This is a genomic window from Citricoccus parietis (genome assembly GCF_042433045.1).
In the GTDB taxonomy this organism is placed as follows: domain Bacteria; phylum Actinomycetota; class Actinomycetes; order Actinomycetales; family Micrococcaceae; genus Citricoccus; species Citricoccus parietis.
In genome coordinates this window covers 1-56,890 of the sequence record NZ_JBHLWH010000027.1, presented here as the reverse complement: position 1 = coordinate 56,890, position 56,890 = coordinate 1, and the positions used below count along the sequence as shown (strand labels likewise).

Sequence of the window (56,890 nt, the reverse complement as noted above, 5' to 3'; positions counted from 1 at the left end):
ACCCGTTCGCGCCGCGCCGAGTCGGCAGCCGGCACCACCGGCGAGGACCAGTCCGCCTCCGCGGAGACCTCGTCCGAGGCGGCCTCCGAGTCCCGGAACGGTACCGGTGACGGCACCGGCCAGGGGACCGACGGCCAGCAGGAGCGCTCCAACGACCGGAACGCCCGCGGTGACCGCAACAACCGCTCCGGCCGTGGCGACCGTAATGACCGGAACAGCCGTAACGACCGGAACAACGACCGCAGTGAGCGGAGCAACGACCGCGGCGAGCGGAGCAACGACCGTAACGAGCGGAATGCCGATCGCCAGCAGGACAACAGGTCTGACAGCAACAGGTCTGACAGCAACAGGGCCGACAGCAACAGGTCTGACAACGATCAGCAGTCCGGCAACCGGGGCACCAACCGGAACAACGACCGGAGCGAGCGGAACAACGACCGCGACGAGGACAGCCGCCGCAACCGCCGCAACCGCAACCGCAACGACCGCAACCGCAACCGCCGCGGTCGCACCGGCCCCGAGGTCGACGACACCGAGATGACCGAGGACGACGTGCTGCTGCCCGTCGCCGGCATCCTGGATGTCCTGGACAACTACGCCTTCGTGCGGACCTCCGGCTACCTGCCCGGCCCGAACGACGTCTACGTCTCTCTGTCCATGGTCAAGAAGTACGGCCTGCGCAAGGGCGACGCCGTGGTGGGCGCCATCCGCGCCCCGCGTGACGGCGAGAGCCAGAACAGCAACAACAACGCCAGCGGTGGGAACCGGCAGAAGTTCAACGCCCTGGTGCGTCTGACCTCTGTCAACGGTCAGCAGGCCGAGGACAGCCCCAAGCGCACCAAGTTCAACGACCTGGTGCCGCTGTACCCGCAGGAGCGGCTGCGCCTCGAGACCGATCCCAAGCTGGTCGGCCCGCGCGTGATCGACCTGGTCTCGCCGATCGGCAAGGGGCAGCGCGGCCTCATCGTCTCCCCGCCGAAGGCCGGCAAGACGATGATCCTGCAGTCCATCGCGAACGCCGTCACCACCAACAACCCCGAGGTGCACCTCATGATGGTGCTGGTGGACGAGCGTCCGGAAGAGGTCACCGACATGCAGCGCTCGGTCAAGGGCGAGGTCATCGCCTCGACCTTCGACCGTCCGGCCGATGACCACACGACCGTGGCCGAACTCGCCATCGAACGTGCCAAGCGCCTCGTGGAGATGGGCCGCGACGTGGTGGTCCTGCTGGACTCCATGACCCGTCTGGGCCGTGCCTACAACCTGGCCGCGCCGGCGTCCGGACGCATCCTGTCAGGCGGCGTGGACTCCTCGGCGCTGTACCCGCCGAAGCGGTTCTTCGGTGCCGCCCGCAACATCGAGAACGGCGGCTCCCTGACCATCCTCGCCACCGCCCTGGTGGAGACCGGTTCCAAGATGGACGAGGTCATCTTCGAGGAGTTCAAGGGCACCGGCAACATGGAACTGCGCCTGTCCCGCCAGCTGGCGGACAAGCGCATCTTCCCTGCCGTCGATGTCAACGCCTCCGGCACCCGCCGTGAGGAGAACCTGTTGACCTCCGACGAGATCAAGATCATGTGGAAGCTGCGCCGGGTCCTGTCCGGCCTGGACACGCAGCAGGCGCTGGAGATCCTGACGAACAAGATCAGGGAGACCCAGTCGAACGCCGAGTTCCTCATGCTGGTCTCCAAGACCACGTTGGGTTCCAAGGGCGAGAAGTAGCGACCCACCCTGGCCCCCGTCCCTCCGCCGTCCAGTGTCCGGTATCCACCGGGCACTGGACGGCGGAAGGGCGGGGGCCGAGTCGTTCGCCCCGCCACCGGGAACCGGCCCTGACCGCGCCGCTCACTGCGCCCCTGACTGAAGGAAGACACCCATGTTCGAATCCGTGCAGGACCTGCTGGACGAGCACCACGAGCTCACCGAGAGACTCGCGGACCCCGCCGTGCACCAGGACCAGGCCCTGTCCCGGAAGCTGGGCCGTCGCTTCGCCGAGCTCGGTGCCATCGTCGCGGCGCACCGGGCGTGGACCCAGGCCGAAGCCGACCTGGCCGATGCCCGCGAGCTCGCCGAGGACGACGAGGAGTTCGCCGCCGAGGTGCCGGAGCTCGAGGCCACGGCGGAGCAGGCCACGGAGAAACTGCGCCGGTTGCTCATTCCCCGGGATCCGGCCGATGCGCGGGACGCCATCCTCGAGATCAAGGGCGGCGAAGGCGGCGAGGAGGCCGCCCTCTTCGCCGCGGACCTGCTGCGGATGTACGTGCGCTTCGCCGAGACCAAGGGGTGGAAGACCGAGATCCTCTCCACCACGGAGTCTGACCTCGGTGGCTACAAGGATGTCCAGGTGGCCATCAAGGGCAACTCGACCGAGCCGTCCCAGGGTGTCTTCGCGCACCTGAAGTTCGAGGGCGGCGTGCACCGCGTGCAGCGAGTCCCGGTCACCGAGTCCCAGGGCCGCATCCACACGTCAGCGGCCGGCGTGCTGGTGTTCCCCGAGGTCGACGCACCGGAGGAGGTGCAGATCTCGGCCAACGACCTCAAGATCGACGTGTACCGCTCCTCGGGTCCGGGCGGCCAGTCCGTGAACACCACCGACTCCGCGGTACGCATCACCCACCTGCCCACCGGGATCGTGGTGTCGATGCAGAACGAGAAGTCGCAGATCCAGAACCGTGAGGCCGGCATGCGTGTGCTGCGCTCGAGGATCCTGGCCCACCAGCAGGAGCAGCTCGACGCCGAGAATGCCGCCGTGCGGCATTCCCAGGTCCGGACCATGGACCGCTCCGAGCGCATCCGGACCTACAACTACCCGGAGAACCGGGTGGCGGACCACCGCACCGGATACAAGGCCTACAACCTCGACGCCGTCCTGGACGGCGACCTCGGCCCCGTCCTGCAGTCCTGCATCGAGACGGACGAGGCACACCGATTGGAGGCGTTGGGGCAGCATGACTGACACCCTGACTGACCGGCAGACTGACCGCCAGGCTGACACCGTGACGCTGGAGTCCCTGCTGCGGTCCTCCACCGAGTTGCTGGCCGCGGCCGGCGTGGACTCACCCCGCGCGGACGCCGAGCTGCTGGCCGCCCACGTCCTCGGCGTCAGCCGTGGCGAGGTGGTCGCCTGGGCCATCGCCGGACGTCGTCTGGATCCGCTCCAGTCCGTCGACCTGCGCCGGCTGTCCATCTCCCGCGCCACCCGCACGCCGCTGCAGTACCTGACCGGCACCACGACCTTCCGGTCCGTCGAGCTGCAGGTCGGACACGGCGTGTTCCTGCCCCGCCCGGAGACCGAACTGGTCGCCGGAGCGGCCATCGACGCCGCCCGGGCTGTGCGGCCCGGACCGGGCGAACAGGACGGGCACCCGCTGGTGGTCGATCTGTGCACCGGCTCCGGGGCCATCGCCGCGGCGGTGGCCACCGAGGTCCCCGGAGCCATGGTCCACGCGGTGGAGGCCGACCCCGAGGCCGCCTGGTGGGCGGCCGCCAACCTGGACCCGCGCGGTGTCGCGTTGCACGTGGGGGACGCGGCGACCGCGCTGCCGGACCTGGACGGCCGCGCCGACGTCGTGGTGTCCAATCCTCCATACGTGCCGGACGGCCGCATCCCGACCCAGGCCGAGGCGCGGCGCGATCCGGGGCTGGCCCTCTACGGCGGGGGAGCGGACGGCATGCGCCTGCCCACCGTCGTGGCGGCCACGGCCGCCCGGCTGCTGCGCCCGGGGGGAACACTGGTCATGGAACACGACGACACCCAGGGCGAGCTGGTGGCCGGCCTGCTGCGGCGGGGCGGGCTGTTCAGCGACGTCCAGACGCAGGAGGACCTCAACGGGCGGCCGCGTTATACGATCGCAGCGCGCACGGATGGGACAATGGCACGGTGAGCCTGCTGATCGACTGCACCACGGAAACCGGACTGGACGAGGCCATCGAGGCCGCCCGGACGGCACTGGCCAATCGCGAATGCGTGGTCCTGCCGACGGACACCGTCTACGGGATCGCCGCCGACGCCTTCTCCCCGCAGGCCGTGGCGGTGCTCCTGGCCGCCAAGGGCCGGGGACGGGCCATGCCGCCGCCGGTGCTCATCGGGAGCCCCCGGGTGATGGACGGCCTGGCCGTCGATGTCCCGCAGGGCGCCCGGGACCTGGCCGAGGAGTTTTGGCCGGGTGCCCTCACCCTGATCCTCCAGGCGCAGCCCTCGCTGACCTGGGACCTGGGGGAGACCCAGGGGACCGTCGCCCTGCGTGTGCCGGATGACCAGGTGGCCCGCGAGCTGCTCCAGGAGTTCGGCCCGCTGGCCGTCTCCAGTGCGAATCGCACGTCCCTCCCGGCGGCGACGACGGCCGGGGCCGCCCGCGAGATGCTCGGCGACACGGTGTCCGTCTACCTCGACGACGGCGAACGCGCCGTCTCCGAACCGTCCACCATCATCGACTGCACCGTCTCGCCCTTCCGCGTGGTGCGTCACGGGGCCCTGTCCTATGGCGAGCTGGCCGCGGTGGTTCCGGACCTGGTGGAATGAAGGTCTACCTGCTGCTGCTCGGGCTCTCCGCCGTCATCAGCTTCGTCCTGACACCGGCGGTGCGCAGGCTCGCCCTGGCCGGGGGCGTCTACACCCCGCAACGCCAACGGGACGTGCACCGCGAGCCGGTGCCCAAGCTCGGCGGGGTGGCCATGATCGCCGGCGTGCTGGTGGCGCTGGGGATCGGCGCCATGATCCCGTTCCTGGACGGTATCTTCTCCGACCCCGATCCCATCCGCGGGCTGCTGTTCGCCCTCGCCGTGGTCCTGGCGATGGGTGTGGCGGACGACCTGTGGGACCTGCACTGGACCCTCAAGCTCGCCGCCCAGGTGACGGCGGCCGCCCTGGTGGCCTTCCACGGGATCAGGGTCGAGGCCATGCCGGTCGGGTGGATCCCGGTGGGCAACGAATCGATCCAGATCGGCCTGACGATCTTCATCCTCGTGCTGACCATGAATGCCATCAACTTCGTGGACGGCCTCGATGGGCTGGCCGCCGGGATGGCCGTCATCGGGGGCTCGGCCTTCTTCATCTACACCTACCTGCTGACCCGGACCATCAACGAGTTCGACTACTCGAACCTGGCCACCCTGCTCATGGCCGTCCTCGTCGGGTCCTGCCTCGGCTTCCTCCCGCACAACTTCAACCCGGCGAAGATCTTCATGGGCGAGGTGGGCGCCATGCTCATCGGCCTGCTCCTGGCCACCGCCGCCGTGGCCGTGACCGCGGACGTGGGGGCGATGGAGGGATTCCGCTTCCGCAACGTCCCCGCCTACATGCCGATCCTGCTGCCGATCGCCGTCATGGCCCTGCCGCTGCTGGACCTGGCCCTGGCCGTGGTGCGCCGGACGGTCCGCGGGGCCAGCCCCTTCTCGGCCGACCGCGGACACCTGCACCACAAACTCGTGGACGGCGGGTGGACCCACCGGCAGGCCGTGCTGCTGCTCTACCTGTGGACCTTCCTGATCGCCTACGGGGTGGTCTCACTGAACTTCTTCGACTGGCTGATCGTCCTGCCGGTCGTCGGCGTCCTGCTGCTGGGCGCCGGATACCTGACCCTGCACCCCTGGGTGCGCCGTTCGAGGGAATCATCGAGGGAACTCCGCTCATGAAGTCGTCCATGAAGAAGCCCATGAAGACGTCCGTGAAGCGCGTCAACACCCGCGGCTGGTGGGGGATCCTCACCGCCTGCCTCATCGGCTCCGTCGCCGCACTGGCCGTGGCCGTCGTCGTTGCGTGGCTGGTCGTCGGGGGAGCGGCCGGCGGAGCCGCCGCCGCGTCGCTGGGACTGGCCGGCGCCGCCGTCGTGGTCCTCTCCGGTCTCACGCTGCTCGTGACGGCCTGGTCCTGGGACCGCTGGCGGGAACAGGCGGTGTTCATCGCCCTGTTCGGTTTCGTCCTGAAGATCATCCTGATGGCGGTGCTGCTGACCGTGGTGCCCACGCCGGCCTGGCTGGACACCATGGCCGCCGGACTCGGCGCACTCGTGGCGATTGTGGCCTGGCAGGTGACGGAGGTCCTCGTCTTCGCCCGGACCCGGCAGCAGATCTACGACGACTGACCCCATCAGCGCCCCGACGGATGGCCGGGGACGGCGAACGGACAACGCATCACGGTCTGGTCACGCTCGGATGTCGGGCCGATGACGGTGTGACTTCGACACAACGTAGAAATAAATCGTCGCAAGGCGCGAAAACCGCGCCGAATTGGACTTTTTGGTCATCAGCACCATGCCCGGTTTGATAGGCTCATCAACGATCAATAACGACGGTCGGGGCTGCGCTGTGCCGCCCGCTTGACCGCTCCGGTGGGAACGCGCCGTACGCGTCCTGTTGACCGACACTGCAGAGAGGATCAGCGTGCTACCGATCGTGCTCGCCAGCTCCACCGATGAGGGTGGATTCGTTCCTCCCACGATCGACCAGACCCACCTGCCGGACATCCTGCCCTGGATGGCCGAGTATGGCACGGGTTTCGGCAAGCAGATGCTGATGATCATCCTCTCGGTGATCCTCATCTCCGCCTTCTTCATGCTCGCCATGCGCAAGCCGGGGCTCGTCCCGGGCAAGGTGCAGTGGCTGGCCGAATCCGGCTATGCCTTCGTGCGCAACGGCATGGGCCGGGACATCATCGGCGAGAAGGAGTTCAAGCCCTTCGTCCCGCTGCTGTTCGGCCTGTTCTTCTTCGTGATCGTGAACAACCTGTTCGGGGCCGTGCCCTTCCTGCAGCTGCCGAGTTTCTCGCACGCCGGGTCGGCCTATGCACTGGCACTGATCGTCTACATCATCTGGATCGGCCTGGGCATCAAGCGCAACGGCCTCAAGTACTTCAAGCTGGCCGTGGTCCCCAGCGGTGTCCCGGGCTGGATCCTGCCGCTGCTGGTGCCGCTGGAGATCATCTCCACCTTCCTCGTCCGGCCGTTGACTCACTCCCTGCGTCTGATGGCCACCATGCTCTCCGGTCACATGATCATCATGCTGGCCGGCGCGGGTGCCCAGTTCCTGATCATGGAGACGGGCAACGTCGCCCTTCAGGCCACCGGTGTCCTCGTGGTCCTCGGCTCCGTGGCCATGTACTTCCTGGAACTGCTGATCATGTACCTGCAGGCGTTCGTCTTCACCCTGCTCACCGCGATCTACATCCAAGGGGCGCTGGCCGCCAACGACCACTGACCTTCCGGGCCCGCCATCCTTGGGTGAAGGTGGGCACGGTTCGGCGGAGTGATCCGCCACCGCAGCACGTCCCGGTACCGGCAACCGCCGGAATCCGCCGGGAACCCCCGCACAACCTGCCGTCAGGCATCTTGAAAGGAACACCATGGAAATCGAAGGCAACCTGAATCTGATCGGCTACGGCCTGGCCTCCATCGGCTCCGCCATCGGCGTGGGCCTGATCTTCGCCGCCTACATCAACGGCGTCGCCCGTCAGCCGGAAGCCCAGCGCATCCTGCAGCCCATCGCCCTGCTGGGCTTCGCCCTCGCCGAGGCCCTGGCCATCCTGGGCCTGGTCTTCGCTTTCGTCCTCTGATTCCTGCCCTTCCCGGCCGGTTCGCCGGCCATCCACAGAGCAGGAAACTTCACCAAAGGATGGTTGAAACATGATCAGGTCTGAAGCGATTCTCGCTGCAGCCGAGGGCGCCAACCCCCTCGTTCCCAACTGGTGGGAGGTGCTCGTTACCGCCGTTGGCTTTGCCGTGTTGATGTTCCTCGTGGTGAAGTACATCGCCCCGGCTCTGGAGAACTCCTACCAGAACCGCGTGGACGCCATCGAGGGCGGTCTCGAGAAGGCCGAGAAGGCCCAGGCCGAGGCCAACGCCCTCAAGGCTGACTACGAGCAGCAGCAGCAGGAGGGCTACGCCGAGGCCAACCGCGTCCGCGAGGAGGCCCGTACCGAAGGCGCCCAGATCCTGGCCGAGGCCAGGGAGAAGGCGTCCGCCGAGTCCGCTCGTCTGGTCGAGCAGGCTCAGGTCCAGATCGCCGCCGAGCGTCTGCAGGCCGAGTCCTCGCTCCGCACCGACGTCGGCGCCCTGGCCACCACCCTGGCCAGCCGCATCGTCGGCGAATCCCTGGAGGACGACGCCCGCTCGCAGCGCGTGGTGGACCGGTTCCTCGAGGACCTCGAGCGGAACTCGACCGCCGGCACCGCGTCCGGCACGGCAGGTGTGGCTGAGTAATGGCAGGTGCATCGAGCGATTCGCTGGCCACCGCCCGGCAGGAACTGGATACTGTCCTGGTCTCCGGCGGCACCCGGCTGGCTTCCGAGCTGTTCACCGCCCTGGCGGCGGTGGACTCCAGCGCCCCGTTGCGCCGCGCCCTGACCGACCCCTCGTGGTCGGTGGAGCGCCGCACCGGAGTCGTCGGCTCACTGTTCGGGTCCAAGATGTCCGAGGATGCCCTGCGGGTCCTCAACACCCTGGCCGGACTCAAGTGGTCCCGCACCCGGGACTACGGGGACTCACTCGAGCAGCTGGCCACCACGTCCGTGGCGGCTTCAGCCGAACGGGACGGGCTGGACGGACTCGGACGGCTGTCCGACGAGCTGTTGTCCTTCAACCGTGCGGTCCAGGAATCCCACGATCTCCAGCGTGCACTGACGGATCCGCAGGCTCCCGCCACGGCCAAGGGCAACCTGGCTGAGCGGCTCCTGGGCAACGGTTCTGCCGAGGCCAAGCTCCTGGTCCGCCAGGCGGTGGAAGCCCCGCGGGGCCACAAGCCCGTGGACCTCATCCGCGGCTTCGTGGACACCGTGGCGGAGCGCCAGCGGCTGTGGATCGCCGAAGTCACCGTGGCCCGCCCTTTGGCCCCGGCTCAGCAGGAGCGGCTTGCCGCTGCCTTGAAGCGCCTCTTTGGCCGCGACCTGAAGTTGGACGTGGCCGTCGACCCCGAGCTGGTGGGTGGCATCCGGGTCCAGGTGGGAGACGACGTCGTCGACTCCTCCCTGCAGTCCCGACTGCACGACCTCCAGCGGAAGATGGCCGGCTGAGGCCGGTCTGACGAACCCACAAGACACCTTCGGTCATCGGCATGTCGATGATCACCAACCCCAGAGAGCAGGGAACGCAGATGGCCGACTTGACCATCAACGCTGACGATGTTCGCAATGCCCTGAATGAGTTCGCGGCATCCTACGAACCGGCCGGCACCGAACGTGTGGAGGTCGGCCACGTCGTCTCCGCCGCAGACGGCATTGCCCGTGTGGAGGGTCTTCCCTCCGTCATGGCCAACGAGCTGCTGCGCTTTGAGGACGGAACCCTGGGCCTGGCCCAGAACCTCGACACCCGTGAGATCGGCGTCGTCGTGCTCGGCGACTTCCAGGGCGTCGAAGAGGGCCAGGAGGTCCAGCGCACCGGCGAGGTCCTCTCCGTGCCGGTGGGCGACGCCTTCCTCGGCCGCGTGGTGGACCCGCTGGGTGCACCCCTGGACGACATGGGCCCGATCGAGGCCGAGGCGCGCCGCGCCATGGAGCTCCAGGCACCGGGCGTCACGCAACGCAAGTCCGTTGAGGAACCGCTGCAGACCGGCATGAAGTCCATCGACGCCATGATCCCGATCGGCCGCGGCCAGCGCCAGCTGATCATCGGTGACCGCCAGACCGGCAAGACCGCCATCGGCATCGACACCATCCTGAACCAGAAGGACAACTGGGAGTCGGGCGATCCGTCGAAGCAGGTGCGCTGCATCTACGTCGCCGTCGGCCAGAAGGCCTCGACGATCGCCTCCGTGCGCCAGACGCTCGAGGAGCACGGCGCCCTGGAGTACACCACCATCGTGGCGTCCCCTGCCTCCGACCCGGCCGGCTTCAAGTACCTGGCGCCCTACGCCGGTTCGGCCATCGGCCAGCACTGGATGTACGGCGGCAAGCACGTCCTGATCATCTTCGATGACCTCTCCAAGCAGGCCGAGGCCTACCGTGCGGTCTCCCTGCTGCTGCGCCGCCCGCCGGGCCGCGAGGCCTACCCCGGCGACGTGTTCTACCTGCACTCCCGCCTGCTGGAGCGGTGTGCCAAGCTGTCCGACGAACTGGGCGGCGGTTCCATGACCGGCCTGCCGATCGTCGAGACCAAGGCCAACGACGTCTCGGCCTACATCCCGACCAACGTCATCTCGATCACCGACGGGCAGATCTTCCTGCAGTCGGACCTGTTCAACGCCAACCAGCGTCCGGCCGTCGACGTGGGCATCTCGGTGTCCCGCGTGGGTGGCGCGGCCCAGGTCAAGGCCATGAAGAAGGTCTCGGGCACCCTGAAGCTGGACCTGGCCCAGTACCGCGACCAGCAGGCGTTCGCCATGTTCGCCTCCGACCTGGATCCGGCCACCCGCCGCCAGCTGGCCCGGGGTGAGCGACTGACCGAGCTGCTCAAGCAGCCGCAGTACACGCCGTACCCGGTCGAGGAGCAGGTCGTCTCCATCTGGACCGGTTCCAACGGACACCTGGACGAGGTCCCGGTGGAGGACGTGCTGCGCTTCGAGCGTGACTTCCTGGACCACCTGCGTCGCAAGGAGGTCGTGCTCGGCCCGATCCGCGAGACCGGCAAGCTGGAGGACTCCACCCTCGAGGCGCTCAAGACCGAGGTCGAGGCGTTCAAGAAGGGCTTCTTCGGGGAGGGCGACAGCAGGCTCGTCGCCGCCGGCCACGAGGAGCACGAGCCGCTGGCGGCCGATCAGGTCACCCAGGAAAAGATCGTCAAGCAGAAGCGCTGACCCGTTGTGCCGATGGCGGTCCCGTCCGGTCCTTCCACCAGGAATGACCGGACGGGCGCCGGAGGCGGACGCGTAAGGAAAGGACCACTATGGGAGCCCAGATCCGGGTCTACCGCCAGAAGATCGCCTCGACGCAGTCGATGCAGAAGATCTTCAAGGCGATGGAGCTGATCGCCACGTCCCGCATCGGCAAGGCACGTGAGCGCGTGTCCGCGTCGCTGCCGTACGCCAACGCGATCACCCGCGCCGTGTCCGCCGTGTCATCGCAGCAGGACATCGAACATGTGCTGACGTCCGAGGTCGAGAACCCGAAGCGCGCTGCCGTGCTGGTCCTCTCCTCGGACCGTGGCATGGCCGGCGCCTACTCGGCGAACATCCTGCGCCATGCGGAGGAGCTGCTCGAGTCCCTGCACGCCGAGGGCAAGGAGACGGACATCTACCTTGTGGGCCGCAAGGCGCAGGGGTACTTCGACTTCCGCAACCGCGAGTACCAGGAGTTCTGGACCGGCAACACCGATGCCCCGGAGTTCCTGCGGGCCCGTGAGATCGGAGAGCGCCTCGTCGACTCGTTCCTGGAGGACACGGAAGCCGGTGGCGTGGACGAGATCCACGTCGTCTACACCGCCTTCCACTCGCTGGTCACCCAGGTGCCGACCGTCGTCCGTCTGCTGCCCCTCGAGGTGGTGGAGGAAGAGGTCAGCGACTCCACGGAGCTGTACCCGCTCTACGAGTACGAACCGGCCCCGGAGGACGTCCTGGACGCCCTGCTGCCGAAGTACATCGAGTCCCGGATCTTCTCGGCCATGCTCCAGGCGTCGGCATCCGAACTGGCCAACCGCCAGCGCGCGATGAAGTCGGCCGGGGACAACGCCAAGGATCTGGTCACCGAGTACACCCTGAAGATGAACAACGCCCGCCAGGCCGAGATCACCCAGGAACTGACCGAGCTGATCGCCGGTGCGGACGCGCTCAGCGCATCCTGACCGGGCACCGGCTCATCACCCGACGAGCCACCTGACTGCCAACTGACTGTCAACTGACTGTCAACCTCCAGCCACACCAAAGAAGTGAGAGAGATGACTGCCACCACGAACGAACAGGGCACCGGTACCGCCACCGGTGGCGCCACTGGCCGCATCGCCCGCGTGATCGGGCCGGTGATCGACGCTGAGTTCCCCGCCGACGCCATGCCGGGCCTGTACAACGCCCTGACCGCCGAGCTCACCGTCAACGGCGAGACCAGCACCATCACCTTCGAGACCGCGCAGCACCTGGGTGACAACCTGGTCCGCGCCATCTCCCTGCAGGCCACCGACGGCCTGGTCCGCGGCGCGTCCGTGGTCGATTCTGGCGCCCCGATCTCCGTGCCCGTCGGTGAGGTCGTCAAGGGACACATCTTCAACGTCCTCGGCGAGTCCCTCGACGTGCCGACCTCGCAGCTCGAGGTCACCGAGCGCTGGCCCATCCACCGTCCGGCTCCGAACTTCGCCTCCCTCGAGGGCTCCACGGAGATGCTCGAGACCGGCATCAAGGTCATCGACCTGCTGACCCCGTACATCAAGGGGGGCAAGATCGGCCTGTTCGGCGGCGCCGGCGTGGGCAAGACCGTGCTCATCCAGGAGATGATCACGCGTGTGGCCCGCAACTTCGGCGGCACCTCGGTGTTCGCCGGTGTCGGTGAGCGCACCCGTGAGGGCAACGACCTCTGGGTGGAGATGGAAGAGGCCAACGTCCTCAAGGACACCGCCCTCGTGTTCGGCCAGATGGATGAGCCGCCGGGAACGCGTCTGCGCGTCGCCCTGTCGGCCCTGACGATGGCGGAGTACTTCCGTGACGAGATGAACCAGGACGTGCTGTTGTTCATCGACAACATCTTCCGGTTCTCCCAGGCCGGTTCCGAGGTCTCCACGCTGCTGGGCCGCATGCCCTCGGCCGTGGGCTACCAGCCGAACCTCGCCGATGAGATGGGCGTGCTGCAGGAGCGGATCACCTCCACCCGCGGTCACTCCATCACCTCGATGCAGGCCGTCTACGTGCCTGCAGACGACTACACCGACCCGGCGCCGGCCAACGTGTTCGCGCACCTGGACGCCACCACGAACCTGACCCGTACCCTGGCCTCCCGTGGCCTGTACCCGGCCGTGGACCCGCTGGCATCGACCTCCCGCATCCTCGACCCGCAGTACGTGGGCCAGGATCACTACGATGCCGCCACCCGCGTCAAGCAGATCCTGCAGAAGAACAAGGAACTGCAGGACATCATCGCGATCCTCGGTGTGGACGAGCTCTCCGAAGAGGACAAGATCGTCGTCTCGCGTGCCCGCCGCATCGAGCAGTTCCTGTCCCAGAACACCTACACCGCCAAGCAGTTCACCGGTGTCGAGGGTTCGACCGTGCCGATCAAGGACACCGTGGAGGGCTTCACCGCCATCGCCAACGGCGACCTTGACCACATCTCCGAGCAGGCGTTCTACAACGTCGGCGGGCTGGATGACGTCGAGCGCAACTGGGCCAAGATCCAGTCGGAGAACTGATCCGCATGGCTGAGCACGAACTCGAAGTCGAGATCGTCGCCGAGGACCGCTTCGTGTGGTCCGGACCGGCGCAGTCGGTCAGCGCCCGGACCGCAGAGGGCGAGATCGGCATCCTGCCGGGGCACACCCCGCTGCTGGCCGTGCTGGGCGACGGCGACGTCGTGGTCCAGCAGACCAACGGGCAGACCCTCACGGCACATGCCGAGGGCGGGTTCTTCTCCGTGGACAACGATCGCGTCGTGATCGTGGCCGGGGCAGCGAGCCTTGAGGGTGAATCCGCCGGCCAGGGCGCAGCCTGAGGTGACGCCTGGGTGGTCCGCGCTGATCGCAGCGGTGCTGGCTGCCCTGGTGGCGGCCGTCCTGGTCGTCGCCTTCATGGTCTACTGGCGCTGGCGCACCCTGGTGCGCACCCCCGGGACCTTCACCGCCCGCATCCGCGGAGCGGGTGAGGGCACCGGGGGTGTCCGCGTCATCGGGCGGTACGACGAATCCGGTCTTGACCTCATGACGGTGGCCTCGGTGGATCCGCGGCCCCGCTGGTCTGCTGCCCGCCACCTGTTGCGGCTGCAGCGTGAGGGGTCGGTCCGCCAGGACGGCTCCGTGGTGGTGCGTGTGGACGGCGGGCCGGCCCCGGTCGACCTGGTCATCCAGGCAGACGCCTGTGCCGGCCTCTCGGCCTGGATCGAATCGGGTCCGGCCGTGGGCTTCGGCACCTGGCGGGAGCTCCCGCCGCGGGGCTACCGGCGCAGGGCCCATTAGGACACCTCACGCGGTCCATCAGACGACATCAGCATCTCATCAGGCACCCCGGCATCGCCGGGGTGCCTGTCGCTTCAAGGGGCACCGTCAACACCCGGCGCACCCGGAGGGACGACGACGGCCGGCGGGCCGGGCGCGATCGTCCCGTTCTCGGCGTCCCAGTCCCACTCGACCCACCCCGAAGCGCGGCGTGCGGGGGGCAGGGTGAGGGCCGGCGTCGTGCTCACGGCGGGGACCGCGAGTTCCGGTGGAACACCCCACGCGAGCAGGTGCCTCAGCGCACCGTCCAGGACCGCGGCTCCGGAGGCCAGGGTCGAGCGACCCGCCAGCCGGGGTGCGGCGGTGCTCAGGTTCCCGGTGTTGCTGTTGTTGCCAGTGGTCTCGATGGCGACCGCGCCCAGCGCGTAGGTGCCTGCGGGCGCGTCGGTGGCCGCGGAGGCGTCTGAGACCACGCAGACGGCCGCCGGGGCGAGGCGCAGGACGTCCAGGATGACGCCGGGGTCCACATGGAGGCCGTCAGCCACCAGCTCGACGCGGAGGTCCCCGCGGGCCGCAGCGCGCAGGGCGGCCGGAACCGGTCCCGGGGCGCGGTGGTGGAATCCGGGCATGGCGTTGAACAGGTGGGTCACGGCGGGGCGCCGGTGCCGGCCCGTGCCGCCCAGGCCAAGACCCAGCGTCTGCATCCCGGTCCACCGCTGCAGTGCCGTGGTGAACTCGGCCTCCGTGGAGTCCGTGTGCCCGGGGGAGGGCAGGATGCCCGCGGCGAACAGGGTGCGCTCCACGCACTCGGCGCCCTCGAGTTCGGGGGCATAGGTCATGGCGACGATCGCTTGGGCGTCCGGGCCGCCGTGGTCGGGGCGCCCGGCCTGCACCAGGGACTCCAGCAGCCGGCGTGACCGGTCCGAGCCTGGCTCCAGGACGTCCTCGGCGGATTGGGCCCCGCAGCGGTGGCGGGACAGGAACGGCCCCTCCAGGTGGAGGCCTGCCAGGGTGCCTTCCCAGACCAGCGGGGCGAGTCGTCGGACGGCGGCCAGCAGGTCCGGGGCGGGCAGGGTGGGGAGGGAGGCCACCACGCGGGTCACGCCCCTCAGGGACAGCTCTCGGAGTGTGTCTCGGACGTGGTGCACGGGCGCCGTGGCGAAGTCCACGCCGGCCAGTCCATGGCAGTGCTGGTCGACGAGTCCGGGTGTGATGAGACGGCCCGTCCGTGGTCCGGAAGCGGGGCCGGGTTGGACAGCCGGATCAGAGGCCGGGTCAGAAGAGCCGGGACTCGGCATCGTCCACGCCGCGCATGGCGTCGTAGTCCAGGGTGAGGCAGCGGATGCCCCGGTCCTCGGCCAGGGTGCGGGCCTGGGGCTTGATCTGTTGTGCGGCGTAGACGCCCCGGACCGGGGCCAGCAACGGATCGCGGTTCATCAGTTCCAGGTAGCGGGTGAGCTGCTCCACGCCGTCAATGTCCCCGCGGCGCTTGAGCTCCACGGCCACCGAGCCGCCGGTGGCGTCCCGCGCGAGGATGTCCACGGGCCCGATGGCGGTCATGTACTCGCGGCGCACCAGGGTGTGACCGTCTCCGAGCAGCTCGATCTGCTCGGCCAACAGTCGTTGCAGGTCAGACTCGACGCCGTCCTTGACCAGGCCCGGATCAACGCCGAGCTCATGGGAGGAGTCGTGCAGGATCTCGAAGAGGTGCACGATCAGCCGGTCGTCCGACTTCGTGGCCTGCACCGTCCAGACCTGGACCACGCCCTCGGCGGCCAGCTCCTCGGTGGGTTCGGCTGTGCGCAGGGTCGCCGGCGGGCTCATCCAGTTCAGCGGCTTGTAGGAGCCGCCGTCCGAATGCACCAGCACGGAGCCGTCGGCCTTGACCAGCAGCAGGCGGGTCGCCTGCGGCAGGTGGGCGCGCAGACGCCCCTCGTAGTTGACGGAACACCGGGCTATTACCAAACGCACAAAGGGAGTCTAGCGGTTGGGGGGACGGGGCCGTGAAAGGTCCGTCCGTGCAGGAGTGGGCTGTGGAAAGATGGTGGCGTGCCACGCTCGAACCGCCCCCGCCGCTCCGGGCCCTCCCGGCGCCGGGCGTCGGCCCCCGGTCGGCAGGACCGGATGGATGCCCTCCTGGGCCTGGATCCCGGGTACCGGCAGGAGCAGGGGCACGACGGCGGCTGGCATGTCCGCCAGATCGCCGCCTGGCGCGCGGTGAAGGACTACACCTGCCCCGGTTGCGGCCGGACGATTCCGCCCGGCATGGCTCACCTGGTGGCCTGGCGCAGCGATTCGATCTTCGGTGACGAGGCGGCCGGTGCGGACCGGCGTCACTGGCACCAGGCCTGCTGGTCCAATCGCCGGCAGGACGGGCTCTACTGACGGGTTCTACTGACGGGATCTCCTACTTGCCTGTCTAGATCCGGTCCTGCCGGGGGATCAGCACTTCCTTGACCACCAGCATGATGGCCGCCGCGAGCGGGATGGCCATCAGGGCGCCCAGCACCCCGAGGAGGGCGGCCCCGGCGATCACGGCGATCACGGCGACGGAACCCGGCACGGCCACGGCCTTGCTCATCACCCGCGGGGAGACGAAGTAGGCCTCGACCTGGAGGTAGATGAAGTAGATCGCGGCGAAGATCAGGGCGGGTTGCCATCCGCCGGTCAGGGCCACGAGGGTCAGGATGATGCCGCCGGTCATCGCGCCCACGAGGGGGATGAAGGCCATCAGCCCGGCGAAGAAGGCCAGGAGCGCCCCGAAGGGGATCCCGGCGATGGAGATGGCGATGAAGGCGATCAGTCCGTTGAGACCCGCCACGACCGACTGACCGATGACGTAGTGGCCCACGGAGGAGGTGATCTCCTCGCCGAGGTACTCCACCCGAGGGCGCCGGGTGCTCGGGGCCAGTCGGTAGGCCCAGAACTTCATGGCCGGCAGGGTGGCGAGGAAGTACAGGGTCAGGACCAGCACGATCAGCACGGAGAACCCGGTGTTGACGATGGCGGTGCCCACCCCGAAGAGACCACCGAAGACGGCCGTGACGTTGGACGAGTCGCCGATGAACTTCTCCAGCTCCGTCACCGCGATGTCCCGGATGCCGAACTGGCTGTCTAAGTCGTGGAAGAACTGTGACTCGAGGAAGTCGGAGACCATGGCCGGCAGGTTGTTGACGAAGGCCGTGGTCTGTTCCACCACCGTGGGGATGAGCAGGGAGAAGAAGAGCGTCAGGATCGCCGCCAGCAGCAGTACGGCCGCAGCCACGCCCACCCCCCGGGGAGCACCCCACGACTCGATGCGCCGGACCACCGGGTCCAGCCCGAGGGAGATGAACAGGGCCGCGCCGATCCACACGAGCAATTGGGTGTTGGCGGAGATGATCCCGTACAGCAGGAAGGCCAGGCCCACGCCGAACGTGAACAGGAAGCCGGTCTGGACCGGATGGGCCCACTGGACCAGCCGGACTCGGTGGGACGGGTCGGCGGCGTCGGCAGCACGGACTGCGGGTCCCGTACTCGCCTCGATCTCCGCTGCGGAGGGTGACGTGGCCGCCGGCCGGAGCTCGAATCGGGGTCGGGGCCGTGCGCCGGGCAACCGGCGCGCGGCCCACCACCGCCGGAGGAGGCCGGAGCGCGGCGCGGCAGCTGCGGCGTCAGCAGCGTCAGCGGCCGCGGGGGTACCGGAGGCGGTCCCGGACGGGTTGCCGGAAGCAGCCTCGGGGACGGGATCGGAAGCCGCGTGGGGGGTGTCGTGGTCCTGCACAAGCCACAGATTACGTCACCGGCCGGAGTCCCGTGGCGACCTGCGTCGTTATCATTTGGTGACCTTCTCGGTATACTGGGTCGTTGAGGTGCGCCAGGGTCCTGACCACACCACAGCCCCACATACACCACAGCCCCCGAACCACCCCCGAACCACAGACAGGTAGACCGCGTGCGAGTTGTTTCCGGAGTAGTAGCCCTGATATTGGGCCTTGCCGCCATTTTCGGCGCCGTCGGCCTGCAGACGATCTGGGCCCCTCCGGCGACTCTGACGGCCACGACGGACCAGTCGTCCGTCGATGCTGCGCCGGAGGCTCCCCTGACCGTCATCACCGGTGGCATCAACGAGGTCGCGGAAGACCCGGTGGATTACACGCTCACCGGTGACGGCGACTACACGGTCATGCTCGGCCAGACCCGGGACATCGAGGCGTGGATCGGCGACGCCGCCCACAACACCGTCACCGGCGTCGAGACCGAGGTGCCGAACGGCCAGGACCCGCGGGTCGTGGTGGAGCACACCGAGGGAGAGGCCACGGTTCCCGACCCCGCGGGTTCCGATCTGTGGGTGGACACCCAGGAGGCCAGCGGCACGATCGACCAGCGGTGGTCCGTGCCGTCCGAGGGGGACTGGTCCCTGTTGGTCGCCGCCGACGGCACCGAACCCGCACCGGCCGAGATGACGGTGAGCTGGACCAACCCCCTCGGCGACAGCCCGTGGATCGTCCCGCTGGCCATCATCGGCGGCCTGCTGGCCCTCGCCGGACTCGGTCTGCTGGTGTGGGCGCTCGTGATCCGTCGCCGTACGGCTCCGGGCAACACTGGAAACCACCACCCCCACGATCACCACGACGGCGGCACCAGCGCTGGCTCGCCGGACGTGCGAGGAGAGTCGGCCCCGACCACGCCGCCCACCGACGGCACCGGCCAGGTTTCCCGAACGCAGTCTCCCCGCACACAACCTCCCCGTGCCCGGCTCGCCGGCCTCCTGGCCGGAGGCCTGGCGCTGGCGGGTGTCCTCGGCGTGGGCCCGGCGACCGCGCAGGGCACCCAGAGTGCTCCGGCCAGCGACGCGCCCCAGGCCACGGACCAGGCGTCGGCTGAGGAGGGCGACCAGTACCCGATCCTGACCGACAGCCAGTTGGAGCGCATCCTCAGCCAGATCGAGTCGGTCGTGGCCGAGGGGGATGAGGAGCAGGATCCCGACGTCCTCAAGCCCCGCGTGGCCGACCCCCAACTGTCCATGCGGGGTGCCAACTACGCCAATGTCCAGGTCTCGGACGACGTGCGGGCGGCAGAGCCGGTGGCGGCCGCACCCATCCGGTCCGTGCTGGCGCCCGCCGATCCTGCGTTCCCCCGAACGGTCACCGTGGTGACCCAGGGCGAGGCCAACGCCACCCCGCAACTGCTGGTGCTGCGGCAGGATTCGGCGCGGGCGCAGTACCGGCTGGTGACCGCCGCATCCATGATCCCCGCGGCCAGGCTGCCGGCCAGCGACCTGTCCAACACCGAGGTCGAGATGGTGGCGGAGGATGACGGCAGTGGTCTGGTCATGTCGCCCGCCTCTGCCGTGGACGGGCTGGCTCGGTACCTGAATGTGCCGGACCACTCGTTCGGTGACCAGTTCGCGCACAACAGCATGGTGGACGGCATCCACGACTACCAGGCCAGCATTGAGGAGGAGGCGCCGGATGCCCGCCTGTCCCTCCTCCGTGAGTCCGTTCCGGAGACGACGACCACGATGCGGTTGGCCGACGGCTCCGCCCTGGTGCTCGGTCTCCTGGACGCCCGGATGACCATCGCCCCGCGCGAGGAGGGAGCCACGGTGATGGTGGACGAGGTGGCTGCCGCCCTGGCGGGCGAGGACAGCACTGAAAGCGACTCGCCGGTGGAGATGACGTACCGTGAGGTGGTGGCCCTGCGCATCCCGGCCGAGGGTGCCACCGGAGACGAGGCCAAGGTCTCCATGGTGGCCCTGACAGACGAGTTGCAGGCCGTCACCTACGAGTGACGGACGGCCCCGACTCAACTCTTAGTTCAGCTCTCGATCCCTTCAAGGAGTGCCCGGAATGTCCCAGCAGCCCCCAGCCATGCCGACCCACCTGCGCGGGGCCCTCGACCTGTCCGCTTTCAAGCGGCCGGCGGGCCAGCCGGCGCAATCCGGACCAGCCGGCCAGGCGTCAGCCCAGGGCGCGCCGGCGGGGAGCTGGGTCCTGGACAACGCCGGCCAGGGTGACCTGCAGCAGCTGATCCAGCTCTCCTCCCGCGTGCCGGTCCTCGTCCACCTGGCAGCGCCCTCGAACCCCGCGAGCCAGCAGATCGACGATCTCGTGGCACCCGCCGTAGACGCCCGGGGCGGTCAGCTGATCCTGGCCAGAGTGGATGCCGAGGCCGATCCGCAGGTCCTCCAGGTCTTCGGGCTGGCCGCCGGGCCGGCCGTCGTCGCAATCCTGGCCGGTCAGCCGATCCCGGTCCTGAACCAGGCGGTTCCCGCCGACCAGCTCGAGCAGCTCCTGGACGAGCTGCTCGCCGCCGCCGCCCAGAACGGCGTCTCCGGCACAGTGCCGCCGTTGGCCCCGGCCCGCGAGTACGGCCAGGGCGCCGGCGGGTCCGCAGGGCACGACGCTCCGGCCGCACCGGCGCTGCCGCCGCTGCACCAGGAGGCCCAGGACGCGCTCGAGGCCGGCCAGTACGAGGCAGCCGAGGACGCCTACCGCAGGGCCCTGGCCGAGAATCCTGCCGATGCCGAGGCCAAGGTGGGACTCTCCCGCGCCGGGCTGTTCGCCCGGACCGCGGCCATGGACTCGAATGCCGTGCGGGAACGCGGCGCCACCGAGCCGGACGAGGTCCAGGCCCAGATCGACGTGGCCGATCTCGACGTGCTCGGCGGCCACGTGGAGGACGCCTTCAACCGACTGGTCCGCTTCATCGCCGGCCACCCGGGGCAGGAGCGGAACACCGCCCGTGAGCACCTCGTGGACCTCTACACCGTGGTGGGTGACCAGGACCCGCGCACCTCCGCGTCCCGCAAGGCGCTGGCCATGGCGCTGTTCTAAGCAGCCATCTCCTGACTTAAGTCATGGCCGGACTGGCCATGGCGCTCTCGTGGTCAGGGCCCGGCCCTTGCTAGCGTCAGGGGCATGAGCAATCCTGAGAGCTCCCTGTCCGCGCCGTTCCCGCCACAACAGCCCGGTGCCGTGCCGGATCCGGACACGGCGTTGGCCATCCGTGGCCTGGCCAAGCGCTTCGGGGAGAAGATCGCCGTCAACGGCATCTCCCTGGACGTGCCCGCCGGCTCGTTCTACGGACTGGTCGGACCGAACGGTGCGGGCAAGACCACCGCCATGTCCATGGCCACGGGACTGCTGCGCCCGGACCACGGACAGGTCTGGATCCACGGCACCGATGTCTGGTCGGAGCCGCTGACCGCCAAGCGGCGCATGGGCGTGCTCGCTGACGGCGTGCGCCTCTTCGACCGGCTCACCGGGGAACAGCTCGTCACATACTCGGGCCTCCTACGAGGGCTGGACCGGGACACGGTGGCCGAGCGCACGGCCGATCTGCTGCGGGTCATGGACCTCACGGGGGACGCCGGCAAGCTCGTGGTGGACTACTCGGCTGGCATGACCAAGAAGGTCGCGCTGGCCTCGGCCATGATCCATGCCCCGAAGGTCCTGGTCCTGGACGAGCCCTTCGAGGCCGTGGACCCGGTCTCCGCCGCCAACATCCGGGACATCCTGGCGCAGTTCGTGGAGTCGGGCGGAACGGTGATCGTCTCCAGCCACGTCATGGACCTCGTCCAGCGGATGTGTGACCACGTGGCCATCATCGCCCAGGGCAACCTGCTGTCGGCCGGGACCGTGGACGAGGTCCGCGACGGACAGAGCCTCGAGGACCGCTTCGTGGATCTCGTGGGCGGCCGTTCGACCGGAGAGGGGCTGTCATGGTTGCGCACCTGATCCGCATGAAGCTGGCCATCACGGTCAACGGGTGGAAGAAGAGCACCGGCCAGCTGGTGCTGGCCATCCTGCTGATGGCGTATCTCGCCTTCGTCCTCGTGATGTTGGGCGTCGGGGCCTCGTTCATGCCCGAACTCGAGACGGATGCCCGGGGCGCCATCCTCACGCTGGTGGGGGCCGTCGCCGTGCTTGGCTGGATCATCGTCCCCGTGTTCTTCACCGGTGTGGACCTGACCCTGGACCCGGCGAACTTCGCGACCTTCGGGGTCCCGTCCCGTCAGCTGGTCCTCGGCCTGGCCATGGCAGGACTCGCCACGATCCCCGGCGCGGCCACCGTCATCGGCTTCCTGCTGTCAACGCTCGCGTGGCGGGACCAGGCCGGCGCGATGCTGTTGGCAGTGCCGACCACCATCCTCGGGGCCGTCTTCTGCATCTGCATCTCCTACGCGGTGACCGGGCTGCTGGCCGGGATCACCGGACAGCGGCGGATCCGCGAGATCATGTCCATCGTCGCCTTCATCCCCTTGATGCTGGCCGGTGTCATCTTCGTCGGCATCGTCGAGTCCGTGGAGTCTGCCCTGGAGCAGCTGCCCGGCCTCGCGGCCATCATCGCCTGGACCCCGCTCGGCTCCTTCACCGGCGCACCCTGGGCGCTGGCCGAAGGGCGCCCACTCGAGGCCGTGGCCCAGGCCGTACTGTGCCTGGTGTGGGTGGCTGGGGCCCTGTGGCTCTGGCAGCTGGCCGTGAACCGCAGCTATGCGCAGGTGCGCGGTTCCGGCCCCGCCAGCTCGAAGACCAAGACCGGCGTGGGCCTGCTGGGCGTGTTCCCGGGGACGCCGGCCGGTGCCATCGCCGCCCGCTCGCTGATCTACTGGCTCAAAGACCCCCGCTACTCGGCCTCCCTCGTGGTGCTGCCGCTGCTGCTGGTTCTCTTCTGGTTCTTCGGCTATCAGTCCGGTGAATACGTCATGATCCTGGTCATGGGTCCCATCACCGGCTTCATGCTCGGCTACTCCATCTCCGCGGACATCAGCTATGACGGGTCGGCCTTCGCCCAGCACGTGACCGCCGGTGTCTCCGGCCGGGACGACCGCGTCGGCCGGATCGGCTCCCTGCTGGCGTGGGGGATCCCCGTGACGCTGCTGTTCACCGTCGCCACCGTGTGGATGGCCGGCCAATGGTGGCTGCTGCCCGGGCTGATCGGCGTCGGGATCGGCGCCCTGTTGACCGGGGCGGGTGTCTCCGCCTTGGTCTCAGCCCGGTTCATCTACCCAGTGCCGCCACCCGGTGCCAGTCCGTTCGCCACGCCTGAAGGCGGTGGCATGCGCATGATGCTTATCTCCCTCGGCGCCATGGTCGTGGTCGGTGCGCTCTGCCTGCCCGGCCTGATCCTCTACGTCGTGGCCCTGGTTACTGGCACCATGCTGCTGATGTGGATCACCCTCGTGGTGGGCCTGGGACTGGGGGTGTTCCTGCTCTGGCTGGGCATCCGGCTCGGGGCGAAGTGGTTCGACCGCTCCCAGGCAGAGACCTACCAGTCGGTGCTGGCCGCCACCGGCTGAATGACCCCTGACCTTGCCACTGACCTTGCCACTGACCTTGACCCCGTCCTTGTTCCTGCCCGCAGACTTGCCTCCACCCGGGTGCTGGGGCGGTAGACTGGTGGACATGAGTTTGCCTGCCGATCCTGACCCCCATCAGCCAGGCGCCCCGGGGGCTCCCGGCGGCCCCAGCAGCGGCGGAGCCGCGGTCCTCGACCGCCAGGAGCAGCTGCAGGAGGCTGAGCCGGGCGACCACGAGCGCTTCTCCCACTATGTCCGCAAGGAGAAGATCATGGAGTCCGCCGTCACCGGCGATCCCGTGGTGGCCCTGTGTGGCAAGGTGTGGACCCCGGGCCGGGACCCGGAGCGGTTCCCCGTCTGCCCGGAGTGCAAGGAGATCTACGACGGCCTGAAGTCCCCCAAGGACGGCAACTCCGGCGGGGACTCCGGCAAGGGCGGATCCGGCGGGGGACGGCGCGGCTGGTTCGGCGGCCGCGGCTGAGCCGCGGTGCTGTCCTGTCCTGCCGTGGTCTGCCCTGACCGCTCGTCTGTCCTGCGCGGTCTCCGTTGCTTTTCGCACCGATTGACCCCGCTTGACTGTTTGACCCCGCTTGACACCGTTTGACACCCGTCTTTCCCTGACCGCGCTCACGTGACGGACCGCGCCGAACCCGGCCGGCCGGCGTCGTGCCGATGATTCTCTGATCACGCGGTCCCGGACCGTTCCACGCATGACGATGTGCATGCCCACGCCCGCAAGGAGGCCTCCGAAGACCCGTGTCTGATCCTGTGACTGATCCTGTGACTGATGCCGTGCCCGGCGCCCTGTTCCACATCGGTGACGACCTGCCGCCGGCCCTGCCGGAGCGGGCTGCGTGGGGTACCGCCCCGAAACTGCGCCAATGGCAGCAGGAGGCCCTGGAGCTGTACCTGTCCCAGCAGCCACGGGACTTCATGGCGGTCGCCACCCCCGGCGCCGGCAAGACCACGTTCGCCCTGCGTGTGGCCAAGATGCTGCTGGAGGCCGGGACCGTCACCCGCATCACCGTCGTCGCGCCGACGGAGCACCTGAAGCGCCAGTGGGCGGACTCGGCCGCCCGCATCGGCGTCGCGATCGACCCCAACTTCAAGAACTCGGACGGACGGCACGGGGACGAGTACATCGGCGTCGCGCTGACGTACGCCCAGGTCGCCTCGAAGCCCGTCCTGCACCGCAACCGCACCGAGAACGCACGAACCCTGGTGATCCTGGACGAGATCCACCATGGCGGCGACGCCCTGAGCTGGGGTGACGGCATCCGTGAGGCCTTCGAGCCCGCCACCCGGCGGCTGTCCCTGACCGGTACCCCGTTCCGCTCCGACACGGCGACCATCCCGTTCGTCGAGTACGTGGAGTACGACGACGGCATCCGCCGCTCGAAGGCCGACTACACCTACGGCTATGGCCCGGCCCTGCGCGACCACGTGGTGCGTCCGGTGATCTTCATGGCGTACTCCGGTCAGATGCGCTGGAAGACCAGCACGGGCGACATCATGGAGGCCCAGCTCGGCGAGGCCGCCACCAAGGACATCACGGCCCAGGCCTGGCGGACGGCGCTCAACCCGGAGGGGGAATGGATCCCCTCGGTCCTGGCGGCGGCGGATCGTCGCCTCACCGAGGTGCGGCGCAATGTGCCCGACGCCGGCGCGCTCGTCATCGCGACCGACCACGAGGATGCGCGGGCGTACGCCGCGCAGCTGACGCGGATCTCCGGCGAGGAGGTCACGGTGGTGCTCTCGGACGACAAGGGGGCCTCGGACAAGATCGAGGAGTTCTCGGCCGGGACCCAGCGGTGGATGGTCGCCGTGCGCATGGTGTCCGAGGGCGTCGACGTGCCGCGGCTCTGCGTGGGCGTGTACGCCACGTCCACGTCCACGCCGCTGTTCTTCGCCCAGGCCGTCGGCCGCTTCGTGCGCTCCCGCAGGCGCGGGGAGACCGCCAGTGTCTTCCTGCCGTCGGTGCCGCAGCTGATGCTGCTGGCCAATGAGATGGAGGCCGAGCGGGACCACGCCCTGGACCGGCCCGAGTCCGCGGCCGGGGTGGACGGGCTGGAGGACCTGTCCCTGTCTCCGGAAGAGGACCTGCTGGCCGCGGCCAACCGGCAGGAGCGGGCCTCGGACTCCCTGACGAAGTCCGAGTTCAAGGCCCTGGAATCCCAGGCGTCCTTCGACAAGGTCCTGTTCGACGGCTCCGAGTTCGGCACCGGAGGGGCGATCGGTTCCGAGGACGAGCTGGACTTCCTCGGCATCCCGGGTCTCCTGGACGCCGAGCAGGTGGGAGAGCTGTTGCGCCAGCGCCAGGCCGATCAGCTCAAGCGCCGGCCCAGGACCAGCGGGAACGCAGCGGCGGACCAGGCACACCACGGTGCGGGCCCGGGGGCCGACCAGGTGGTGGACCACCGCCGCCTCAAGCAGATGAGGTCGGAGCTGTCCAAGAACGTCTCGGCCTGGTCGGCACGGTCCGGGACCCCGCACGGGATGATCCACAACCGCCTCCGCGAGATCAGCGGCGGGCCGGCCGTGCCCCAGGCAACGGCCGAGCAGCTGGAAACCCGGCTGAAGACCCTCCAGGGCTGGTTCGTCGGCCGGAAGTGACCTGGACGTGAGGACGCAGCGTTAGTCCGCCGTGCCGCCCCACACCTGCAGCACGGCGCCGTTCTCCTCCATGAGCTCCAGGGCCTCCTCGGACCGCTCCGGGTCCACGCCCGTCACGAGATCGGTGAACACGGAGGTGTCATAGCCGGCGTCGATGGCGTCCAGGACAGTGGCGCGGACGCAGTGGTCGGTGGCGATGCCGACCACGGTGACGGAGTTGATGCCCTCGGCCCGCAGCCAGTCATCCAGGCCCGGGGCGTCCTCCTCGACGGCCGTGGCAGCAGCGGCAGTGGCGCCGAAGGGGCCGGACGTGCCCTCGGGGGCGCCGGAGCGCACCATGTCCGGAACGCCGAGCTGGCCGTCGAAGCCGGAGTACGAGGCGTCGAAGCGGCCCTTGAGGAACTGGGCGTCGATGAACTCGGCGTCCAGCTCCGGATGCAGTTCGGCGCCGCCGGTTCCGGCGACGCAGTGCACGGGCCAGGTCTCGGTGTAGTCCGGCTCGGTGCCCTCGTCAGCGAAGTGGGGACCCGGGTCCACGTGCCAGTCGCGGGTGGCGACCACCGCGGCGTAGTCCTGGGCGTGCTCGTCCAGGAAGGCTGTGATCCGGCCGGCCACCCGGGCGCCGCCGTCGACGCCGAGGGCGCCGCCCTCACAGAAGTCGTTTTGCACATCCACGATGACCAAGGCGCGCATGGTGAAGTTCTTTCCTGTTCTGACGCGGGGGTGAAGCGGTGGTGGGAGAGACCCTCAGGCCTCGTTGAACACGGTCGGGATGACCGGTTCGCCGGGCTGCAGTCTACGCACAGCGGCGGGCAATTCCGCACGGGAGGCCCGGTGCCGGTCGGCCGCCCGGGTGACGGCGGCCGGTCCGGTCCAGCCGGGCTGGAGCTCACCATCGCGGACGAAGGCGTGCTGCAGTGGGCGGTCGTCGCCCTCGGACTCGGCCCGCTGGTTGACCGTGAGCAGTTCGGCGGTGGCGCGCCCCGACTGGTTGAGCCGGCGGACCGCGTGCTTGCGACCGCCCAGGGAATTCTTGCCGGAGGCGGCCTTGGCCACATCGATCCATTCGCCGTTGCCGTCCTGACGGCTGACGAGCTTGTAGACCATCGACGCCGTGGGGGCGCCCGAGCCGGTGACCAACCGGGTTCCCACGCCGTACGAGTTCACCGGCGCCGACTGCAGGTGGGCGATGGCGTACTCGTCCAGGTCCGAGGTGACCATGATGCCGGTCTCGTGGTTGCCGAGCTCGTTGAGCAGGGAGCGCACCCAATGCGCCTGCTCCACCAGATCACCCGAGTCCAGCCGCACGTTGCGCAGCTCCCGGCCGGCCACCTCGACGGCGGTGCGGACGCCGGACTCCACGTCGAAGGTGTCCACGAGCAGGGTGGTGTCCTTGCCCAGCGAGGCCACCTGGGCCTCGTATGCCTCGCGTTCGGAATCGTGTAGCAGGGTGAAGGAATGGGCAGCGGTGCCGACCGTCTCCAGGCCGTAGCGGATTCCGGCCGCGAGGTTGGAGGTGGAGGCGAAGCCCGCGATGACGGCCGCTCGGGCCGCGGCGACGGCGGACTCCTCATTGATCCGCCGCGAGCCCATCTCGATGCAGGGGCGGCCGTTGGCGGCGGAGGTCATGCGTGAGGCGGCCGAGGCCACCGCGGAGTCGTAGTTGAGCACGGACAGCAGGTAGGTCTCGAGGATGCAGGCCTCGGCGAAGGTCGACTCGACTTGGAGGAGCGGTGAATAGGGGAAGTACGCCTCGCCCTCGGCGTAGCCGTAGATGTTGCCGGAGAACCGGAAATCGGCCAGCCATTGCAGGGTGGTGTCATTGACCACCCGGTGGTCGGAGAGGAAATCGAGCTCCTCGGTGCCGAAGCGAAAGGTGGCCAGTCCCTCGAGCAGGCGCCCGGTCCCCGCCACCACGCCGTAGCGGCGGCCCTCCGCCAGGCGGCGGGCGAAGACCTCGAACAGGCTGCGGCGGTGTGCTGCCCCTGACTGGAGGGCAGCCTCCAACATGGTCAGTTCATAGTGGTCCGTGAACAGGGACGTCGGGAGCAGCCAACCGGCAGGGCCGGTGGAAATCTGGTCGGTCACGACTGACACCCTACAACTCCTGACTCCGCTTGGACGCCGGGTGCCGGGCGCTTGACGCCGAGCGCTGGGCGCCGTCCGCCGTAGAATGGCTGCCATGTTCTCGACCCTCAGTTCCCCTGGCAGTTCGCTTGGCAGCACCCCCGGGCTCTGGGATGGCACTCCCAGCGGTTCTCACCAGGACCGCCTGCGTGGTCTTCCGGGCGGACGGCCTGGGACCGGAACAGACGTCTTGGAGCGCGAGGAGACCTCTGCCGGGACCGCTGAGCGCACCGCCGCTGACCGGCCCTGGCAGGTGGTCGTGTGGAATGACCCCGTCAACCTCATGAGCTACGTCTCCTATGTGTTCCGGTCCTATTTCGGCTTCAGCCGCGCCAAGGCGGACAGCCTCATGCTCCAGGTCCACCAGGAGGGCAAGGCGATCGTCTCCTCCGGTGGCCGGGAGGAATCCGAACGCCACGTCCAGGCGATGCACGGTTACGGGCTGTGGGCCACCCTCCAGCACGAGCAGGGGGAGGGAGCCTGATGGCCCGTGCCTTCAAGAGCACGCCGAAGGGGTTCGTCGCCGACCTGGAGAAGGCCGAGCGGCGCCTGCTGCGGACCCTGTTCAAGGACGTGATCCAGATGCTGGACGTTGAACAGGAGGCATCCCCCTCGGCGCCCACGGGGTCTGCCTCCGATTCCGCGTCCGCATCAGCAACCCCATCCTCTTCAGACCCGTTCTGGGACATCGTCGCGGCATTGGGGCCTCTGGGAGCGGACGATGCCGGTGACGGCGAGGCGGCCGGCGTCGGGAATTCCATGGGTGCCGGCGAGAGCACTCCGGTGCGGGAGGCACCGCAGGACGAGGCCCTAGCGCGGCTGCTGCCGCCCGGGGTGCACGGCGACACCCCCGCCGAGCAGGCTGCCGCCGGGGAGTTCCGAGCCCTGACGGAGGATGGCGTCCGCCGGGCCAAGACGGCCGATCTCCAACGGGCGGTGGCTGCCCTGCAGGTCAACCCCGTGGTGCTGGACGAAGAGCACGCCATCGCCTTCAGCCGTGCCCTCAACGACGTGCGCCTGGTGCTCTCGGCCCGGCTGGGCATCGACACGGACGAGGACGCCGAACGGGTGCACGCGGTGGACGACTGGTCCGCCGCCCAGGATGTGGAGTCCTACATGGCGCTGTTGTACAACTTCACCACGTGGCTGCTCGAGACATTGATGCTGGCCCTGTCCACCCGGCTTCCCGACTGAATCGTGCTTGACTGCAGACTGCTGGATCTGCACCTGCTGACCTGCACCTGCTGGATCTGCACCTGCCGGCATGACACCCGCTGACCGAAGGACCCGCCCGACCATGACCAACACGCCCGTGCCGACGGCCCCCATCGGCGTCTTCGACTCCGGGGTCGGCGGGCTGACAGTCGCCCGCGCCATCATCGACCAGCTGCCCGGCGAACAGATCGCGTACGTGGGGGATACGGCCAACGGCCCCTATGGGCCGAGGACCATCGCCCAGGTGCGCGCCTTCGCGCTCGGCATCATGGACGAATTGGTCGACGCCGGCGTGAAGGTCCTGGTCATCGCCTGCAATTCCGCTTCGGCCGCCGTGCTGCGTGATGCCCGGGAGCGGTACACCGCCCGGTACGGGATTCCGGTGGTGGAGGTAATCCAACCGGCCGTGCGCCGTGCGGTCGCCGCCACGCGCAACGGGAGGATCGGGGTCATCGGGACCGAGGCCACGGTGAGCTCGAGGGCCTACGAGGACACCTTCGCCGCCGCGCCGCAGCTGGAGATCACCTCGGTGGCCTGCCCGCGGTTCGTCGAGTTCGTGGAGGCCGGCGTCACCACCGGGCCGGAGTTGCTGGCCACCGCCGAGCGGTACCTGGCCCCGCTCCAGGAGGCCGGCGTGGACACCCTGGTGCTGGGGTGCACCCACTATCCGCTGCTGACGGGCGTGATCTCGCTGGTGATGGGGGAGTCCGTCACGCTGGTCTCCTCTGCGGAGGAGACGGCCAAGGACGTGTACCGGGCGCTGGTCCGGCACGGTCTGGAGAGTCCGGCGGGTGGTCAGGCGGCTGGTCCGGCGGGTGGTGCAGCGGAGAAACCCGGTCACCGGTTCATGGCGACCGGCGATCCGCAGTCTTTCGAGACGCTGGCCCGTCGTTTTCTCGGGCCGGAGGTCGGCGGCGTGCAGCAGGTCGACCACATCTCCGAGAGGTACCCGACCGGAGTGCTGGCCCGGATCACCCCGGAGATGCTCTCGGCGGCCCAGGGCGCAAACGGACAGAGCGCAAGCGGGCAGGGCGGAATCGGACAGTACAGTGGTCCCAACGCAGGATCCCCCGTGCCGGCCTCAAGCCTGTCGAGCACGGGTCACCGGGGGATCGCCACGGACGAAAGGCCGGACGCAGGGTGAAGCTCACGATCATCGGAGCCTCAGGATCGTTTCCCGGTCCGGGCTCGCCGGCCTCGTGTTACCTCGTGACGGCTGAGGGGCCGGACCCGGATGGCGCCCCCGGCAGCCGGAAGACCTGGCGGATCCTGATGGACCTCGGCAACGGCGCCCTGGGCACGTTGCAGCGCTATATGGCTCTGGACGACATCGATGCGGTGCTGCTCTCCCACCTGCACCCGGATCACTGCATGGACCTCTGCGGACTGCATGTGGCCATCCGCTGGAACCCGTACGGCTGGAAGGGCATCCACGTTCCCGTGTACGGCCCCGCCGCCACCGCGGACCGCATGGCGACCGCCTACGGACTCGACCCTGACCCCGGCATGCATCCGGATTTCGACTTCCACCACTGGCAGGCGAACGTCCCCGTGACCGTCGGCCCCTTCACCATCACGCCGGTTCCGGTGCGCCACCCCATCGACGAGGCGTACGCCCTGCGCCTGGAGATCACCGAACCCGGCCCGGACGGGGAACCGGTGCACCGGGTGCTGACCTACTCCGGGGACACGGACACCTGCGACGGCCTGGTCGAGGCCGCCCGCGACGCCGATCTGTTCCTCTGCGAGGCCGCCTTCCAGGAGGGCCGCGACGACGGCATCGACGGCGTCCACCTCACCGGCCGGCGTGCCGGTCAGATGGCCACCGACGCCGGCGCCCGCCGACTGCTGCTGACCCACCTTCCCGTGTGGACCGATCCGCTGGCCGCTTCCATCGAGGCGCGGGAGACCTATGCGGGCGACCTCGCCGTCGCGGTCTCCGGGGTCACCTACCGGGTCTAGACCGCTCTGGCGTGTCTGGCGTGTCGGGCGTGTGTCCGGGAGGTCCGCCGCCCGACGTGCCCGATGTGCTCAAGCCCTGATTAACGCGTCCGGGCCCTCGGTAGGATGGCCTCCATGACCTCATCGACTTCCGGAGCTTCTGCCCTGCCCGAAAACAGCACGACCGGCACCTCGTCCACCGCGACCCGCCAGGACGGGCGCGCCGTCAACGAACTGCGTCCCATCAGCATCACCCGTGGCTGGTCCCGCCAGGCCGAGGGCTCCGCACTGATCGAGTTCGGCAACACCCGTGTGCTGTGCACCGCCTCTTTCACGCAGGGCGTCCCGCGCTGGCTCAAGGGCGAGGGCACCGGCTGGGTCACCGCGGAGTATGCGATGCTGCCGCGCGCCACGAACACCCGCTCCCAGCGCGAGTCCGTCAAGGGCAAGATCGGCGGCCGCACTCACGAGATCTCTCGCCTCATCGGCCGCTCGCTGCGCGCCATCATTGACCTCAAGGCCCTGGGCGAGAACACCATCGTGCTGGACTGTGACGTCCTGGAGGCGGACGGCGGCACCCGCACCGCCTCGGTCACCGGCGCCTACGTGGCACTCGCCGAGGCGATCGCCTGGGCCAAGGGGCAGGGAGTCATCCCGGCGTCCGCCCAGCCGCTGAAGGACTCCGTCGCCGCAGTGTCCGTCGGCATCATCGACGGTGTCCCCATGCTGGACCTGCCCTACGTGGAGGACGTCCGCGCCGAGACGGACATGAATGTGGTGGTCACCGGATCGGGCGACTTCGTGGAGGTTCAGGGCACCGCCGAAGGCGCACCGTTCAACCGATCCGAACTCGACTCCCTGCTCGACCTGGCCGTGGCCGGGTCCGCCGAGCTGGCCATCATCCAGCGTGAGACCCTGGCCGGCGAGCGGTGAGCGGCGGAGCAAGCGCCGCGTCCCAGCCCCGGCTCGTCCTCGCCACCCGCAACCAGGGCAAGCTGCGCGAGCTGCGTGAACTGCTCCGCGGACAGGTGCCCGGACTGGACGTCGACACCCAGGTCGTCGACGCTGCGTCCCTGGAAGCCCCAGACGTGGTGGAGGACGGTGTCACCTTCGAGGAGATTTCCCTCAAGAAGGCCCATGCCGTCGCCCGGCACACCGGGCTGGTGGCTGTGGCGGACGACTCCGGCCTGTCCGTGGAGGTCCTCGGGGGTGCCCCCGGGATCTTCTCCGCCCGCTGGGCCGGACGCCACGGGGATGATGCTTCCAACCTGCAGTTACTCCTGGACCAGATGGCGGACGTGAAGCCCGAGCACCGGAACGCCGCGTTCGTCTGTGCTGCCGCGGTGGCAACGCCGGCCGGCGAGGAGCATGTCGAACTCGGCTTCCTGGCCGGCACCCTGCTGACGGCGCCACGGGGCACGGGTGGATTCGGCTACGACCCGATCCTGCAGCCGCACGGCATGCACGTCTCCGTGGCTGAACTGGATCCCGAGGTGAAGAACTCCATCAGCCACCGTGGCACCGCCTTCCGGCAGCTGCTCCCCGAACTGGTGCGGTTGCTGGCCGGGTCACATGATGACGCGTCCGGCGGAGGGCGCTGATGGCGCTCGACTTCACGGCGCTGGACTTTGAGACGGCCAACGGCTTCCGCGGTTCGCCGTGTTCCGTGGGTCTCGTGCGGGTCCACAACGGCCAGCCGGTGGAACGCGCGTATTGGCTGATGAGGCCGCCGGCAGGCTTCGACCGGTTCGATGCCCGGAACGTGGGAATCCACGGCATCACGGCGGCGCAGGTGGCCGGCGCCCCGCGATTCGCCGAGGTGTTCGGGGACATGGCGGACTTCATCGGGTCCGACCCCCTCGTGGCCCACAACGCGGGCTTCGACCTCGGGGTCATCGAATCAGCTCTCGAGGTCTCCGGCCGAGACATCCCGCGCTTTGACTATGCCTGCTCCCTGGTGATGGCGCGGCGTACCTATGACCTGCCGTCCTACGCGCTGCCTGTGGCCGCCGTGGAGGCGGGGCATCCACTCGAGAACCACCACGATGCCCTCGCTGATGCTGAGGCCTGTGCCTGGATCATGATCGATGTGCTCGAGCGGCGGACGGCAGCCCGGTCGTCGGCTGGTCGGCAATCGGCTGATCCGCAGCTGATGGACCGACCGCTGCTGGAGCTTCCGGACGCCGGTGCGCTCCTCGCGACAGAGGGAGAATCGACGTCACCGGTCACAACGGGCTCGGCGGACACAGCGAGCAGAACACTGACCACGCGGTCCTCCACCGGGCTGCTGGAAGCGGGGCTGGCCGAGATCCTGGCCCTCGACGGGGTGCGGTTGCGGCAGCTGGAGGCTCGCAAGGCGGGAACCAGCCCGGAATCCCGTGCCACCCGGCAGGCCCGCGGGCTCGGGCCCGTCTTCGACTCCACCGTGGTGCTGCCGCACGCCGAACGGATGCCTGATTTGATGCACTGGCCGGATGAGGGGATCAACCCCGAGCCTGCCGCCGACGCAGACCCGGCTCATCCGCTGTATGGACACACCGTGGTGTTCACGGGCAACCTGGGCATGCCGAGGCAGGAGGCCAAGAACCGGGCCGCCGCGTGGGGCGCGCGGACAGGCAGCCGGGTCAACGCGCAGACCACCATGTTGGTCGTCGGAGACGGCTTCCGCGCTGAGGACCTCGGTGCGGCAACGCGCGGCGGGGCGATCGGGCACCGCAAGACGCGGGACGCACTGGCTCGCCGTGAGCAGGGTCAACAGGTGGAACTCGTCTCCGAGCCGGAGTACCTGCAGATGCTGGATGGCAATTGGCCCGACGCCGCGGTGTAGTGAAGTCTCGAAGCCTCGAAGCCTCGCAGTTACCAAGAGCCAGTTGCGCGCCCTGACTCCTCGCGTCGGCTCGGTCCACGCCTAGGCCCGCCAGTACCGGTTGCGCTGGGGCGTCCTGAACGGATCCAGATAGGGTGCGGGGATGAACCAGGGGACGCCGTCGTCTTCGACGCTGATGTCCCAGGAACCGCTGTGGACCGCGTGATGATGCCGGCTGCAGAGCAGCACCCCGTTGTCCACGCTCGTCGCTCCGCCGTGGGTCCACCACTGGATGTGGTGTACCTCGCACCATGGCGCGGGCATCGTGCAGCCGGGTGACGCGCATCCGCCGTCGCGGGCTGTGATGGCCCGGCGGAGCCGATGTGGAAAGAGCCGTTGGGTGCGCCCCACGTCCAAGACCTGCCCTGGGCCGCCCATGACCACGGGCAGGATGTCGGCGTCACAGGCGAGGGTACGGACGGTGTTGGGACTGATCGGACCGGTGAAGGCCGCCTCCGACCTGTAGGTGCCGAGGTCGAGTGGAAGCATGTCCGGCTCGTCGGGTGGGTCTGGTGGTTCTGGCGGTTTCGGTGCGTCGGCCGATCTGGATTCGGGCGGGGAGGTTCCGGCTGTGGAATCCTGGCTGCTCCCGACCTGACCGGCGAGTGTCTCGTAGTCGATGGTCACCATGACCAGAGGGCGGTTCCCGCCGGACGACGGCAGGCCGTTGCCCTCGACCAATGCCAATGCCCCCATGAGGGCGGAAGTCAGGCCGTCCAGTTGGCGCTGGTGACGGGACCGCCGGTCGACGGACATGACGTCGGCATCCGGCCAGAGGCCTGCTCCATCCGAGACGTCCTCGACAGGAACCTCCGACGAAGGGTTCTCCACCGAAGGAACCTCTGCGCCGTTCGTGGGGTCGACTTCGGCGCTGCCCGCTTCGCCAGCCTCGTAGGAGCTGCCTGCGGGCGTCTCCGCAGTTGTCCTCGCGCTGCTGGTGGGCGCTGCATCGCTCTGGAGAACATCGGTCTGCGCGCGGGGGTTGGTCGCGGCGCCGGCGATGGTGCTGAGGACCTCGTGCTGGAGGTCGTCCGCGGCGATCTTCCACAGGTGGAAGCCCCGACGCTTGCCTCGGTAGGAAAGTCCCTGCTCGACGGACGGGACGGCCTCGGACGGTTCTGCCCCATCCGGGTTGAGCGCGTGTTGGGCCCACTGACGCCAGCGGGTACAGGCATGTCGCATCAACTCCGGGTCCAGGACGGTGGCCTGGGCCGTCAGGGTCTCCTCGCCCCGGGACAGCCAATCCGCGGTCAAGGAGGGGTCTGCGTTCGTCGCCTCGGCATCCTTTTTCGTCTGGTCCAGGGCCGTGGAGATCAGGTCGAGAGTGCATGGGTCGAGATGCCCCTGCAGGAAGGCCTCGGCCAGGACGGGGTAGGCGGCACTGCGCTGGTGGCCAGTGATCTCTGGGACCGGCGGCTGGACCCGCTGGGCACGGTGGATGCGTCTGCGTGCCTCCGGCCGGGGAATCCGCAGGGTCTTCACCATCCAGTCCGGGGCGTCCCGAAACGGCTTGGCACCTCCAGGGATGCCGAGCAACGGCTCGCGGAGGGAACCCTCACCCATGGCATGGGCGGCATGACCGGCCAACGAAGTATGCACCGCTGTCAGAAGACGCCCCAGATCTTCGACCCGGCGGTGGATGACGGGTAGCGAACCGGAGGCGAAGGTCTCTGGTGCGGCCACGAAGTCGGGGCCGTGGGGTGACTCTCCCGGGGCAATCGGCGCGAGAGAGGTCAGCCCGGACCAGTCTGCATCAGTGGGTGGCGGGATCACGCGTTCGAAGGCATCGACCGTGGTGGGGCCGGACAGGCGTTCAGCCAGTAGCTCCAAAGCTTGGCGAGCGACATCAAGGACCTCCGGAGTGGCCCACTCGGCCAACTCGTCCAGGCCACGCGAGGGTTCGCTCTCCTCTGCTGTCATGCCGCCACCCTCCTTCCGCCCTGTCGCCGTCCCTCGTGCTAGTACATATATTCGATCATGTGGGACGGACGAGATAAGCACCCTCCACGGAAATGTGGATGACTGAGCGAGAAACTCAGGACTCCGGAGCGGACCCAGACGAAACCGGGGCTGAGCCGATGGCCAGTCCCTTCTCAGCGGCGGCCGTGCGGATCGCGTTGATGACGAGGTCGAGGGACGGCCGGCGTGTGGGGGTAGTGCGATAGGCGATGGAGACCGTCCTCATCACCGGTTCCTCCAGGGCGATGATGTCCACTCCGTCCGGGATCAGCTCCAGCGCGAGATCGGACACCAGTGTCACCCCGAGGCCGCCGGCGGCCATGGCCAGGGCGGTGGGCTGTTCGGCCACGGTGTGGACGATCCTCGGGTCGAAGCCCTTCTGGTGGCAGGCGATGCGGACCGCATGGCCGAAGTGGTCGCTCTCCCGGGCCAGGATCCACGGATAGTCGGCCAACTGGGCCAGCCGCACCGTCTCGGAGGGGATCATCCCGGTGGGCACGGCGGCGTGGAGCCGCTCCACGGCGATGACCGTCCGGGTCAGGTTGGGGTCCCAGGTCACCGGAGTCACCGAGTAGTCGATGACGAAGGAGAAGTCCAAGGTTCCGTCCTTGACCGCACCCGCCGTCTGCTCGGGGTCCAACTCCACGGTGCGGACCTCGATACCGGGATACCTCACCGCCAGACTGGACAGGGCCTGCGGCACGAGGCTGGAGGCAACGGACGCCCACACACCCGCGGTGAGGCGTGCCGTCACGCCGTTCTGAGCCTGCTCCAGGGCCATCGTCGCCCGGTCCACCGAGCCGAGGATCTGTTCGGCATGTTCGGCGAGGACGAGCCCGAGGTCGGTGAGCAGCAGCCGGCGGCCATGCCGCTCCACGAGCCGGGCGCCGACGTCGCGCTCCAGCTGGGCCAACTGCTGGGAGATGCCGGACGGGCTGTAGTGAAGGGCGGCCGCGACGGCGGTCACGGTGCCGCGCAGGTGCAACTCCCGCAGCATCCTCAGCCGACGCAACGACAACTCCATGCGCGTCAGCATAGGGGCGGGCCGCCATGGCGGGGGAGACCTTGCAGTCCCGGTGCACGGCATCGTGCAGGAACCGGCGATAGACGCCAACGGCAACCCCCTCCACGCTGGGAGTACGAGCCGGAGCCGATCCGGCGGGAACCGAACATTCACCGAAGCACGCACCGGAGCACACGCCGGAGGGCGAATCGCTGCGGGACCAACCGTGAACTCGATGGAGGTGGCGGGTATGACCCTGATCCAGAACCCTGATGGCAACCGAACGCACTATGGCACGAGTGGACCGGTACGCAGCACCCGGCCAGAAACCCTGCCCGGCACCAGGCCGGAGGCCCCGCCCAGGAACCCGTCGGGGGAGCCGTTCACGCGTCCAGACCCCTTCGACCGTCCACCGGAGCATGAGATCGCGTGGACCGATCCGGTCACCGGTTCCCGGGGATGGCTCGTGGTGCACACCCTGGTCGGGGGCATGGCCACGGGAGGCACCCGCATGCGAGCCGGCTGCACCCGGGACGAAGTCGCCGACCTGGCACGCTGTATGGCCACCAAGACCGCGGCGTTCGGCCTGCCCGTCGGCGGGGCCAAGGCGGGCGTCGACTGCGATCCGCGGGACCCGGACGCGCTCGGCGTGCTGGAGCGGTTCTTCGCGCACATGCGGCCGTGGCTGGAGAACTCCTGGGTCACCGCCGAGGACCTCGGCGTCTCCCAGTCGGACCTCGACGCAGTCTTCACCCGGCTGGGGTTGGACCAGTCCTTCCACGCCGCCATCCGGCGCTCGCCGGACCCGGCCGCCACTCTGGACCGCGTCCGCGCAGGTCTCGAGACCGTGGACCGGGACGGCCTGCCGCTGGGGGACGTGATCGGTGGCTACGGGGTGGCACAGGCCTGCCTGGGGACGGCGGCCGCCCTCGGATGGGAACCCACGCGGACCACGGTGGCCATCCAGGGCATCGGCACCATGGGCGGCGGGGCCGCCTGGTACCTGCACGAGGCCGGTGTCCCCGTGACCGCGATCGCCGACGCCGCCGGCACCCTGTTCTGTCCCCGCGGCCTGGACATCCCGGCCCTGCTGGCCGCCCGCGACCACTACGGCGAGATCGATCGGGCGACCGTACCGTCCGGCGTCGAGCTGCTGCCGCGCGAGGCGGTGCTCGCGGCACCCGCGGACATCCTCGTCCCGGCGGCGGTCTCCTATGCGCTGGGGGTCGGGTCCGTGGCGGACGTCGCGGCCCGGGCGGTGGTCGAGGCAGCGAACTCACCCACGACGCCGGACGCGGAGGAACGCCTGGCCGTGCGCGGGATCCCGGTGATCCCGGATTTCGTGGCCAACGCCGGGGCGGCGGCCTGGGCCTGGTGGCTGCTGCAGGGGCAGGTGGGCACGGATCCCGAGGACTCGTTCCGCCGCCTGCGGCAGGAGATGCAGGGCAAGGTGGCCTACATGCTCACGGAATGGAGCGGCGCGAGGGTGAGCCCCCGGCGCAGTGCCTGGGGATTCGCCAGCGCCAACCTGGAGGCGCTCGCCGGTCGCCAGATCACCATTCCCTAGCCGCAGCGGGCGCTGCCGTATCAGGCACCGCCGCAGCAGGCACCGCCGGCACCACTACACCCGCGTGAACAACGCGCCCAGCCGGTCCGAGACCACTGACGATCCGGCCAGCCGGAGACCGTGCCAGACCGTGACCTGGTTGGCCGTGAGGACGGGCTTGCCCAGCCGGTCCTCGATTGCAGTCAGCACGTCCAGGGTGTGCATGGCCGTGTCCGGGATGAGCAGGGCTTCAGCGGCCGGATGGTCGTTCCGCAGGGCCAGATCCATCACCCGGGCGCCTTCCAGGGAGCCCACCTCCGCCGCCGTGTCGATCCCGGCACTGCCGCGGGCCACCACCTCGATCCCCGAGGCCGCCAGGAAGTCGGTGAAGAGCACCGCCACCTCCTCCGGATAGCTGGCCGCCACAGCCACCCGTCCCACGCCGAGCGCGGCCACGGCGGCCACGAACGACTGCGACGTGCTCGCCGCCGGCACCCCGGCCACCTCGGCCAGCCGGTCGGCCTGCTGGCGAACACCCTCATGGCCGTAGACGAAGCTGCCGGACGTGCAGGCCCACATCACCGCGTCCACCGGGCCAACCGGGTCCGCTGCCACGGCCGCGTGCAGCCGCGAGACCCCCTCCGCGAGCTTCTCCGGGCTACCCAGATCGAGGAGTTCGGGAACCGCGTGGAGGTCGGTGCCGTAGATGTGCACGACCGGCAGGCGCACGCCGAGCCAGCCTGCCGCCGTCGGGTATTCATCCTCGGCCGCATGATCCGGGTAGATGATGCCGATGGTGGTCATGAGGGGGATTCCTCTCGGAAGACGTCGGCCAGCCAGCGGCCCGGGCCGACCATCGGCAGGCCCATGCGGCCGAGACAGGCCCAGACGGTCAATTGGTTCGCGGTCAGGACGGGCTTGCCGAGCCGGCGCTCCAGCGGTTCGACGATGTCGTAGGTGGGCAGGTTGGTGCAGGAGACGAAGACGGCCTCGGAGTCGGGGGTGTCGGCCGCGAGGATGAGCTCGGCCACGGTGCGGTAGTTGACCCGCCAGATCCCGCCGCCCAGGCCGAGGTAGTGGCACTGCGGCACGGCCACCCCGAGTTCGCCGAGGAAGGCGACCAGGCGGTCCGTCAGGTCGGCGTCATAGGGGGTGATCACCGAGACCCGCCGCAGCCCCAGCGCCCGCACGGCCTCCGCCAGCGCGCCGGAGGTGGTGACGGCGTCGGGAGCTCCGGCCTCCAGGATGGACCGGCGGAGTTCGGACTCGTACCCGAGCCCGTGGATGAAGCTGCCCGAGGTGCACAGGTAGGCCACGACCTCCGGATCCACACCGAGCACGTCCCGGGTGGCCGATTGCACGTGCCGCTTCTCGGAGACGAGTTCGGCCATCTCCAGGCTGACCGGGACCGGCTCGAAGGGCGTCCGGGCGAGGTGGAGGCTGACGTCCAACGGCGTCCACCGCCACAGTTCCCGCTCCAGGGCCAGGTCGAAGGGGGCGATCACGCCGATGCCGCGTTGGGTCACGGGACCGTCGAAGTCGATGTCTGACAGGTCCACTGCCGCCCCCGCTCTCTGCCACGTCGAACTGCCACGTCGATCTGCCGAGTTGATGATGGGCTGAATCATAGGGGCGTCACCGTCCTCGCGACCATGGGCCGGTCACGACGCGTGGGCCCTTCCATCCGCGCAGATCAAACCCCCATAATGCGGGGACGTGACGGCCGCGAACCCGAGCGTCCGCGAAGCCGTCCGCACGATGTCACCGAACACCATGTCACCTACCGGGAGCTGCAGATGGACCCCACCCAGATGACCGCCGTCGAGCTCGTGGCCGCGTATGGGAGCCGGTCACTCTCGCCCGTCGAGGCCACCACCGCGATCCTGGACCGGATCGGGACGGCAGACGGAGACCTCGGGGCCTACTGCCTCGTGGATGGTGACCGCGCCCTGGACCAGGCCCGCGCGTCCGAGGCCAGGTGGCTCAGTGACCATCCCCAGGGGCTCCTGGACGGCGTGCCGGTCTCCATCAAGGACATCTTCCTGACGGACGGCTGGCCCACCCTGCGGGGTTCCCGGTCCATCGACCCGGACCAGCCGTGGACGGTGGACTCGCCCGTCGCGGCCCGGCTCCGCGCGGACGGCATGGTCTTCCTCGGCAAGACCACGACGCCGGAGCTCGCCTGGAAGGCGGTCACGGACAGTCCGCTGACGGGCATCACCCGCAACCCCGCCGATCCGCGGTTGACCGCCGGCGGCTCCTCCGGTGGTTCTGCCGCCGCGGTGGCCGCTGGGATGGGGCCGTGCTCCGTGGGGACCGACGGCGGCGGCAGCGTCCGCATCCCCGCCTCCTTCTGCGGCATCGTGGGCTTCAAGCCCACCCACGGACGGATCCCGCTGTACCCGGCCAGCCCGTTCGGTCCGCTGGCCCATGCCGGGCCGATGACGCGCACGGTGGAGGACGCGGCCCTGATGATGGACATCCTGGCGCTACCGGACCCCCGGGACCCCACCTCGCTGGCACCGCCGCAACGGACCTACCGCGGAGAGTTCAACCGGGAGGTGGCCGGACTGCACGTGGCCTACTCGCGTGACCTCGGCTACGCGAACGTGGACAGGGAGGTCGCGGCCGTCGTGGACGCGGTGGTGCGGCGGATCGACGAGGCGGGACTGCCCGTCACCGAGGCCGATCCCGGCTTCACCGATCCGATCGAGGCCTTCGAGGTGTTGTGGGCCAGCGGAGCCGCGACCCTGCTGGACACGATGGCCGCCACCTCGCCCGGCACCCGGGAGAAGGTCGACCCGGGCCTGGGCCGGGTGTGGGACCGGGGGGAGCGGATCAGCGCGGTCGAGTACCTCCGTGCCCGGGACGTCGCCGCCCAGGCGGGGATCACGATGGGCTCCTTCCACGAGGAGCACAACGTGCTGCTCACCCCCGCCGTGGGGATCCCGGCGTTCGAGGCCGGGCACGAGGTCCCGCCCGGCAGCGGACTGGAACGTTGGCCGCAGTGGGCGACGTTCAGCTTCCCGTTCAACCTCACCCAGCAGCCGGCCATCAGCATCCCCGTGGGCGTCACCGCCGCCGGACTGCCCGTGGGGCTGCAGATCGTGGGTCCGCGGCACTCCGATGACCTCGTGCTGGCCGTCGCACGGTTCGTGGAGTGGCTGCTGGAGCAGTAGCCCCTACTCGCGCTCGAACACCAGCCGCTCGCCGGCGAATCCGTTCCGCCACAGGTCGTTGCAGGCCGCGGCCATGGCCTCGAGCCCGGTGCCGCCCGCTGAGCCGTCCGGGCCGTCCGGCCCGGCCACGACCGTGCCGAACACGTTGCCCGGGACCCAGCCGACGTCGCCGTTGAGGAGCAGGTTGTTCCGGTCGTAGAACAGGGCCAGGTCCGTGGCACCTCCCTGTGAGCCGGCCTCATGGGCGGTGGTGCCGGGCGCATAGCCGTAGGCGGGGTTGCCGATCTCCCAGGGCTCGAAGTCGAACAGGCACACGTCCCCGGGGATCGGCGTGACCGTGGGGTTCTCCCGCCGGGGCGCCGCCGTGATACGGGGCAGCAGGGCGTACACCTCGTTGCGGGCGAACTTGGCGTGATAGGCGTCCCCGGCCAGCGGGAGGGCCTCCCAGACGGCCGCACACGTGGCCGGAGCGAGGTCGTCGAGCAGCCGGACGCGGCAGGAGACCTGGCGGGTTGCGAGTGTGAGGATGAGGTGGCGTGGCATCTGAATCCCCTAGATCTCCGCGAGGACCTCGGACCACAGGCCCAGCCCCTCGTCGATCTCCTCCGCGGTGACCACGAGCGGCGGGATCATCCGGACCACGTTCATGTAGGCGCCGCACATCAGCATCAGCAGGCCCTTGTCCGCCGCCACGGTCAGGGCGGCCTTGGCCCGGACCGGATCGGGGGTGCCGTCGGCGGCGGTGAACTCGCTGCCCACCATCAGCCCCAGGCCACGGACGTCCCCGATCCCGCCGGCACCGGGGGAGCCGGCCGCGGCAGCCGACCGTGCGCCGTCGAGCAATTGTGCGCCGCGTTCGGCGGCGTTGCCCACGAGCCCCTCGTCCTCGATCACCCCCAGGGTCGCGACGGCGGCCGCGCAGGACACGGCGTTGGCACCGTAGGTGCCCCCCTGGGACCCCGGCCAGGCGCGGGCCATCACCTCTTCGGTGGCGGCGATCCCGGACAGCGGGAAGCCGGAGGCGATGCCCTTGGCGAAGGTGATGATGTCCGGGGAGACGTCGAAGTGCTGGTGACCGAAGTACCGTCCGGTGCGGCCGAACCCGGTCTGGATCTCGTCCATGACCAACAGGATGCCGTGCCGGTCCGCCCGCTCGCGCAGCCCGGCGAAGAAGGCGGTGTTCCCGGGGATGTAGCCCCCCTCACCGAGGACCGGCTCCACGATGAACGCCGCCGTCTCCTGCGGGGACGTCACGGTGGCGAAGAGGTAGTCCAGCTCCCGCAGGGCGAAGGCGGTGGCCTCCTCCTCGCTCCAGCCGTAGCGGTAGGCGGTGGGGAACGGGGCCACGTGCACCCCGGACATCAGGGGACTGAATCCGGCCGAGAACCGGGTGCCGGACGTGGTCATGGTCGATGCGGCCACCGTGCGGCCGTGGAAGCCGCCGTGGAACACGATGACGTTCGGCCGTGCGGTCGCCTGGCGGACCAGGCGCAGCGCCGCCTCCACGGCCTCGCTGCCGGAGTTCGCGAAGAACAGTGAGTCCAGGTGCTCCGGCAGCACCTCGGCCAGCTTCTCCGTGAGCTCGAGGAGGGGCCGGTGCATGACGGTCGTGTACTGGCCGTGGATGAGGGAGGCCACCTGCTCCTGGGCGGCTGCCACCACGCGCGGATGGCAGTGGCCGGTGCTGACCACGCCGATGCCGGCGGTGAAGTCGAGGAACCGTCGCCCGTCCTGGTCGTAGAGGCAACTTCCGAGGGCATGGTCCACGATCACGGGACTGGCCTGCTTCAGGTGGGGTGACAACGCCGTCATAGATGAGCCTCCGGTGTGAGGAGTGGGTGCTGGGTCGGTGGCTGCGGTTGGGTGTTGACAGTACTTCTACGATGGGCTGACCGGCAAGGATCCACGACGCGGAGGCAGCCCATGCGCCAGTCAACCCCCTCTTCAGCCACCGAGGCAGAGGCCATCGCCTCCGTGCCGACCGGCCTGTTCGCCGGCGGCCGGTGGCAGACCACCGCCCGGACCATGCCCGTGGAGGATCCGTCCACGGGAGAGGTCCTGACCGAGGTGGCCGACGCCAGCCCGGAGGAGGCCGCCCGCGCCCTGGACGCCGCGGCGACGGCCCAGGCCGGCTGGGCTGCGACCCCGCCACGGCAGCGCAGCGAGATCCTGAGCCGGGCCCACCGGCTCATGGTCGAGGAGACCGACCGGCTGGCCCTGGTCATGACCCTGGAGATGGGGAAGCCCCTGGCCGAGGCCCGCGGGGAGGTGGCCTACGCGGCCGAGTTCTTCCGCTGGTTCGCCGAGGAGGCGGTGCGGATCGACGGGGGCTATATGACCGCCCCCGCCGGGGACTCCCGCTTCCTGGTGGCCCGCGAGCCCGTGGGGCCCTGCATCCTCATTACACCGTGGAACTTCCCCCTGGCCATGGGGACCCGCAAGGTCGGTCCGGCGCTGGCCGCCGGGTGCACGTGCGTCATCAAGCCCGCCTCCCACACGCCGCTGTCCATCCTGGCCCTGGCCGAGATCCTCGTCCGCGCCGGGGTGCCGGACGGGGTGGTCAACGTGGTCACCACGAAACGCAGCAACGACGTGATGACCCCCCTCATCCTCGACCCGCGGTCCCGCAAGCTGTCCTTCACCGGCTCCACCGAGGTGGGCAAGGGACTGCTCGAACTCGCCGCGAAGACCGTCATGCGCACCTCGATGGAACTGGGCGGCAACGCCCCGTTCCTGGTCTTCGAGGACGCAGACCTGGACGCCGCCGTGGAGGGGGCGATGCAGGCCAAGATGCGCAACATCGGCCAGGCCTGCACGGCCGCCAACCGCATCCTGGTCCAGCGCTCGGTGGCCGCGGACTTCGCCGATCGGCTCACCCGGCGCATGGCCGAGCTACCGCTGGGGCGCGGCGTGGAGGACGGTGTGGTCGTGGGGCCGCTCATCAATGCCGGGGCCGTGGACAAGGTCACCGAACTCGTGCGCGACGCCGTCGGGCGCGGGGCGGAGGTGCGGCTGGGCGGGCAGCCCGTGGACCGGCCGGGTCACTATTATCCGGCGACGGTGCTCACCGGGGTGCCGGCCGACGCCGAGATGTGCAGTTCCGAGATCTTCGGGCCCGTGGCCGCGCTCTCCGAGTTCGACACCGAGGAGGAGGCCGTGGCGATCGCCAACGACACCCCCTACGGGCTGGTCTCGTACCTCTACACCACGGACCTGGCGCGCGGCTTCCGCGTCAGCCACGCACTGGAGGCGGGGATGGTCGGCCTCAACCGCGGGGTGGTCTCCAACCCGGCGGCGCCCTTCGGCGGTGTCAAGGAGTCCGGGGTGGGCCGCGAGGGCGGATTCAGCGGCATCGACGAGTTCCTGGAGACGAAGTACATCAGCGTCGGACTCTGATGCCGGCCTCGGATCGAGCCTCGGCTCAGCTGGTCGCGGCGACCCACCGGCGGGCGGCCTCGGCCACGATCTCCCGCTCGCCGACCCATGCCGGGACGGCGGCGTCGGGGAAGATGTTCATTCCGTAGCGTGCCCCGAGGAGCTGACCGGCCAGGGAGGCGGTCGAATCGGAATCGCCGCCGTGGTTGACGGCCAGGTGCAGGGCCGCGCGGAAATGCAGGGCCGCCCGGAAGTTGACAGGCGCCAGCGCCTCGATGTCCGAGTCGGTGTCGACGGGATCCACCGCACCGCCCGTCGCCAGCACGGCGTAGACCGCGATGGCCAAGGCCTCCTCGGCCACCCAGCCCTCGCCCAGTGCGGCGGGGACAGCACCGGCATTGGCAGATCCGTCAGATCCGTCAGATCCGTCAGACCCGGCCAGAGCGACGGCCGCACGGACCGCCGCGGCCGTGCCGCCGTCGTCGGGCACGGTGTCCAGCCACTCCAGCGCGGCGGTGACGGACGCGTCAACCGCGTGCCCGGCCATGAGCCGGGAGATCATCAGGCCGAAGGCGGCGGCCGAGGTCCAGGCTGCCGGGTGGCCGTGGGTCAGGACGGCGCCCCGGCGGGCGAGGGACACGACCATGGTGTCCTCCAGCCCGGGGACCATGCCGTAGGGGGCCGAGCGCATGACGGTCCCGCAGCCCTTCGACTCTGGGTTCTGCGGCTGGTGGGGCAGGCCCATGTCCCGCGAGGACAGGCCGGACAGACAGGCGTTGCCGGGGGCCCGGCGCACGTTCAGCTCCGGGTGCTCCTCGAGCCAGCGAGTGGGCGGCTCGGGGGCGCCCTCAGGGAGGGCGCCGGTCTGGGTGCGGTACCAGCGCAGGCAGGAGAGCCACACGCACGCGGCGGGATCGGCCATGGAGCCCTCGTTGGCCCACTCGATCCAGTCCAGCAGACCGTCGAGGACGAAGAGGGTCATCTGCGTGTCGTCACTGATGGGGATCGTCTCGCCCGCGCGGATGGCAGGGACCTGGAGGGGGTGCGTCAGCCCGCCGTCACCGTGCTCGGCGCGGATCTGCGCCAGCGAGGAGAACTCGACGGTGTAGCCCAGGGCATCCCCGGCGGCACCGCCGGACAGCAGGCCCAGCACCCGTGAGGGGTAGGAGGGGGAGGACGGCGCGGCGGATTCGCTCATGATCTCCATCGTAGGCAGTGCCGAAGGCTTCGCAGGACCACCTCGCAGGACCAGGTGTGGAGAAGTGCCTAGCGCGTCCCCGGTGACGGATAGCGTGGTGTCCATGTTGATCCTGCACACCTCTGACTGGCATCTGGGCCGGTCATTCCACGGAACCGGCCTGCTCCAGGCACAGCGTGAGGTCCTCGGCCAGATGGCGGCCACGGTCCGGGAACGGGGCGTGGACCTGGTCCTGGTGTCCGGGGACGTGTATGACCGTGCCCTGCCCGCCGCTGATGCCGTGGAGGTCCTCGACCGGGCCCTTGCGGAGCTGGTGAGCGCCGGGGCGGCCGTGGTGCTGACGAGCGGGAACCACGATTCCGCCATCCGGCTGGGCTTCGGCGGCCACCTCATGGGCGCCTCCGGGGTGCACTTCCGGACCCGGATGGACCAGGTCACCGCACCGGTGGTGCTGGAGGATCCCGACGGCGGCCTGGTCGCCGTCTACGGTGTGCCCTACCTCGAACCCCGGCACGCCGGCCAGGTGTGGGAGGTGGATCCGAACCACACGGCGGTGACGGCCGAGGCGGTGCGAAGGATCCAGGAGGACGCCGAGACGCGGTTCGGCAGCCAGGAGCAGGAGCAGGAAACGGCGGTGATCGCCATGGCGCATCTCTTCGCCGCCGGCGGTGCAGGGTCGGACAGTGAGCGGGACATCGGCGCGGACGTCCCTGGCGGCCGGGCGCCCGAGGACCAGGCGCCCGAGGAACAAGAGAGACAGGCGGGCTGCCCATCGGAGGAGTTGCTGGTGGGCACCCTCGGCCAGGTCCCGGTCTCGGTCTTCGAGGGGCTCGACTATGTCGCGCTGGGCCACCTGCATGGCCGCCAGCGGATGGCGGAGACGGTGCGGTACTCGGGATCGCCGCTGCCGTACTCCTTCTCCGAGGCCAACCACACCAAGGGCGGACTGCTCGTGAGGACGGCCGGGGGCGCGGTGACGGGCGTCGAGACCGTGGACTGGTCCGCCGGGAGGAGGCTTGCCGTCCTGCGTGGAAGGATCGAGGACCTGATGGACAACCCGGACCACGCATGGGCGGAGGACCGCTGGTGCCAGATCACCGTCACGGACCCGGTGCGCCCCTCGCAGGCCTACCGCCGGCTCAAGGAGCGCTTCGACGGGCTGTTGAACTTCGTCCTCGATCCGGACGTCGGCGCCGCTGCGAGGAAGTCGACCTACTCCGCGCGGCTGGCCGCCGCGACCTCGGACCTCGAGGTGTGCACCGGATTCGTGGAGCATGTGCGCCAGCGCCCGGCATCCGCGTCCGAGACAGCGCTGTTGACGACCGCGTTGGCGGAGAGCCGTAACGAGCTCGAGGACGAGGGAAGTGCCGCATGAGGATCCATCGACTCGAGCTGCAGGCATTCGGGCCCTTCGCCGGACGGGAGGACATCGACTTCTCCGAACTCAACGAGGCCGGGCTGTTCCTGCTCGACGGCCCCACCGGTGCCGGCAAATCCACTGTGCTGGCCGGGATCTGCTTCGCGCTCTACGGAACGGTCCCCGGTGGCCGGAGCGCCGAGGGGTTGGCGAGCACCCAGTCTCCGATCGGGATGCGGCCCGAGGTCCTGCTGGACTTCACCATCGGCGCCCGGAACTTCGAGGTCCTGCGGTGGCCGAAGTACCGGCGTCGGGCCAAGCGGCAACGCCAGGGCGAGGCCGGCATCAGCCTGACTGAGGAGAAGGCCGGTGCGGTGCTCCGTGAATTCCGGGACGGTGAGTGGGCCGAGGTCTCCGTGCGGGCGGACGAGATCGGCCAGTTGCTGCGCCAGGAGCTCTACCTGGACGCCGAGCAGTTCATGCGCGTCGTGCTGCTGCCCCAGGGGGAGTTCGCCGCCTTCCTGAGGGCCGGCTCCCAGGAGAAGGAGACGCTGCTGCGCAAGCTTTTCGGCACGGGCCGGTATGACGGGGTCGCGACGTCCCTGGCCGCACGGCAGCAGGCTCTGGAACAAGCTGCGCGGCGGGACCGGGATCTCGTGGCCACGGCCCGCCAGGATCTCCTGTACTCGCTGCACGATGGACTGGGGGAGGGCTGGTGGGGGTCCGAAGCCGAGCCGGAGGGGTGGCCGGACGCTGAGCTCGTGTCCCGGTCGACCACTGCCGTGGCCGCCGCCCTCGAGGCCTCCCGGGCCGCACGCCACGACGCCGTGGTGGCGGCGTCCCGTGCTCAACGGGCCGTGGACGCGGTGAGCCGGACCCGGCAGGACCTGCAGGCCGCACAGGCCTGGGCAGACCGGACCAGCCGCCACGAGGAGGAAAGGGATCCCACGGTTTCCGCCCGGTCTGCCGTCGAACAGCACCGGGCGGCAGTGCCCGTGAACCGCAGGGCCACGGAGGCCCGGGCGGCCGAGGACGCCCACCGGGAGCATCGTGCGGCTCTGGACCGTGCCCTGGAGCGGGCGTGGGCCGATGACCTGTGCTTGGCCTGGGACAGAGCCTGGAGCCTGGCCGGGGACGGGGACGGGGACGGGGACGGGGACGGGGCCGGGGACGGGGACGGGGATGAGACGTCGACCGGCCTGGCCTCCCGATTCGACGACCTGCGCCAACAGGCCGAACGGGACCTCAACCGGCTGGCCGACCGCGAGCAGGACGCCGCAGCCCTGACCCGGGCCGAGGCGGAGCGCGCCCGGCTGGTCGACTCCATCGAGGTCTCGACCCGCACGGCCACTTCGGCTGAGGCCGAACGGGACGTGCTGGTGGCAGCGCAGCGAAGCCTGCACCAGCGCCTCGAGGACCTGGCCAGTCCGGCCGCGGGCCTGGGCCCCGCCCGTTTGTTGCTCGAGCAGGCCACCGCCCGGAAGGAAGCAGCACTGGCCCATGAGCGGGACCACCACGCCAGGGCGGCCGCCGAGGATTCCCTCCGGACTGCCACCGACCTGGCCCAGGCCGCCGTGGATGCCTGGCAGGACGTCGTCGAACGGAGGCTGGCCGGGGCCGCCTCACTGCTGGCGGCTGCCTTGCAGGACGGTGAGGCGTGTCAGGTGTGCGGGTCCGTGGAACACCCGTCTCCGGCGGCCCCGGGAGGCTCGGAGATCTCCGCCGAGGCCCAGGATCGGGCCCGTCAGGACATGGACGGGCTCACCGCAGCTCGACGGCGCGCTGAGGCCGCCGTGGACGAGGCGCGCCGGACGGCCGAATCAAGCCGGCTGGCCTCGGCCGGCCTGTCACCCCAGGACGCCGAGGTGGCCCTGAGCCAGGCCCAGGACGCGGTGTCTGCCGCACAGCAAGCAGCCCGGGACCTCGAGTCGGCCCGTACCGCTGTGCAGCAGAACGACAAGGACCAGGTGACCCAGGCCAAGGCCGCCGAGACGGCCCGCGGAGACCTCGCCGCGGCGCAGACCCGATTGACGGCTGCGGACGAGGAGATCGACCGCCTCCGTCGGGTGGTGGCAGACGCCTTGGACGGCCGGACCGACCTGGCTGAGGTGCGTCGGGAACTGGAGGCGGCCAAGCAACTCGTGGACGCCGTGGTCGCGGCCGCGGCTGCTGAATCCACCCACCGGTCACTGGCCCTCCAGGCCGCCGAACACCTCTCCGCCGAGCTGGGGGCGAGTCCCTTCGCAGCGGTCGAGGCCGTTCGTGCCGCCGTGTTGCCGTCGGAGGAGGAGACCCGGCTCGCGGCTTCCGTCCGGGACTGGGACCACGAGGAGGCACGCTTGGCCGAGCTGGCCGCCAGTGAGCCGGTGCAACGCGGACGTGAGCTTCTCCGGGCCGGCGTCGAACCGCCGTCGGAGCAGGAGGTGGCACAGGTCGAGGCTGCCCTGGACGCCGCCACGCAGCATCGTGATGCCGCAGGCGAACGGGTCGGCGTGCTGGAGTCACTGCACCGGCAGACGGTCCGGCAGACCGGCGTGCTGACCGAGGTCGCCGGGCGCTCCGCCGGCCAGGTGGCGGATCTCGAAGAGACGGAGGGGCTGCTCAGGCTCGTCCGCGGCGCCGGGGAGAACTCCTACAAGATGACTCTCGGCAGTTACGTGCTGGCCGGTCGCCTGGAGGAGGTGGTCGCAGCCGCCACGGAACGGCTCCTGGGCATGACCCAGGGCCGGTACGAGCTGCGCCACGACGACTCAGCCCGGGGCCGCGGCATCCGCGGGCTCGACATCACGGTGTTCGACCGGTACACCGAGGACGAGCGGGCCGCATCGACCCTGTCCGGCGGGGAGACGTTCATGGCCTCGCTGGCCCTGGCCTTGGGGCTGGCGGACACCGTGCAGGCCGAGGCCGGGGGCGTGGACATGGACACCCTGTTCGTGGACGAGGGCTTCGGATCCCTGGACACCGCCACCCTGGCCGACGTCATGGACGTGCTGGACGGACTGCAGGCCGGTGGCCGGACCATCGGCATCGTCAGCCACGTGGACCGGATGAAGCAGGACATCGGCTACCGGCTCGAGGTGCAGAAGACCCAGCAGGGTTCACACCTTCAGGTCCGAGTGCCGGACCGGGCGGGGCCGGTCAGACGAGCTTGAGCGCGGCGTTGGTGGCCTGCTCGACCTCTTCCATCAGGGACCGGTTTTCGTTGAGCCGGTGACCGCGGGACGGGATCATCTCCTGCAGCTTCGGCTTCCAGGCCTCCATCATGGCGGGGAAGCACCTCTCCAGCAGCCCGACCATGATCGGAGCCGCCTGGGACGCGCCCGGGGAAGCACCCAGCAGGGCGCCGATCGAGCCGTCGCCCGCCGTGACGACCTCGGTGCCGAACTGGAGCACGCCGCCCTTCTTCGGATCCTTCTTCATGACCTGCACACGCTGGCCAGCGGTGATCATCTCCCAGTCGCCGCCGTTGGCGAGCGGGTAGAAGTCCTGGAGGGCGTCAACCTTCTTGACCTGGCTCTTGGTGACCTCGGTGACGAGGTACTTCACGAGGTCCACGTTGTCCTTGGCGACGTTGAGCATGGGCAACAGGTTGTGCGCCCGGACCGAGAGCGGCAGGTCCAGGTAGGACCCGGACTTCAGGAAGTTCGAGGAGAATCCGCCGTAGGGGCCGAACAGCAGCGAACGGCGTCCGTCCACGAAGCGGGTGTCCAGATGCGGAACGGACATCGGCGGGGCGCCGACCGAGGCCTGGCCGTAGACCTTGGCCATATGCTGGTTGACGATCGACTCGTCAGTGCACTTGAGGAACTTGCCGGAGACGGGGAAGCCGCCGAAGCCCTTGCCCTCCGGGATGCCGGAGGACTGCAGCAGGTGCAGGGCGCCGCCCCCGGCCCCCAGGAAGACGAAGCGGGCCCGGGCGGTGAAGGACTCGCCGGCGGCCTTGTTCTTGACCTTGAGTTCCCACCGGCCGTCGGTGCCGCGGTCCACGGAGGTGACCTTGTGGCCGAAGCGCACGTCCACACCGGAATTGGCCAGGTTGGTGGTCAGCTGCCGGGTCAGCGAGCCGAAGTCCACGTCCGTGCCGTTGGTCTGGCGGGAGGCGGCCAGCCGCTGGCCGCCCTTGCGGCCGTCGATGAGCAGCGGGGCCCAGCCGTGGATGGTGTCCGGGTCCTCCGTGTACTCCATGGTCTCGAACAGCGGATGGGCGCTGAGGGACTCGTGGCGAGTCTTGAGGTAGTCGGCGTGGTCGTTACCCCACACGAAGCTCATGTGCGGCAGAGGATTGATGAAGGTCTTCGGGTCGCCGAGCTTGCCCTCGTTGACCAAGTAGGACCAGAACTGGCGGCTGACCTGGAACTGCTCATTGATGGCCAGTGCTTTGGTCGGATCCACCGTGCCATCGGCGCCCAGCGGGGAGTAGTTCAGCTCGCAGAGGGCGGCGTGGCCCGTGCCGGCGTTGTTCCACGGGTCAGAGGACTCGAGACCGGCCTGGTTGAGGTTCTCGAACAGACCGATCGACCAGTCCGGCTGCAGCTGCTGCAGGAAGGTCCCCAGCGTGGCGCTCATGATGCCACCCCCCACCAGGACAACGTCGTAGGTGGTTGCGGCAGACTGCTGGCTCACGATTCTCTCCCAGGGTTACGGATGGGTGACAGATAGGGGTCTGCCCTTGACTTTACTACCGGCGCGGACCGGTCTGATCCACGGGAACGATCCGGTCGAAACGCTCGTCCAATACCGGTGAGGTCGGGTAGGAGACCAGCGTGTGTCCCGAGGCGACCGCGGAGATCGGATACACCAGGGGCAGGGCGGGTAGGTCCAGCGCCAGCGATTCCGCACTGCGCCGGTACAGGGTCGTGCGGGTCTCGGCATCCCTAGTGGACACGGCCTCGGCCAGGGTCTCGACCACGAACGGGTTCGAGTAGCCGAATTCGGTGGAGTGACTGCCGAAGAGCGGCTCGAGGAAATGGTGCGGATCGCGGTACTCACCGGTTCGGCCGGACAGGTGGAAGGCCCGGCCAGTGTCCGAGGTGAGCCGGTCAAGATAGCCGTCCTCCCACCGGACAGGCACCGGTTCCAGGACGAGTCCGACGTTCGCCAGGTCCTCGGCGATCCGGGCGTACACGGGTTCCGGGGAGGGCAGGTAGGGCCGTGACGTCTCCACGGGGTACAGGAATTCCAACGGCTCACCGCGGTACCCGGCCAATGCCAGCAGCTCCCGGGCCTTCTCGGCGTCATAGCCGTACGTCGTCAACTGCGGATGGGCCACCCCCAGGGACGGCGGGACGAACTCGTCGGCCCGTGAGGATCCCTCCAGGAAGTACTCCTCAGCGAGGGCCCTCCGGTCAAGGGCGTGCGCCACGGCCTGACGGACGTACAGCTGGCCCAGGATCGGATGCTGGGTGTTCATCCCCAGGTACAGGACGGAGAAGGGATCCCGTTGGAGTACCTGCGCACCTCCCTGCACCAGGGGGCGCAGGGTGGACGGGGAGACGTAATCGAAGGCATCGAGGCGGCCGCGGCGCAACTCCCGGAGCCGTTGCTGGACGCCGGTGATCATCGACAGGGTCACCGGTCCGACGGCGGAGGGACCGCCACGGTAGTCCGGGTCGGCTTCCAGCACCAGCAGGTGCTCCCCGGTGGGCGCGTCGGCACCGTCGGCCTGGCCGGTACCACCTGCCGGTACCTCGCCCCAGCGGAACGGGCCCGTCCCTGCCGGTCGGGCGTCCGGGAGCTCGCCGGGTTCAATGTCCGCCAGGGCGCGGTCGAACTCGACCCAGGAGTCGGGCGAACTGAGGGCGAACGGCGGGGAGGTGAGTGCTGCGGCGAGGAAGACGATCGGTTCGGACAGGACGAGGGACACCGTCCGTTCACCGACGGTCTGGCACTCGACGTAGCGGCACTGCTCGTCTCCGGCGTAACCCCCGAAGACGGAGGCGAAGGCCAGGCGGGGCAACCGGTTAAGCCGGTCCTGTCCCAGGAGTCCGGGCAATCGGGCCCACCGCTCGAAGTTGGCCGCGACGACCTCGGCGGTCAACGCGGTGCCGTCATGGAATTCGACATCCGGGGTGAGGGAGAAGGTGTAGCGCCGGCCGTCGTCGGACACTGTCCAGTCACTGGCGAGGTGGGGGATCGGGGCACCCGTGTTGTGGTCGACCCCCAGGAGCGTCTCCAGGACCTGGCGCGTGCTGCGATGGGACTCGGCGTCCACGGTGAGGGACGGGTCCAGCGACAGAGGGCGGGCCGGAACGCCGATGGTCACGGGCACCGTGGCTGGAGCGGGGGGCACCGATGGCGGCGGGCTGGAGCCCTCCGGAGCGGATTCGCTGCGGATCTGGGCCGCGCACCCGGTCATCGGCAAGACGAACGCCGCCGCCAGGGACGTGATGACGGTGCGGCGTGAGATCTCCACGCGTCCGGGCCTCCCTGAAACTGAGGTGCAAGGGTCTGGTACTTCTGGTGCGGGCGGGGGGACTTGAACCCCCACGTCCGAAGACACTGGAACCTAAATCCAGCGCGTCTGCCAATTCCGCCACGCCCGCAGGTCCCCGCGGACGGGGACAACGGCCCATCATACCCGCTGGGGCGGAAGCGGATCCGTCGTGGGCCCGAGGCGCCGCGGACAGGAAAGGACGCTGGCGCTGATGCCTCCCTGAGGCACCGTGACGTGTCCTGGGTGGTCCTGAGGCGACTCAGGCGAGGTGGAGGTCCCGGCGGAGCTTGGCCACGTGTCCTGTCGCCCGGACGTTGTACTGGGCCAGCTCCACGGCGCCGTCGGCACCGACCACCACGGTGGAGCGGATGAGGCCCTCGTAGGTCCTGCCGTAGTTCTTCTTCTCTCCCCAGGCGCCGTAGGCCGCGGCCACGGCGTGGTCCTCGTCCGAGAGCAGCGGGAAGGTCAGCGACTCGGCCTCGGCGAACTTCGTCAGCTTGGCCGGCCCGTCGGGGGAGATTCCCACCACTGCGAAGCCCTCAGCCATGAATGCCGCGAGGTTGTCCCGGAAATCGCAGGCCTGGGTGGTGCAGCCGGGCGTGGCAGCCGCGGGGTAGAAGTACACGATGACCCGCTGGCCGGCGTAGTCCGCGAGGGAGACGGTGTTGCCCTCCTGGTCGGTCAAGCTGAAGGCGGGGGCCGTGTCGCCCGGGGCGAGTCGCTGCTGATCAGTCATGCGCACCACTGTAGGGCTTCCCCGGCGTGCGACGTTGATGGGGCGTGCAGGCGGTACACCGTCGGAACAGGGCTCTCACCGCGCTCTCACCGCGTCGTCGGCGCTCAGGAGGACGCTGGCGCCGAGGTGGCCGACCTAGCTGCCGTGAGGAAGTCCTCATCCGAGCATGCGGGGAGGGATTCCAGCCAGGCGGTGCTGGGGTCCACCTCTGCCAGGCGGTGTGCATCCACCTGCTCGGGCTCGCCGGCCGCGCTCAGCACGGCGATGACCTCCGTCAGCACGGTCTCGGCGGTGATGTCCAAGCCGCCGTTGACGTCGTCCGGGTCCAGGTCCACACACCAGCGGGCTGCCTCAACCTCGTCCAGCGCCTTCGGAGCCGCCGGTTCCGGCACCGGGTCGGCCGCCGGGGTGGTGGGTGAGGTGGTGGGGGAGGTGGTGGGTACAGGAGTGGACGGCGACGTGGACGGTGTTGCCGATGACTCCGTTGGCTCCCCCGGAGAGGGCACCGGAGCAGGCGGCGTCGACGTGGCTGTCGGCGTCGGGGTAGGTGTGGGTGTGGGTGCCGACGGTGTTGGCGTGGGCACAGGCGTGGACGTGGGTGTCGGCGTCGGCGTGGCGGTAGGCGTGGGCGTCGTGGGTTCGGCGGTGGCACTCGGCTGCGGGACCGTCGGCTTGGTCGGCTTGCTTGGCTGGGTCGGCTTCGGCTTCGGCTGGGGCGTGGCAGAAGGGCGCGCGGGCCTTTCGGGGCTCTTCACCGGCGGGGCATCAGGCCGCGGAGCCCCGGAACCGCGCGTGGCTTCCTTGTGGTTGCTGTGCTCCCCGTTCTCCTGGTGCCGACCGTCCTGCACCTGTGGGGCGGGGCCCCGGCCAGCGGAGGTGGAGCCCTTCGGGCCGGACGCGATGCTGGTCGGCGGGGCCGTCGTCGGGTTGCCGTGGGAGGCGTTGCGGATGCGTTTCAGATCCTCCGGGGTCAGAGCTGCCGGCTGGCCCGCCACCGCCGGCAGCACGAGGGAGGGATCCAGATACCGGCCGTTCAGGGTGATGCCGAAGTGGACGTGGCAACCGGTGGAGTTGCCGGTCGTCCCGGCGAGGGCGATCACGTCACCCCGGGTCACCCGGTCGCCGGGGGAGACGAGGAGCACCGAGTTGTGGTGATACGCGGTGGCCAGGCCGTCACCGTGGTCGACGTCGACCCGCAGTCCGGACGTCCCCCGGTCCGCGGCGAAGCGCACGGTGCCATCGGCGGAGGCCCGGACCAGAGTGCCACAGGCCACCGGGTAGTCCTGACCGATGTGGAACTGCATGGCTGGGCCGACGTCGGTCGGGTTCACGCGCCAGCCGAAGGCGGAGCTGAGGGAGATGGGCCCGGACACGGGATGGTCCATCACCACCTCGATACCGGGGACCGCGCCTCGATGGGCCGAGGCCGGAACGTGACCCGAGGCGGCGTCAGCGGACCCGGTCCGTTCCTGCAGCGTCTGCTGCTGTGATGCCGAGAGGACCACGAAGGAGCCGGGGTAGGCACTCTGGGCGGTGGCGAAGGAGCCGTTCACCACCGGAGCGAGGTCCCCGGGGGAGCCGCCGTCGGAAGGGTCGGTCGTGGCGGGGGCGAGCGAACCGGGCAGGAGGAAGGTAGATCCCCGTTGCGCTTCCTGGCCGTGGGTGGCATCCGTCGCGGTGGAGGGAAGCTCTGTCCCCAGTGACGGAAGAGCCATCGACGTGCCCACTCCTCCGGAGACAGCCAGCAGAACCAGTGCCGTCGTTGCGGCACCGGCACGTGCCCATCCATGCTTCACGATCCGGTTTACCTCGATCTTCCCTCATCGCAGCGACTGTCGATAGCCGATAGCGTCGCACGCTTTGGACACGGGAGGTAGACCTGAAGGTGAACGGAGAGTGCGTCGGGCGTGTCGATTCTCACAACGACGCCGGCGGCTCCTTCGTGGGAGCAGTCGCGCTGGCGGCGGATAGGCCGGAAAGCAGAAGGGCCCCGGTCCTGGGCGGGCTCTAGCGATCCTCGCAACACCCTATCTTTCAGGGAGTTGCGAGGATCGTGTCGTTCGAG

Annotated in this window: 50 protein-coding genes and 1 tRNA gene (1 of these 51 cut by a window edge); 34 read left to right on the top strand and 17 right to left on the bottom strand. The window is 69.6% G+C overall.

What is annotated here, in order from left to right:
* From rho to ACFFIO_RS09280, 15 genes are all read left to right on the top strand, one after another.
* Positions 1 to 1,722, top strand: partial view of a transcription termination factor Rho gene (rho, locus tag ACFFIO_RS09350; protein ID WP_378041299.1) — the 3' portion only. It extends 495 nt beyond the left edge of the window; 1,722 of the gene's 2,217 nt are visible here — the last part of the coding sequence; the start codon falls outside the window, past its left edge; it ends in the stop codon at positions 1,720 to 1,722.
* A 154-nt stretch (positions 1,723 to 1,876) separates the two neighbouring features.
* Complete coding sequence (gene prfA, locus ACFFIO_RS09345; protein WP_378041298.1) at positions 1,877 to 2,956, top strand: peptide chain release factor 1; 1,080 nt, start codon at positions 1,877 to 1,879, stop codon at positions 2,954 to 2,956.
* Positions 2,949 to 3,884: a peptide chain release factor N(5)-glutamine methyltransferase gene (prmC, locus tag ACFFIO_RS09340; protein ID WP_378041297.1), complete on the top strand. Its 936-nt coding sequence runs from the start codon at positions 2,949 to 2,951 to the stop codon at positions 3,882 to 3,884. The genes prfA and prmC overlap by 8 nt, the downstream gene beginning before the upstream one ends.
* On the top strand, positions 3,881 to 4,522 hold the full coding sequence (locus ACFFIO_RS09335; RefSeq protein ID WP_378041296.1) for an L-threonylcarbamoyladenylate synthase: 642 nt from the start codon (positions 3,881 to 3,883) through the stop codon (positions 4,520 to 4,522). Before prmC ends, ACFFIO_RS09335 begins: the two co-directional genes overlap by 4 nt.
* Positions 4,519 to 5,634, top strand: coding sequence for an MraY family glycosyltransferase (locus tag ACFFIO_RS09330; RefSeq protein ID WP_378041295.1), 1,116 nt, complete (start codon positions 4,519 to 4,521; stop codon positions 5,632 to 5,634). The genes ACFFIO_RS09335 and ACFFIO_RS09330 overlap by 4 nt, the downstream gene beginning before the upstream one ends.
* Positions 5,631 to 6,083, top strand: a complete 453-nt coding sequence (locus ACFFIO_RS09325) for a hypothetical protein (protein WP_378041294.1) — start codon at positions 5,631 to 5,633, stop codon at positions 6,081 to 6,083. The genes ACFFIO_RS09330 and ACFFIO_RS09325 overlap by 4 nt, the downstream gene beginning before the upstream one ends.
* A 298-nt stretch (positions 6,084 to 6,381) precedes the next feature.
* Entirely contained in the window at positions 6,382 to 7,194 is an 813-nt protein-coding gene (atpB, locus tag ACFFIO_RS09320; RefSeq protein ID WP_378041571.1) for a F0F1 ATP synthase subunit A, read from the top strand.
* Between the two features lie 145 nt (positions 7,195 to 7,339).
* Positions 7,340 to 7,549 (top strand): ATP synthase subunit C-like protein, encoded by a 210-nt coding sequence (locus ACFFIO_RS09315; protein WP_313817306.1) that lies wholly within the window; start codon positions 7,340 to 7,342, stop codon positions 7,547 to 7,549.
* A gap of 70 nt (positions 7,550 to 7,619) precedes the next feature.
* On the top strand, positions 7,620 to 8,195 hold the full coding sequence (locus ACFFIO_RS09310; protein ID WP_378041293.1) for a F0F1 ATP synthase subunit B: 576 nt from the start codon (positions 7,620 to 7,622) through the stop codon (positions 8,193 to 8,195).
* Positions 8,195 to 9,004 carry a F0F1 ATP synthase subunit delta gene (locus ACFFIO_RS09305; protein WP_378041292.1) on the top strand — a complete coding sequence of 270 codons (810 nt, stop codon included), beginning with the start codon at positions 8,195 to 8,197 and terminating at the stop codon, positions 9,002 to 9,004. Before ACFFIO_RS09310 ends, ACFFIO_RS09305 begins: the two co-directional genes overlap by 1 nt.
* Before the next feature lie 80 nt (positions 9,005 to 9,084).
* A complete protein-coding gene (gene atpA / locus ACFFIO_RS09300) occupies positions 9,085 to 10,722 on the top strand; it encodes a F0F1 ATP synthase subunit alpha (protein ID WP_378041291.1) in 1,638 nt (545 codons plus the stop codon).
* 89 nt (positions 10,723 to 10,811) lie between these two features.
* Positions 10,812 to 11,705 carry a F0F1 ATP synthase subunit gamma gene (locus tag ACFFIO_RS09295; RefSeq protein ID WP_378041290.1) on the top strand — a complete coding sequence of 298 codons (894 nt, stop codon included), beginning with the start codon at positions 10,812 to 10,814 and terminating at the stop codon, positions 11,703 to 11,705.
* A gap of 93 nt (positions 11,706 to 11,798) precedes the next feature.
* Complete coding sequence (atpD, locus tag ACFFIO_RS09290; RefSeq protein ID WP_378041289.1) at positions 11,799 to 13,256, top strand: F0F1 ATP synthase subunit beta; 1,458 nt, start codon at positions 11,799 to 11,801, stop codon at positions 13,254 to 13,256.
* Positions 13,257 to 13,261: 5 nt separating this feature from the next.
* Positions 13,262 to 13,555 carry a F0F1 ATP synthase subunit epsilon gene (locus ACFFIO_RS09285; RefSeq protein ID WP_378041288.1) on the top strand — a complete coding sequence of 98 codons (294 nt, stop codon included), beginning with the start codon at positions 13,262 to 13,264 and terminating at the stop codon, positions 13,553 to 13,555.
* A 1-nt stretch (position 13,556) separates the two neighbouring features.
* Positions 13,557 to 14,015, top strand: a complete 459-nt coding sequence (locus tag ACFFIO_RS09280) for a DUF2550 family protein (RefSeq protein WP_378041287.1) — start codon at positions 13,557 to 13,559, stop codon at positions 14,013 to 14,015.
* A 74-nt stretch (positions 14,016 to 14,089) separates the two neighbouring features.
* Here the strand turns inward: ACFFIO_RS09280 and ACFFIO_RS09275 are convergent, their stop codons facing one another.
* Both ACFFIO_RS09275 and nucS read right to left on the bottom strand, forming a co-directional pair.
* Positions 14,090 to 15,163 carry an N-acetylglucosamine-6-phosphate deacetylase gene (locus tag ACFFIO_RS09275; protein ID WP_378041286.1) on the bottom strand — a complete coding sequence of 358 codons (1,074 nt, stop codon included), beginning with the start codon at positions 15,161 to 15,163 and terminating at the stop codon, positions 14,090 to 14,092.
* 106 nt (positions 15,164 to 15,269) lie between these two features.
* On the bottom strand, positions 15,270 to 15,965 hold the full coding sequence (gene nucS / locus ACFFIO_RS09270) for an endonuclease NucS (protein ID WP_366219082.1): 696 nt from the start codon (positions 15,963 to 15,965) through the stop codon (positions 15,270 to 15,272).
* A 78-nt stretch (positions 15,966 to 16,043) separates the two neighbouring features.
* On the opposite strand from nucS, the gene ACFFIO_RS09265 reads away from it, so the two are divergent.
* Complete coding sequence (locus tag ACFFIO_RS09265; RefSeq protein WP_378041285.1) at positions 16,044 to 16,379, top strand: Rv1322 family protein; 336 nt, start codon at positions 16,044 to 16,046, stop codon at positions 16,377 to 16,379.
* Between the two features lie 34 nt (positions 16,380 to 16,413).
* Here ACFFIO_RS09265 and ACFFIO_RS09260 read toward each other — a convergent pair whose 3' ends face one another.
* On the bottom strand, positions 16,414 to 17,757 hold the full coding sequence (locus ACFFIO_RS09260) for an AI-2E family transporter (protein ID WP_378041284.1): 1,344 nt from the start codon (positions 17,755 to 17,757) through the stop codon (positions 16,414 to 16,416).
* 171 nt (positions 17,758 to 17,928) lie between these two features.
* Here ACFFIO_RS09260 and ACFFIO_RS09255 point away from each other — a divergent pair, with 171 nt between their 5' ends.
* From ACFFIO_RS09255 to ACFFIO_RS09230, 6 genes are all read left to right on the top strand, one after another.
* Positions 17,929 to 19,767, top strand: a complete 1,839-nt coding sequence (locus ACFFIO_RS09255; RefSeq protein WP_378041283.1) for a DUF8094 domain-containing protein — start codon at positions 17,929 to 17,931, stop codon at positions 19,765 to 19,767.
* Positions 19,768 to 19,825: 58 nt separating this feature from the next.
* Entirely contained in the window at positions 19,826 to 20,812 is a 987-nt protein-coding gene (locus ACFFIO_RS09250; RefSeq protein WP_378041282.1) for a co-chaperone YbbN, read from the top strand.
* Between the two features lie 84 nt (positions 20,813 to 20,896).
* Positions 20,897 to 21,715 carry an ABC transporter ATP-binding protein gene (locus tag ACFFIO_RS09245; RefSeq protein ID WP_378041281.1) on the top strand — a complete coding sequence of 273 codons (819 nt, stop codon included), beginning with the start codon at positions 20,897 to 20,899 and terminating at the stop codon, positions 21,713 to 21,715.
* A complete protein-coding gene (locus tag ACFFIO_RS09240) occupies positions 21,700 to 23,277 on the top strand; it encodes a hypothetical protein (protein ID WP_378041280.1) in 1,578 nt (525 codons plus the stop codon). The genes ACFFIO_RS09245 and ACFFIO_RS09240 overlap by 16 nt, the downstream gene beginning before the upstream one ends.
* 106 nt (positions 23,278 to 23,383) lie before the next feature.
* Positions 23,384 to 23,758, top strand: a complete 375-nt coding sequence (locus tag ACFFIO_RS09235) for a DUF3039 domain-containing protein (RefSeq protein ID WP_378041279.1) — start codon at positions 23,384 to 23,386, stop codon at positions 23,756 to 23,758.
* Positions 23,759 to 24,069: 311 nt separating this feature from the next.
* A complete protein-coding gene (locus ACFFIO_RS09230) occupies positions 24,070 to 25,890 on the top strand; it encodes a DEAD/DEAH box helicase (protein ID WP_378041569.1) in 1,821 nt (606 codons plus the stop codon).
* Positions 25,891 to 25,911: 21 nt separating this feature from the next.
* On the opposite strand, the gene ACFFIO_RS09225 is transcribed toward ACFFIO_RS09230, so the two are convergent.
* Positions 25,912 to 26,583 carry an isochorismatase family protein gene (locus ACFFIO_RS09225; RefSeq protein WP_378041278.1) on the bottom strand — a complete coding sequence of 224 codons (672 nt, stop codon included), beginning with the start codon at positions 26,581 to 26,583 and terminating at the stop codon, positions 25,912 to 25,914.
* A gap of 54 nt (positions 26,584 to 26,637) precedes the next feature.
* On the bottom strand, positions 26,638 to 27,966 hold the full coding sequence (locus ACFFIO_RS09220) for a nicotinate phosphoribosyltransferase (RefSeq protein WP_378041567.1): 1,329 nt from the start codon (positions 27,964 to 27,966) through the stop codon (positions 26,638 to 26,640).
* Between the two features lie 241 nt (positions 27,967 to 28,207).
* Here ACFFIO_RS09220 and clpS point away from each other — a divergent pair, with 241 nt between their 5' ends.
* The 7 genes from clpS (at position 28,208) to ACFFIO_RS09185 (ending at position 34,000) form a co-directional block, all read left to right on the top strand.
* Entirely contained in the window at positions 28,208 to 28,501 is a 294-nt protein-coding gene (gene clpS, locus ACFFIO_RS09215) for an ATP-dependent Clp protease adapter ClpS (RefSeq protein WP_378041565.1), read from the top strand.
* Positions 28,501 to 29,211 carry a DUF2017 family protein gene (locus ACFFIO_RS09210; RefSeq protein ID WP_378041277.1) on the top strand — a complete coding sequence of 237 codons (711 nt, stop codon included), beginning with the start codon at positions 28,501 to 28,503 and terminating at the stop codon, positions 29,209 to 29,211. Before clpS ends, ACFFIO_RS09210 begins: the two co-directional genes overlap by 1 nt.
* A 103-nt stretch (positions 29,212 to 29,314) precedes the next feature.
* Positions 29,315 to 30,376: a glutamate racemase gene (murI, locus tag ACFFIO_RS09205; protein WP_378041276.1), complete on the top strand. Its 1,062-nt coding sequence runs from the start codon at positions 29,315 to 29,317 to the stop codon at positions 30,374 to 30,376.
* Positions 30,373 to 31,194 (top strand): MBL fold metallo-hydrolase, encoded by an 822-nt coding sequence (locus ACFFIO_RS09200; RefSeq protein ID WP_378041275.1) that lies wholly within the window; start codon positions 30,373 to 30,375, stop codon positions 31,192 to 31,194. The genes murI and ACFFIO_RS09200 overlap by 4 nt, the downstream gene beginning before the upstream one ends.
* Positions 31,195 to 31,308: 114 nt before the next feature.
* On the top strand, positions 31,309 to 32,106 hold the full coding sequence (gene rph, locus ACFFIO_RS09195) for a ribonuclease PH (RefSeq protein WP_378041274.1): 798 nt from the start codon (positions 31,309 to 31,311) through the stop codon (positions 32,104 to 32,106).
* The gene (gene rdgB, locus ACFFIO_RS09190; RefSeq protein WP_378041273.1) at positions 32,103 to 32,774 is read left to right on the top strand and encodes an RdgB/HAM1 family non-canonical purine NTP pyrophosphatase; all 672 of its coding nucleotides are present in this window, start codon (positions 32,103 to 32,105) and stop codon (positions 32,772 to 32,774) included. Before rph ends, rdgB begins: the two co-directional genes overlap by 4 nt.
* Positions 32,774 to 34,000 (top strand): 3'-5' exonuclease, encoded by a 1,227-nt coding sequence (locus ACFFIO_RS09185; RefSeq protein WP_378041272.1) that lies wholly within the window; start codon positions 32,774 to 32,776, stop codon positions 33,998 to 34,000. Before rdgB ends, ACFFIO_RS09185 begins: the two co-directional genes overlap by 1 nt.
* 81 nt (positions 34,001 to 34,081) lie before the next feature.
* Here the strand turns inward: ACFFIO_RS09185 and ACFFIO_RS09180 are convergent, their stop codons facing one another.
* A complete protein-coding gene (locus ACFFIO_RS09180) occupies positions 34,082 to 35,959 on the bottom strand; it encodes an HNH endonuclease signature motif containing protein (RefSeq protein WP_378041271.1) in 1,878 nt (625 codons plus the stop codon).
* A gap of 115 nt (positions 35,960 to 36,074) precedes the next feature.
* Positions 36,075 to 37,022 carry a LysR family transcriptional regulator gene (locus ACFFIO_RS09175; protein ID WP_378041270.1) on the bottom strand — a complete coding sequence of 316 codons (948 nt, stop codon included), beginning with the start codon at positions 37,020 to 37,022 and terminating at the stop codon, positions 36,075 to 36,077.
* Positions 37,023 to 37,251: 229 nt separating this feature from the next.
* On the opposite strand from ACFFIO_RS09175, the gene ACFFIO_RS09170 reads away from it, so the two are divergent.
* Positions 37,252 to 38,568 carry a Glu/Leu/Phe/Val dehydrogenase dimerization domain-containing protein gene (locus ACFFIO_RS09170; protein ID WP_378041269.1) on the top strand — a complete coding sequence of 439 codons (1,317 nt, stop codon included), beginning with the start codon at positions 37,252 to 37,254 and terminating at the stop codon, positions 38,566 to 38,568.
* Between the two features lie 54 nt (positions 38,569 to 38,622).
* On the opposite strand, the gene ACFFIO_RS09165 is transcribed toward ACFFIO_RS09170, so the two are convergent.
* A complete protein-coding gene (locus ACFFIO_RS09165) occupies positions 38,623 to 39,351 on the bottom strand; it encodes a maleate cis-trans isomerase family protein (RefSeq protein ID WP_378041268.1) in 729 nt (242 codons plus the stop codon).
* Positions 39,348 to 40,106, bottom strand: coding sequence for a maleate cis-trans isomerase family protein (locus ACFFIO_RS09160; protein WP_378041267.1), 759 nt, complete (start codon positions 40,104 to 40,106; stop codon positions 39,348 to 39,350). The genes ACFFIO_RS09165 and ACFFIO_RS09160 overlap by 4 nt, the downstream gene beginning before the upstream one ends.
* Positions 40,107 to 40,253: 147 nt before the next feature.
* Here ACFFIO_RS09160 and ACFFIO_RS09155 point away from each other — a divergent pair, with 147 nt between their 5' ends.
* On the top strand, positions 40,254 to 41,726 hold the full coding sequence (locus ACFFIO_RS09155) for an amidase (protein WP_378041266.1): 1,473 nt from the start codon (positions 40,254 to 40,256) through the stop codon (positions 41,724 to 41,726).
* Positions 41,727 to 41,729: 3 nt separating this feature from the next.
* Here ACFFIO_RS09155 and ACFFIO_RS09150 read toward each other — a convergent pair whose 3' ends face one another.
* Positions 41,730 to 42,269 (bottom strand): DUF3830 family protein, encoded by a 540-nt coding sequence (locus ACFFIO_RS09150; RefSeq protein ID WP_378041265.1) that lies wholly within the window; start codon positions 42,267 to 42,269, stop codon positions 41,730 to 41,732.
* Positions 42,270 to 42,278: 9 nt separating this feature from the next.
* A complete protein-coding gene (locus tag ACFFIO_RS09145) occupies positions 42,279 to 43,538 on the bottom strand; it encodes an aspartate aminotransferase family protein (protein ID WP_378041264.1) in 1,260 nt (419 codons plus the stop codon).
* A 111-nt stretch (positions 43,539 to 43,649) separates the two neighbouring features.
* Between ACFFIO_RS09145 and ACFFIO_RS09140 the strand changes: the two genes are divergently transcribed.
* Positions 43,650 to 45,122 (top strand): NAD-dependent succinate-semialdehyde dehydrogenase, encoded by a 1,473-nt coding sequence (locus ACFFIO_RS09140; protein WP_378041263.1) that lies wholly within the window; start codon positions 43,650 to 43,652, stop codon positions 45,120 to 45,122.
* Positions 45,123 to 45,147: 25 nt separating this feature from the next.
* Here the strand turns inward: ACFFIO_RS09140 and ACFFIO_RS09135 are convergent, their stop codons facing one another.
* Positions 45,148 to 46,299 carry an ADP-ribosylglycohydrolase family protein gene (locus ACFFIO_RS09135; RefSeq protein WP_378041262.1) on the bottom strand — a complete coding sequence of 384 codons (1,152 nt, stop codon included), beginning with the start codon at positions 46,297 to 46,299 and terminating at the stop codon, positions 45,148 to 45,150.
* A gap of 103 nt (positions 46,300 to 46,402) precedes the next feature.
* On the opposite strand from ACFFIO_RS09135, the gene ACFFIO_RS09130 reads away from it, so the two are divergent.
* Together ACFFIO_RS09130 and ACFFIO_RS09125 are read left to right on the top strand one after the other, a co-directional pair.
* Positions 46,403 to 47,674, top strand: a complete 1,272-nt coding sequence (locus ACFFIO_RS09130; protein WP_378041261.1) for a metallophosphoesterase family protein — start codon at positions 46,403 to 46,405, stop codon at positions 47,672 to 47,674.
* Entirely contained in the window at positions 47,671 to 50,808 is a 3,138-nt protein-coding gene (locus tag ACFFIO_RS09125) for an AAA family ATPase (protein WP_378041260.1), read from the top strand. The genes ACFFIO_RS09130 and ACFFIO_RS09125 overlap by 4 nt, the downstream gene beginning before the upstream one ends.
* Here ACFFIO_RS09125 and ACFFIO_RS09120 read toward each other — a convergent pair.
* From ACFFIO_RS09120 to ACFFIO_RS09100, 5 genes are all read right to left on the bottom strand, one after another.
* Complete coding sequence (locus ACFFIO_RS09120; RefSeq protein WP_378041259.1) at positions 50,795 to 52,279, bottom strand: malate:quinone oxidoreductase; 1,485 nt, start codon at positions 52,277 to 52,279, stop codon at positions 50,795 to 50,797. The two genes, ACFFIO_RS09125 and ACFFIO_RS09120, sit on opposite strands and share 14 nt — an antisense overlap.
* A 55-nt stretch (positions 52,280 to 52,334) precedes the next feature.
* Positions 52,335 to 54,068, bottom strand: coding sequence for an ABC transporter substrate-binding protein (locus tag ACFFIO_RS09115; RefSeq protein ID WP_378041258.1), 1,734 nt, complete (start codon positions 54,066 to 54,068; stop codon positions 52,335 to 52,337).
* Positions 54,069 to 54,113: 45 nt separating this feature from the next.
* Positions 54,114 to 54,198 (bottom strand) — tRNA-Leu (locus ACFFIO_RS09110).
* Positions 54,199 to 54,348: 150 nt separating this feature from the next.
* Positions 54,349 to 54,825 carry a thioredoxin-dependent thiol peroxidase gene (gene bcp / locus ACFFIO_RS09105; RefSeq protein ID WP_378041257.1) on the bottom strand — a complete coding sequence of 159 codons (477 nt, stop codon included), beginning with the start codon at positions 54,823 to 54,825 and terminating at the stop codon, positions 54,349 to 54,351.
* Between the two features lie 104 nt (positions 54,826 to 54,929).
* Positions 54,930 to 56,540: a M23 family metallopeptidase gene (locus tag ACFFIO_RS09100; protein ID WP_378041256.1), complete on the bottom strand. Its 1,611-nt coding sequence runs from the start codon at positions 56,538 to 56,540 to the stop codon at positions 54,930 to 54,932.
* Positions 56,541 to 56,890 lie beyond the last annotated feature (350 nt).

What these genes read in the sequence shown, in the direction of transcription:
- ACFFIO_RS09235 (WP_378041279.1), top strand. Translation starts at nt 23,384, where the DNA reads ATGAGTTTGCCTGCCGATCCTGACCCCCATCAGCCAGGCGCCCCGGGG.
- ACFFIO_RS09210 (WP_378041277.1), top strand. Translation starts at nt 28,501, where the DNA reads ATGGCCCGTGCCTTCAAGAGCACGCCGAAGGGGTTCGTCGCCGACCTG.
- rph (WP_378041274.1), top strand. Translation starts at nt 31,309, where the DNA reads ATGACCTCATCGACTTCCGGAGCTTCTGCCCTGCCCGAAAACAGCACG.
- prmC (WP_378041297.1), top strand. Translation starts at nt 2,949, where the DNA reads ATGACTGACACCCTGACTGACCGGCAGACTGACCGCCAGGCTGACACC.
- ACFFIO_RS09225 (WP_378041278.1), bottom strand. Translation starts at nt 26,583, where the DNA reads ATGCGCGCCTTGGTCATCGTGGATGTGCAAAACGACTTCTGTGAGGGC.
- atpA (WP_378041291.1), top strand. Translation starts at nt 9,085, where the DNA reads ATGGCCGACTTGACCATCAACGCTGACGATGTTCGCAATGCCCTGAAT.
- ACFFIO_RS09250 (WP_378041282.1), top strand. Translation starts at nt 19,826, where the DNA reads ATGTCCCAGCAGCCCCCAGCCATGCCGACCCACCTGCGCGGGGCCCTC.
- ACFFIO_RS09185 (WP_378041272.1), top strand. Translation starts at nt 32,774, where the DNA reads ATGGCGCTCGACTTCACGGCGCTGGACTTTGAGACGGCCAACGGCTTC.
- ACFFIO_RS09240 (WP_378041280.1), top strand. Translation starts at nt 21,700, where the DNA reads ATGGTTGCGCACCTGATCCGCATGAAGCTGGCCATCACGGTCAACGGG.
- ACFFIO_RS09295 (WP_378041290.1), top strand. Translation starts at nt 10,812, where the DNA reads ATGGGAGCCCAGATCCGGGTCTACCGCCAGAAGATCGCCTCGACGCAG.
- ACFFIO_RS09150 (WP_378041265.1), bottom strand. Translation starts at nt 42,269, where the DNA reads ATGCCACGCCACCTCATCCTCACACTCGCAACCCGCCAGGTCTCCTGC.
- atpD (WP_378041289.1), top strand. Translation starts at nt 11,799, where the DNA reads ATGACTGCCACCACGAACGAACAGGGCACCGGTACCGCCACCGGTGGC.
- ACFFIO_RS09180 (WP_378041271.1), bottom strand. Translation starts at nt 35,959, where the DNA reads ATGACAGCAGAGGAGAGCGAACCCTCGCGTGGCCTGGACGAGTTGGCC.
- ACFFIO_RS09285 (WP_378041288.1), top strand. Translation starts at nt 13,262, where the DNA reads ATGGCTGAGCACGAACTCGAAGTCGAGATCGTCGCCGAGGACCGCTTC.
- ACFFIO_RS09245 (WP_378041281.1), top strand. Translation starts at nt 20,897, where the DNA reads ATGAGCAATCCTGAGAGCTCCCTGTCCGCGCCGTTCCCGCCACAACAG.
- ACFFIO_RS09325 (WP_378041294.1), top strand. Translation starts at nt 5,631, where the DNA reads ATGAAGTCGTCCATGAAGAAGCCCATGAAGACGTCCGTGAAGCGCGTC.
- ACFFIO_RS09315 (WP_313817306.1), top strand. Translation starts at nt 7,340, where the DNA reads ATGGAAATCGAAGGCAACCTGAATCTGATCGGCTACGGCCTGGCCTCC.
- ACFFIO_RS09175 (WP_378041270.1), bottom strand. Translation starts at nt 37,022, where the DNA reads ATGGAGTTGTCGTTGCGTCGGCTGAGGATGCTGCGGGAGTTGCACCTG.
- ACFFIO_RS09145 (WP_378041264.1), bottom strand. Translation starts at nt 43,538, where the DNA reads ATGACGGCGTTGTCACCCCACCTGAAGCAGGCCAGTCCCGTGATCGTG.
- ACFFIO_RS09170 (WP_378041269.1), top strand. Translation starts at nt 37,252, where the DNA reads ATGACCCTGATCCAGAACCCTGATGGCAACCGAACGCACTATGGCACG.
- murI (WP_378041276.1), top strand. Translation starts at nt 29,315, where the DNA reads ATGACCAACACGCCCGTGCCGACGGCCCCCATCGGCGTCTTCGACTCC.
- ACFFIO_RS09130 (WP_378041261.1), top strand. Translation starts at nt 46,403, where the DNA reads ATGTTGATCCTGCACACCTCTGACTGGCATCTGGGCCGGTCATTCCAC.
- ACFFIO_RS09165 (WP_378041268.1), bottom strand. Translation starts at nt 39,351, where the DNA reads ATGACCACCATCGGCATCATCTACCCGGATCATGCGGCCGAGGATGAA.
- prfA (WP_378041298.1), top strand. Translation starts at nt 1,877, where the DNA reads ATGTTCGAATCCGTGCAGGACCTGCTGGACGAGCACCACGAGCTCACC.
- ACFFIO_RS09100 (WP_378041256.1), bottom strand. Translation starts at nt 56,540, where the DNA reads ATGGCTCTTCCGTCACTGGGGACAGAGCTTCCCTCCACCGCGACGGAT.
- ACFFIO_RS09155 (WP_378041266.1), top strand. Translation starts at nt 40,254, where the DNA reads ATGCGGGGACGTGACGGCCGCGAACCCGAGCGTCCGCGAAGCCGTCCG.
- bcp (WP_378041257.1), bottom strand. Translation starts at nt 54,825, where the DNA reads ATGACTGATCAGCAGCGACTCGCCCCGGGCGACACGGCCCCCGCCTTC.
- ACFFIO_RS09140 (WP_378041263.1), top strand. Translation starts at nt 43,650, where the DNA reads ATGCGCCAGTCAACCCCCTCTTCAGCCACCGAGGCAGAGGCCATCGCC.
- ACFFIO_RS09135 (WP_378041262.1), bottom strand. Translation starts at nt 46,299, where the DNA reads ATGAGCGAATCCGCCGCGCCGTCCTCCCCCTCCTACCCCTCACGGGTG.
- ACFFIO_RS09330 (WP_378041295.1), top strand. Translation starts at nt 4,519, where the DNA reads ATGAAGGTCTACCTGCTGCTGCTCGGGCTCTCCGCCGTCATCAGCTTC.
- ACFFIO_RS09125 (WP_378041260.1), top strand. Translation starts at nt 47,671, where the DNA reads ATGAGGATCCATCGACTCGAGCTGCAGGCATTCGGGCCCTTCGCCGGA.
- ACFFIO_RS09305 (WP_378041292.1), top strand. Translation starts at nt 8,195, where the DNA reads ATGGCAGGTGCATCGAGCGATTCGCTGGCCACCGCCCGGCAGGAACTG.
- ACFFIO_RS09310 (WP_378041293.1), top strand. Translation starts at nt 7,620, where the DNA reads ATGATCAGGTCTGAAGCGATTCTCGCTGCAGCCGAGGGCGCCAACCCC.